Annotated in this window: 41 protein-coding genes and 1 rRNA gene (1 of these 42 running past the window's edge); 18 read left to right on the forward strand and 24 right to left on the reverse strand. The window is 41.9% G+C overall.

Annotated elements, in window-relative coordinates; translation table 11 throughout:
* Positions 1-101: ribosomal RNA gene (locus L2747_RS16505) — 16S ribosomal RNA — on the reverse strand; the annotation flags it as partial.
* 776 nt (positions 102-877) lie between these two features.
* Positions 878-1,432 carry a D-glycero-beta-D-manno-heptose 1,7-bisphosphate 7-phosphatase gene (gmhB, locus tag L2747_RS16510; RefSeq protein ID WP_249000106.1) on the reverse strand — a complete coding sequence of 185 codons (555 nt, stop codon included), beginning with the start codon at positions 1,430-1,432 and terminating at the stop codon, positions 878-880.
* A gap of 162 nt (positions 1,433-1,594) precedes the next feature.
* On the opposite strand from gmhB, the gene L2747_RS16515 reads away from it, so the two are divergent.
* Entirely contained in the window at positions 1,595-2,899 is a 1,305-nt protein-coding gene (locus tag L2747_RS16515) for an aminopeptidase P N-terminal domain-containing protein (protein ID WP_249000107.1), read from the forward strand.
* Positions 2,900-3,155: 256 nt separating this feature from the next.
* Here the strand turns inward: L2747_RS16515 and L2747_RS16520 are convergent, their stop codons facing one another.
* The 3 genes from L2747_RS16520 to L2747_RS16530 form a co-directional block, all read right to left on the reverse strand.
* A complete protein-coding gene (locus L2747_RS16520) occupies positions 3,156-3,698 on the reverse strand; it encodes a DUF3016 domain-containing protein (protein WP_249000108.1) in 543 nt (180 codons plus the stop codon).
* 71 nt (positions 3,699-3,769) lie between these two features.
* The gene (locus tag L2747_RS16525; protein ID WP_249000109.1) at positions 3,770-5,101 is read right to left on the reverse strand and encodes an NAD(P)/FAD-dependent oxidoreductase; all 1,332 of its coding nucleotides are present in this window, start codon (positions 5,099-5,101) and stop codon (positions 3,770-3,772) included.
* 70 nt (positions 5,102-5,171) lie between these two features.
* Positions 5,172-6,212: a proline racemase family protein gene (locus tag L2747_RS16530; RefSeq protein ID WP_249000110.1), complete on the reverse strand. Its 1,041-nt coding sequence runs from the start codon at positions 6,210-6,212 to the stop codon at positions 5,172-5,174.
* Between the two features lie 177 nt (positions 6,213-6,389).
* On the opposite strand from L2747_RS16530, the gene dapA reads away from it, so the two are divergent.
* The 5 genes from dapA (at position 6,390) to L2747_RS16555 (ending at position 12,159) form a co-directional block, all read left to right on the forward strand.
* Positions 6,390-7,304 (forward strand): 4-hydroxy-tetrahydrodipicolinate synthase, encoded by a 915-nt coding sequence (dapA, locus tag L2747_RS16535; protein ID WP_249000111.1) that lies wholly within the window; start codon positions 6,390-6,392, stop codon positions 7,302-7,304.
* An 88-nt stretch (positions 7,305-7,392) separates the two neighbouring features.
* Positions 7,393-8,394, forward strand: a complete 1,002-nt coding sequence (locus L2747_RS16540; RefSeq protein WP_249000112.1) for a 4-hydroxyproline epimerase — start codon at positions 7,393-7,395, stop codon at positions 8,392-8,394.
* Between the two features lie 41 nt (positions 8,395-8,435).
* Positions 8,436-10,001 (forward strand): aldehyde dehydrogenase (NADP(+)), encoded by a 1,566-nt coding sequence (locus L2747_RS16545; RefSeq protein WP_249000113.1) that lies wholly within the window; start codon positions 8,436-8,438, stop codon positions 9,999-10,001.
* Between the two features lie 316 nt (positions 10,002-10,317).
* Positions 10,318-10,989, forward strand: coding sequence for a GntR family transcriptional regulator (locus tag L2747_RS16550; protein ID WP_249000114.1), 672 nt, complete (start codon positions 10,318-10,320; stop codon positions 10,987-10,989).
* A gap of 105 nt (positions 10,990-11,094) precedes the next feature.
* Positions 11,095-12,159: a ketoacyl-ACP synthase III gene (locus tag L2747_RS16555; protein ID WP_249000115.1), complete on the forward strand. Its 1,065-nt coding sequence runs from the start codon at positions 11,095-11,097 to the stop codon at positions 12,157-12,159.
* A gap of 60 nt (positions 12,160-12,219) precedes the next feature.
* Here the strand turns inward: L2747_RS16555 and L2747_RS16560 are convergent, their stop codons facing one another.
* Positions 12,220-12,807 carry a lecithin retinol acyltransferase family protein gene (locus L2747_RS16560; protein WP_249000116.1) on the reverse strand — a complete coding sequence of 196 codons (588 nt, stop codon included), beginning with the start codon at positions 12,805-12,807 and terminating at the stop codon, positions 12,220-12,222.
* 275 nt (positions 12,808-13,082) lie between these two features.
* On the opposite strand from L2747_RS16560, the gene L2747_RS16565 reads away from it, so the two are divergent.
* Together L2747_RS16565 and L2747_RS16570 are read left to right on the forward strand one after the other, a co-directional pair.
* Positions 13,083-13,616 (forward strand): heme NO-binding domain-containing protein, encoded by a 534-nt coding sequence (locus L2747_RS16565; RefSeq protein ID WP_249000117.1) that lies wholly within the window; start codon positions 13,083-13,085, stop codon positions 13,614-13,616.
* Positions 13,617-13,638: 22 nt separating this feature from the next.
* Positions 13,639-15,408, forward strand: a complete 1,770-nt coding sequence (locus tag L2747_RS16570) for a hybrid sensor histidine kinase/response regulator (protein WP_249000118.1) — start codon at positions 13,639-13,641, stop codon at positions 15,406-15,408.
* Between the two features lie 29 nt (positions 15,409-15,437).
* Here the strand turns inward: L2747_RS16570 and L2747_RS16575 are convergent, their stop codons facing one another.
* From L2747_RS16575 to L2747_RS16625, 11 genes are all read right to left on the reverse strand, one after another.
* Entirely contained in the window at positions 15,438-16,115 is a 678-nt protein-coding gene (locus tag L2747_RS16575; protein WP_249000119.1) for an exonuclease domain-containing protein, read from the reverse strand.
* Between the two features lie 50 nt (positions 16,116-16,165).
* A complete protein-coding gene (locus L2747_RS16580; protein WP_249000120.1) occupies positions 16,166-18,013 on the reverse strand; it encodes a DUF294 nucleotidyltransferase-like domain-containing protein in 1,848 nt (615 codons plus the stop codon).
* 159 nt (positions 18,014-18,172) lie between these two features.
* Complete coding sequence (locus L2747_RS16585) at positions 18,173-19,891, reverse strand: sodium:solute symporter family protein (protein WP_249000121.1); 1,719 nt, start codon at positions 19,889-19,891, stop codon at positions 18,173-18,175.
* A gap of 29 nt (positions 19,892-19,920) precedes the next feature.
* Positions 19,921-20,187 carry a DUF4212 domain-containing protein gene (locus tag L2747_RS16590; protein ID WP_248469162.1) on the reverse strand — a complete coding sequence of 89 codons (267 nt, stop codon included), beginning with the start codon at positions 20,185-20,187 and terminating at the stop codon, positions 19,921-19,923.
* Positions 20,188-20,655: 468 nt separating this feature from the next.
* The gene (locus L2747_RS16595) at positions 20,656-21,282 is read right to left on the reverse strand and encodes a thiol:disulfide interchange protein DsbA/DsbL (RefSeq protein WP_371987245.1); all 627 of its coding nucleotides are present in this window, start codon (positions 21,280-21,282) and stop codon (positions 20,656-20,658) included.
* A gap of 106 nt (positions 21,283-21,388) precedes the next feature.
* Positions 21,389-22,234: an SDR family oxidoreductase gene (locus L2747_RS16600; protein ID WP_249000122.1), complete on the reverse strand. Its 846-nt coding sequence runs from the start codon at positions 22,232-22,234 to the stop codon at positions 21,389-21,391.
* Positions 22,235-22,329: 95 nt separating this feature from the next.
* Positions 22,330-23,526: an HD-GYP domain-containing protein gene (locus L2747_RS16605; protein ID WP_249000123.1), complete on the reverse strand. Its 1,197-nt coding sequence runs from the start codon at positions 23,524-23,526 to the stop codon at positions 22,330-22,332.
* Between the two features lie 555 nt (positions 23,527-24,081).
* On the reverse strand, positions 24,082-24,549 hold the full coding sequence (locus tag L2747_RS16610; protein ID WP_249000124.1) for a DUF2919 domain-containing protein: 468 nt from the start codon (positions 24,547-24,549) through the stop codon (positions 24,082-24,084).
* Between the two features lie 185 nt (positions 24,550-24,734).
* Complete coding sequence (gene ligA, locus L2747_RS16615) at positions 24,735-26,741, reverse strand: NAD-dependent DNA ligase LigA (protein WP_249000125.1); 2,007 nt, start codon at positions 26,739-26,741, stop codon at positions 24,735-24,737.
* 104 nt (positions 26,742-26,845) lie between these two features.
* The gene (gene zipA, locus L2747_RS16620; protein ID WP_249000126.1) at positions 26,846-27,769 is read right to left on the reverse strand and encodes a cell division protein ZipA; all 924 of its coding nucleotides are present in this window, start codon (positions 27,767-27,769) and stop codon (positions 26,846-26,848) included.
* 23 nt (positions 27,770-27,792) lie between these two features.
* Positions 27,793-31,215: a chromosome segregation protein SMC gene (locus L2747_RS16625; RefSeq protein ID WP_249000127.1), complete on the reverse strand. Its 3,423-nt coding sequence runs from the start codon at positions 31,213-31,215 to the stop codon at positions 27,793-27,795.
* Between the two features lie 265 nt (positions 31,216-31,480).
* Between L2747_RS16625 and cysZ the strand changes: the two genes are divergently transcribed.
* Positions 31,481-32,254 (forward strand): sulfate transporter CysZ, encoded by a 774-nt coding sequence (gene cysZ, locus L2747_RS16630; protein ID WP_249000128.1) that lies wholly within the window; start codon positions 31,481-31,483, stop codon positions 32,252-32,254.
* A gap of 346 nt (positions 32,255-32,600) precedes the next feature.
* A complete protein-coding gene (locus L2747_RS16635; protein ID WP_249000129.1) occupies positions 32,601-34,934 on the forward strand; it encodes a carbohydrate binding family 9 domain-containing protein in 2,334 nt (777 codons plus the stop codon).
* Positions 34,935-35,035: 101 nt separating this feature from the next.
* Here the strand turns inward: L2747_RS16635 and L2747_RS16640 are convergent, their stop codons facing one another.
* Together L2747_RS16640 and L2747_RS16645 are read right to left on the reverse strand one after the other, a co-directional pair.
* The gene (locus L2747_RS16640; RefSeq protein WP_249000130.1) at positions 35,036-36,286 is read right to left on the reverse strand and encodes a response regulator; all 1,251 of its coding nucleotides are present in this window, start codon (positions 36,284-36,286) and stop codon (positions 35,036-35,038) included.
* Between the two features lie 214 nt (positions 36,287-36,500).
* Positions 36,501-37,811 (reverse strand): RDD family protein, encoded by a 1,311-nt coding sequence (locus tag L2747_RS16645; protein WP_249000131.1) that lies wholly within the window; start codon positions 37,809-37,811, stop codon positions 36,501-36,503.
* 240 nt (positions 37,812-38,051) lie between these two features.
* On the opposite strand from L2747_RS16645, the gene cysK reads away from it, so the two are divergent.
* Positions 38,052-39,020 (forward strand): cysteine synthase A, encoded by a 969-nt coding sequence (cysK, locus tag L2747_RS16650; RefSeq protein WP_249000132.1) that lies wholly within the window; start codon positions 38,052-38,054, stop codon positions 39,018-39,020.
* Positions 39,021-39,084: 64 nt separating this feature from the next.
* On the opposite strand, the gene L2747_RS16655 is transcribed toward cysK, so the two are convergent.
* Positions 39,085-39,756, reverse strand: a complete 672-nt coding sequence (locus L2747_RS16655; RefSeq protein ID WP_249000133.1) for a TetR/AcrR family transcriptional regulator — start codon at positions 39,754-39,756, stop codon at positions 39,085-39,087.
* A 170-nt stretch (positions 39,757-39,926) separates the two neighbouring features.
* Here L2747_RS16655 and L2747_RS16660 point away from each other — a divergent pair, with 170 nt between their 5' ends.
* The 3 genes from L2747_RS16660 (at position 39,927) to L2747_RS16670 (ending at position 45,316) form a co-directional block, all read left to right on the forward strand.
* Entirely contained in the window at positions 39,927-41,000 is a 1,074-nt protein-coding gene (locus L2747_RS16660; RefSeq protein WP_249000134.1) for a class I SAM-dependent methyltransferase, read from the forward strand.
* A 117-nt stretch (positions 41,001-41,117) separates the two neighbouring features.
* Complete coding sequence (locus L2747_RS16665; protein ID WP_249000135.1) at positions 41,118-42,107, forward strand: TDT family transporter; 990 nt, start codon at positions 41,118-41,120, stop codon at positions 42,105-42,107.
* A 488-nt stretch (positions 42,108-42,595) separates the two neighbouring features.
* Entirely contained in the window at positions 42,596-45,316 is a 2,721-nt protein-coding gene (locus L2747_RS16670; protein ID WP_249000136.1) for a TonB-dependent receptor plug domain-containing protein, read from the forward strand.
* A gap of 214 nt (positions 45,317-45,530) precedes the next feature.
* On the opposite strand, the gene yfcC is transcribed toward L2747_RS16670, so the two are convergent.
* The 3 genes from yfcC to focA form a co-directional block, all read right to left on the reverse strand.
* Positions 45,531-47,075 carry a putative basic amino acid antiporter YfcC gene (yfcC, locus tag L2747_RS16675; RefSeq protein WP_249000137.1) on the reverse strand — a complete coding sequence of 515 codons (1,545 nt, stop codon included), beginning with the start codon at positions 47,073-47,075 and terminating at the stop codon, positions 45,531-45,533.
* Positions 47,076-47,233: 158 nt separating this feature from the next.
* The gene (gene panF, locus L2747_RS16680) at positions 47,234-48,676 is read right to left on the reverse strand and encodes a sodium/pantothenate symporter (RefSeq protein WP_249000138.1); all 1,443 of its coding nucleotides are present in this window, start codon (positions 48,674-48,676) and stop codon (positions 47,234-47,236) included.
* Positions 48,677-49,105: 429 nt separating this feature from the next.
* A complete protein-coding gene (gene focA, locus L2747_RS16690; RefSeq protein ID WP_249000140.1) occupies positions 49,106-50,041 on the reverse strand; it encodes a formate transporter FocA in 936 nt (311 codons plus the stop codon).
* Between the two features lie 1,357 nt (positions 50,042-51,398).
* On the opposite strand from focA, the gene pflB reads away from it, so the two are divergent.
* Both pflB and pflA read left to right on the forward strand, forming a co-directional pair.
* Positions 51,399-53,681 (forward strand): formate C-acetyltransferase, encoded by a 2,283-nt coding sequence (pflB, locus tag L2747_RS16695; protein WP_249000141.1) that lies wholly within the window; start codon positions 51,399-51,401, stop codon positions 53,679-53,681.
* 64 nt (positions 53,682-53,745) lie between these two features.
* The gene (gene pflA / locus L2747_RS16700; protein WP_249000142.1) at positions 53,746-54,486 is read left to right on the forward strand and encodes a pyruvate formate lyase 1-activating protein; all 741 of its coding nucleotides are present in this window, start codon (positions 53,746-53,748) and stop codon (positions 54,484-54,486) included.
* A gap of 23 nt (positions 54,487-54,509) precedes the next feature.
* On the opposite strand, the gene yfbV is transcribed toward pflA, so the two are convergent.
* Complete coding sequence (gene yfbV / locus L2747_RS16705) at positions 54,510-54,953, reverse strand: terminus macrodomain insulation protein YfbV (protein WP_249000143.1); 444 nt, start codon at positions 54,951-54,953, stop codon at positions 54,510-54,512.
* Between the two features lie 195 nt (positions 54,954-55,148).
* On the opposite strand from yfbV, the gene ackA reads away from it, so the two are divergent.
* Entirely contained in the window at positions 55,149-56,345 is a 1,197-nt protein-coding gene (gene ackA, locus L2747_RS16710) for an acetate kinase (RefSeq protein WP_249000144.1), read from the forward strand.
* 102 nt (positions 56,346-56,447) lie between these two features.
* Positions 56,448-57,671 carry the 5' portion of a phosphate acetyltransferase gene (pta, locus tag L2747_RS16715; RefSeq protein WP_249000145.1) on the forward strand. 924 nt of this gene lie beyond the right edge of the window, so 1,224 of the gene's 2,148 nt are visible here — the first part of the coding sequence; the start codon lies at positions 56,448-56,450; its stop codon lies off the right edge, out of view.

Raw genomic sequence — 57,671 nt, forward strand, 5'->3', positions numbered from 1 at the left:
TCGTCACCTCAGGAGCAAGCTCCCTTGTGTTACCGCTCGACTTGCATGTGTTAGGCCTGCCGCCAGCGTTCAATCTGAGCCATGATCAAACTCTTCAATTAAAGTTTTTTTGCTTCATCCACCTTACAAGTAAGGCTAAATCAGCGGCTCAACGAATTCTGTGATTTGTTTCCACTTTAAAAAGTGAAATCAAACTTTTTTCATATTGCTATGAACACTCATTCATTAAGTAATTTTTTGATTGCCTCGTGAGAGACAATTTCGAATAACTTAATCTCTGTGAGTGTCCACACAGATTTGCTTGTCATATTGTTAAAGAGCGTGCCACTTCTATCAAGGCCCAATCCGTTAGGAGAAGCCTTTCAAAATGGCGCCTTAGACGCTTAGGTCGTTTGGCTGAGGAGGCGTATTCTACACTTCCCAGTGTCGGCGTCAAGCGCTTATTTTAAGAAGTTTTTCAAGCGATGATTCTTTGTTCAAGTCACATCTAATTGAGCTTCTAAAGCGATTGTCACCCGAGGTCAATTTCCGTAGAAGTTAATCTCTAACTCTTTGTTAAAAGAGGTACTGATTACGCTGCAAGTCCCGTTCTATCTAAGCTTTCGTTTAGCTAGTTGGCCTGCTGTGCCGTGTCAGTGGATGCGCATTATAGGGCGTTCTCGGATGAGCGCAAGGGCCATTTTCAATAAAATTAGCTTTTTCGAATCAAACGAATAGTTATTGCACAACATGTGCTTTTTAACAGCGAAACGGTCTTTTTAACGTAGGAGTCGCTGGTTATACAAGTCCCCCCTGTCAATAAGAGCTACATATAGCAAAACAAAAATGCCTCATAACTGAGTTATGAGGCATTACGTTTTACAGCTTAACTTGCACACTAGCCCTGATTAGCTAAATAGCCAGGCACATCGGCAATTGAATCTAAAACAACTGTGGCAGCAGCGATAGCATCATCAGTCACCGTTTTGCCGGTTCTAACTAAAATACGAGTTGGCACACCAGCAGCTTCAGCCGCTAACATATCATCGCGTTTATCACCCACCATGACAGATTGAGATAAGTCTATTTTCAAAAATTGCGCTGCTGAATTGAGCATACCGGGCTTTGGCTTACGGCAATCGCAATCAATTTTGTATTCACCAATGCCTTTTTCAGCATGATGCGGACAATAATAGATCCCATCAAGCTCTACACCTTTGTCAACAAAGTTCCAATCCATCCACTCTGTCAGTGAATGAAATTGATCTTCGCTATACATTCCTCGAGCAATACCAGACTGGTTAGTCACGACAGCAAGCATATAGCCCATCTCTTTTAGAGATGAACACGCATCAAACACACCATCTATATATTCAAAATCATCAACCTGATGTACATAGCCGTGGTCTTGATTAATAACGCCATCTCTGTCTAAAAATACCGCTCGATTCACAATACATTCTCTCTAATATGCAATAGCTATTATTATTTCACTCCTTGCAACAAAATGCACCGTGAACTTGCTATAAAACGGTGAATATCGTGTAATGAATAAAATATACAACTTCCACAATCTGAGTTGTAGCTGATTCAATTAATCGCTAGGGATAATAAGATGTCTAATATCTATCATCAAAGACGCTCTGAACTGCTTGAGCAGTTACCAAATGACAGTTTAGCCATCGTTGCAGGCTATCAGCAGAAAGTACGTAGCAAAAACATCAAATACCATTTTAGACAAGATAATGACTTTCTCTACTTAACAGGGTTCGACGAGCCCGATGCTATCGCAATATTGGTTAAGGGCGATGTAAACCAATACCTTTTATTTTGTCGACCTAAAGATCCCGCGCAGGAAGTAAGTTTTGGCGCCCGAGCAGGTGTTGAAGGGGCTGTAGCCATTCATGGTGCCGATAAAGCCTTTACCGTTGCCGAGTTCGAACAGACCTTACTGCTACTTCTACAACAAGTAAATACACTATATATAGGTGATGAACTTGGAAGGTTTTCATCACAACTCATTAGCTGGGTAAACCAGCAAAGACATCATTGTTCGTTTGATACGCCTAAGCGCTTCACTTCAATAAAGCCTTTAGCTGAAGTGTTACACAGTAAGCGTGTAGTAAAGTCTAGGGACGAACTCGCTAAAATCCGTTCAGCGGTTTATGCATCTACAGCTGGACATAAGGCAGTTATGCAAGCTTGTAAACCCGGAATTAATGAACGAGAACTCTCATCACTATTTGATTTCACTATCGCCAAACATGGCTGTAACGATGTCGCCTACCCTAGTATTGTCGCCGGTGGTAATAATGCCTGTTGTTTGCACTATGAGGAAAACTGCTGTGAATTAGTTAATGGTCAGATGCTACTCATCGATGCTGGCGGTGAATTTGAGTATTATGCGGCAGACATTACTCGCAGTTACCCGGTAAATGGCCGTTTCTCTCCGGAGCAAAAAGTCATTTATAAATTAGTGCTTAAAGCACTCGATCAAGCTATCGAAAAAGTTTGCCCAGGCGCAGCTTGGAACTCACTCTATGAGACCTGTATGCAAGTTATGGCAGAAGGGCTTAAAGAGCTCGGTCTCTTATCCGGTTCGATAGACGAAATCATGGAAAATGAGTCTTATAAACGCTTTACCGTCCATAAAACCGGTCATTGGTTAGGAATGGATGTCCATGATGTCGGCCCTTATCACAACAATAAAGGTCAATTTCGGACATTAGAACCAAACATGGTATTTACTATTGAGCCAGGGATCTATATTCCACTTGATGCGACAGATGTTCCCGAGGCTTATCGTGGCATGGGGATCCGCATTGAGGACGATATTTTAGTCACACACAATGGATATGAAAACCTATCAGTTGATGTACCAAGAAGCATAGAAGAGATCGAAGCGTTTATGGCAAACTAGGATTAATTTAACAAAGTCAGGGATGATAAGTATGAACACGCTACAAAAGCTAATTATTGGCGAGAGCACGATATTAATCGCCTTTCTGCTCTTTATAGGCTCATATTGGCATAGTGCTTTGCACTTTATCGTAACTATTGCCTTATATAAGGCACTCAGATTACAAAATTCAGTGTAATCGCTTTTAAATGTTCACCAAAACTAACTCGATATATAAAGGGGCGTAAATTACGCCCCTTTTGCCATGCAGAGACAGTCAATTAGCTAATATAGGCTCTATGTTTTTTTTAAACCAATCTGTCAGTAAGTCAGCCTCGTAAGGAAAAGGGTCATTACCAACCTGCTGAATTCCCATTAAGTAACCCATATCTTTAAGCTTTTCACTACCAGAGCTAATCACATTACCATTGTCAGTCAATGTGTACTCAAAAGCGATCTTAGGCGGATATAAGTCACTAACGATTCGAACTTCATCTGCAGTTCCACCAAATGTAGGTTGTAAATCCCCCGCTAAATCAACATTAGTAACGATTAGCTCAAGTTTTTGTTGTGCCGATAAATGCTTATTAGCTAATTTAGCCAGCTCTTTGGTCAACTGGATAAATAAGTATTCTTCAAATTTAGACTGCACACCAATTGTCGCTTCAACATCACTAAAGTCAGCCGGGTTTTGCCACATAATCGAAACCCTGCCATCCTCCGTCAGCAAATTTTCAGAGGTAGATTGCTCATTATTTTGAGCACAGCCACTTATAAATAGTGGTGTAGCGATTGTCATAAATAAAAGAAAATTTTTCATAATGGCTCCGTTATATTTCACTCTTTATATTTATAACGCAGATCTCTAATTTTGCTAACCTTCATTTATGACTAATTAAACCTGTCAATGCGATAAGGTCCTAAATCTATGGTTGTTTGTTCCCCTAACACCTCTTGACGTAAAAGTTTTGCCGTAATAGCAGACCAAGTTAAGCCAAGATGTTGGTGCCCAAATGAGAAAAATACATTAGCTTGTTTTTGACTGCGACCAAGTATAGGTAGGCTATCTGGTAATGATGGTCGAAACCCCATCCATCGAATACCGTCACTGGCGGATGCAATTGCAAACAAATCGGGCAGCAATGCTTTAGCATGAGGAAATAAACAATCTGCTCTGGCATCAACCAAAGGAGCTTGTAAACCTCCAAACTCTACAGTTCCAGCTAATCGCGTTCCATCGCTCATTGGAGTAACAATAAACTTGCGATTATAGGAAGCAACAGGTCTAGATAAACAACTTTTTTGTGGCATCATCAAGTGGTAGCCTCGCTCTGTTTCCAGTGGTATCGAATAACCTAGTTGTTTAGCAATAGGTTTTGACCACGCCCCCGCTGCAATAACCAACCTATCAGTGTTTTTGCTAATACCAGACTTCATTTGCAACTGTATATTTGAACTTTTTTCGCTCGTATAAACTTCAATAACCTCCTCAATAATTAAGTTTCCGCCTAACGCTTTAAATTTTGCCTCAAATGCTTGGCATAAACGATATGGATCGCTTGTATGGCCAACTTGAGTAAAATATAAGCCATTAGTGATATGTTGACTTAATGAGGGCTCTAACGCCCTCACTTGTTCGCCACTAAATAGCTGAACCTCTATATCAGCGTCCGCATATGCTTGGTACTCTTTTTCAACCTCTTCTATTGGCGTCCCCTCAAATACTAACAGGCTACCATTCATCACTAATAAATCTTCGCAACCACAAAAGCTTGCTAAAGATTTCATAGCTGCAATAGCATCTTGATTGAGTACTTTAATAGCACGACTATTTTTAGATCTGCGTGAAGGCAGCATATTTTGCAAAAAACGCATAAACCAAGGTAATGCTTTTAAAAAATACTGCGGCTGTATCCGAAAAGGCCCTAAGGGATCCATTAACATTCCAGGTAGCTTTGGCAGCATTGTCGCGTCGGCTAACGGAAAAACTTGTTCGGTAGCAAAATGCCCTGCATTGCCTTTAGACGCGCCTGTACCCGCGCCTTCTTTATCAATCACTGTGACATTAAAACCTTCGCGTTGCAGCTCAATTGCCGCAGCTAATCCAACTATACCAGCACCTACAATAGTTAGATTACCTAAGTGCTGTTGGCGATTACTTTGATGACACTCTCTTTCACCATTCGTCAAAGTTTGAGTCGCCTTATCACTACGACTAATCATATCCTTGTCTCCAATTCAGATGCTTTCTCTATGGTGTTTTTTATAACATTACATAATAAAGTTCACGGGTTTAGCGCAACATAAAACCTTGCTGAAATACATCATCTGGATCGAGTAAAAACAGATGTTTGCCTGTAATATAAGAGCGACCGGAAACTTCAGGGATCACCGCAGCCTTACCATAGAAGTCAGTCTCAGTTCTCGCAGTAACAATCATGCGTCCATCGACAATGCTCTCAATCATCAAAGGAGTATTTAACGCTACCTCCCCCCTTGCATGTAATAAAGCGATCCGCGCAGAAACGCCTGTACCAGTGGGCGAACGGTCAACTTCACCATCGGCGAAAATACATACATGGCGAGAATGAGCTTCAGGATTGGTGACTTTTTTAGAGGTAAAAATAACGCCATATAAGAAGCTCAAATCGTCTTCTAAAGGATGCTTTAAAGTATGAGTTTTGATGATGCTTTGCTTTATTCGACGACCTAAATCAATTAACTGCGCCACATTGTCCTGTCCGCAATTAATTTTATAATAATCTGCATCAACATAAGCATAATAAGCGCCGCCAAAGCCTATGTCATAGTTAACCTCACGAAAACCTTCGACGTTAACGCTGCAATTTAACCCATCTGCCCAAGAATCGACATTTTCAAAACTAGCATGGATTTTACCTAAAGCATCACGATGCGCTTTAGCAGTTATAAGCCCTGCTGGAGAATCAATTTTTATCACTCGTGGCGTATCATGCAACTCGATAGTGGCAGTTTCACACATGACTTTTACCAGAGCCAATATGCCATGACCACACATGCTGCTATAACCTTCATTATGTAAAAACAGCACGCCGAAATCCGCTGACTCACTAACAGGCTCAGTTATGAGTGCCCCATACATATCAGCATGCCCTCTAGGCTCATGCATTAATAGCTTACGATAAACGTCCAAATTCTCTAGCACGTACTGACGCTTTTCTAAAATAGTGGCCCCTTTTATCTCTGGATAACCAGAGACAATAATTCTCAACGGCTCGCCTTCTGTGTGCGCATCTATAGTCATGAACTCTTTAAAATGAGCAGCCAATTCATGACTAATTGTGATCGAATGCATATTTTTATTGCTCCAATTTAATTATTTGGATATTGTATACAATAATTCCTGTGGTTTTAGTAGCATTATTTCAAATACATTCCGTAAACAAATAGGTTTCAATTTGAAAACATGCGTATACAATATACGAATCCACATATAACTCCAAACGCTACATAGCAGTAATAGAGGCTTAATATGAACGTAAATTGGCAAGGTGTTTTTCCAGCGATCTCTACACAGTTTAACCAAGATGGTTCTATCAACTACGAGTCAAATGCCCGTATGTTGGAAGATCTGATCAGAGACGGTATCGACGGGATTATTGCGTTAGGCACTATCGGCGAGAATGCCTCACTTAGCCCAGAAGAAAAACGTGAGTTTATCAAGCACACTGTCGACACTGTTAAAGGACGGATCTTGGTTCTTTCTGGCTGTACAGAAAACACAGCAGAAGCAGCTTCTCTTTACGCTCAAGATATTGAAGAGCTGGGCGTTGATGGTCTAATGCTTCTTCCAGCGATGGTTTACCGTGGTACAGATCGTGAGGTTGTCACTCATTATCAAACTGTCGCACGCTCAACGAAACTGCCTATTATGATCTACAACAATCCTGTTAGTTATGGCGTCGATATCAATCTCGAAATGACAGCGATTCTTGCAGAAGAAGACAATATTGTAGCTATCAAAGAATCGACAACTGATACCCGTCGACTAACAGAATTACAAAGCCGATTTGGCGAACGCTTTAACATTCTTTGTGGTGTTGACGATATTGCTCTAGAAAGCTTATTACTCGGTGCCACCGGTTGGATCTCAGGCCTAACAAACGTGTTCCCCCGTGAATCTGTAACACTTTACAAGCTTGCCCGTGCTGGTCGTATTGAAGAAGCTCGCGAGATCTATCGCTGGTTTATGCCTTTATTACGCCTAGACACGATTCCAACATTAGTTCAATGCATCAAATTTGCAGAGCAAATCGTTGGCCGTGGTAGCGAAAATGTACGCTTACCGCGTTTACCTCTTATCGACGAAGAGCGTGTATACGTTGAACAAGTTATTGCTCAGGCACTAGCAACACGTATTAATCTCGATAAATACAACATCGACTAAAAAGACCCAAAACCTCCAAGTCAGCCGTTTAATACTAATTAAGCGGCTGAGTGTGCTAACTAAAACAATAAACCATGGAGTGGATTACATGCTGAAAGGCACTTTTTTTTGTGTTGACGCCCATACCTGTGGCAATCCTGTAAGACTCGTGACAAGTGGCCACCCTAACCTACGTGGCAAAACGATGAGCGAAAAACGCCAGCACTTTCTGCAAGAATTTGATTGGGTACGTAAAGCATTAATGTTTGAGCCTCGCGGCCACGATATGATGTCAGGCGCATTCCTCTACCCTCCTTGCTCAAATAACGCAGACGCATCAATTTTATTTATCGAAACCAGTGGCTGTTTGCCGATGTGCGGTCACGGCACAATAGGCACGATTACCGCAGCAATTGAGTCAGGCTTACTCATTGCTAAAGCGCCAGGTAAGCTGATAATTGATGTCCCTGCGGGGCAGATCAATATCGACTATCAGCAAACAGGTGGAAAAGTGGACTGGGTTAAAATTTATAATGTTGCGGCCTATTTAGCCCATCAAGACCAAATTTTAGATATCCCAGGTTTAGGTGTACTCAAAGTCGATGTGTCCTATGGTGGCAATTATTATGTCATTGTTGATCCACAAGAGAACTTTCCCGGGCTACGACACTGGAGCGCTGGTGACATATTAAAGTGGAGCCCAATAGTTAGAAAGGTTGCCCAAGAGCAACTCACTTGCATTCATCCGGATGATCCAACCGTAAATGGCGTTAGCCATGTACTTTGGACCGGCGACACCATTAATGACGAGTCCAATGGCGCCAATGCTGTATTTTATGGTGACAAAGCCATTGACCGTTCGCCATGCGGAACTGGTACCAGTGCTCGAATGGCACAGTTATTTACCAAGGGATTGTTGCACGTCGGCGATGAATATACCCATGAAAGTATTATTGGCAGTCAGTTTATTGGCCGAGTTGAAGCAGTAACGACAGTAGGTCCCCACCAAGCAATTATGCCAAGCATAAAGGGCTGGGCAAGGATCATAGGTAAAAATGCCATTACTGTTGATGATTCAGATCCTTATGCATACGGATTCCAAGTTGTTTAACCGGATAATTTCTTAATGAGTGTTAACACTCAGGAGCAAACATGACAGATTTAAACAAAGTAACTATCACTGGCCAACACTTTATAAATGGTACATGGACTAGTGAAGCAACAGATTTTAATAGCATCAACCCCGTTACCAATGAGGCGCTTCCATACCGCTTTGCAAACGCGAGCCAGTCGATTGTTGAGTCTGCCGTTGTATCAGCTAAGCAAGCATTTATAAAATATCGTGGTATAACAGCCGAAAGCCGTGCTGCATTTCTAGAGGCTATTGCCGATGAGATCCAAGCTGACATAGAAGCCATTACACAAACAGCCCATTTAGAAACGGGGTTACCGATGGCTAGATTACAAGGTGAAACCGGTCGTACATGTGGTCAATTAAGACTATTTGCTGGCAACCTAAGAAACCCTATAGATAGTCGTTATGTGGATTTAGCCAATGCAGAAAGACAGCCACTGCCTAAGCCTGATACCAGACTGACCACTTTGCCGCTTGGTCCTGTAGCCGTCTTTGGTGCATCGAACTTTCCATTGGCATTTTCAACCGCTGGCGGCGATACAGCATCAGCTCTTGCTGCAGGCTGTACTATTGTGGTTAAAGGCCATCCTGCACATGCCGCAACCAGTGAATTAGTTAGCGGAGCCATTGAACGCGCAGCATTAAAGTGTGATATGCCTGCTGGAGTATTTAACTTAATACAAGGTTCCTCACCAGAAGTTTCGACCCAACTAGTGACTTCTACAGTGATTAAAGCTGTTGGTTTTACCGGCTCACTTAAAGTCGGTCGGATTTTATCCGACCTTTGTGCTGCGCGCCCTGAACCCATTCCATTTTATGGTGAGCTGGGCTCAACAAACCCGCAGTTTATATTAAGTCATATTCTCGAAGAACAAGCCGAAAGCTTAGCTTCAACCCAAGTTCAATCAATGTTGATGGGCCATGGTCAGTTTTGTACTAGCCCTGGCGTAATTGTCGCAATAAAAGGAAACGCTTTAAACCGTTACAAGGCTACTCTTGCAGAAGATATTGCCCCACAAAGCGCTGCGAGTATGCTAAGCGCTGGCATAGCTAGCACTTATCAATCACAAATTGAATTGCTATTGAACAATTCACAGGTTGAGCTCATTGCCCAGGGTGAGTCATCTCCAGCCAATCATTTTACACGTCCAACAGCACTTAAAGTAACCGCGACCGACTTTATAAATTCAACGGAAATTCAGCAGGAAGTTTTTGGCCCATGTGCAGTATTGGTTGAGTGTGATGATGAGGCCCAAATGCAATTAATTGCCGAGCAACTTGAAGGCCAGTTAACAGCATCAATACACGGTTTAGACTGTGAGTTAATCGCGAATCAAGACTTAATAGAAGCTATTGCTTTTAATGTGGGCCGTTTAATATTCAATCAGATGCCAACAGGTGTCGAAGTTTGTCATTCAATGAATCACGGCGGACCATACCCAGCTAGCACAGACAGTCGCACTACATCTGTTGGTTCTGCAGCAATGGCAAGGTTTGAGCGCCCGATCTGCTATCAAAATATGCCAAAGACATTATTACCACAACGTGTCATTGAAGGAGAAACAGGCGTAAAAAGCTTTTAAACGCTGATGCTCAAACTTATAACTAAGTTCAGCGTGTTCAGTTTATAGGGATGAATGTTTTAGACGACTATATAATTGCGCGGAATGAGCATAAGCCCGCGCAAGAGTTTTTGAACGAGCAAGCCAATAATGGACTTTTAATATAAAGCATCATTAAAAGGTAAAACCGCATGCTTAGTGCCTTATATTATTAAGAGTTGCAATGAAAAATGGCAAAAATATGAAAGGGAAAGCCTCGGTTACCCTTTCATTATTTTGACATAAGCGGTACCCTAGGACGGATCAACTTGTATAAATAACAAAAAAATCGGGCACTATGAGCAAAACAACACCTATCGTCCATAAGACTCGCACACAAATTGTGGTTGAAGTGCTTAGGGAAAAAATCCTTTCCGGTGAAATCGCAGCGGGTAAACCTCTACGTCAAAGCGCCTTAGCTGATGAGTTGAATGTTAGCCGAATTCCAGTAAGAGAAGCCTTACTCCAATTAGAGGCCGAAGGTTTAGTTAAGTTTGAAGCCCACAAAGGCGCAACAGCAACACTTTTGTCTGTTGAACATGTTACCGAGCTTTTTGATTTACGAGCTTTGATTGAAGGTGATTTACTCGCCAAGTCTATTCCGAACCTAACAGAAGAAGATCTCAACAAAGCTGAGAGTATCCTTCATGAAATGGATGCGGCTTTCCAAGATGAAGAACAAGTTGAAAACTGGAGTGGTTTAAACGCACAGTTTCACACTTGCCTTTATAGCCCAGCAAATCGCCCTCATACCCTTGAAGTTGTTCAAGGTTTAAATACTAGCTGCGATCGCTATATTCGTTTACAACTGTTTTTAGCAAGCGGTGTGCCTAAAGCACAACAAGACCACCGTGAACTACTTGAACACTGTAAAAACAAAGAAGTGGATAAAGCCGTTGCTCTTTTACGCGCACATATTTTACATGCAGCAGAAGCTATCCGCATATTAGTGAGCCAACAAGACGACTAGCTCACTGTTTGATTAGCATGTTCCTTGCTAAGCTAAGCTTAGCTTATACAGATCCCATAAGGCAGAGCTCAGGTTCTGCCTTTTAAATTTATAGAGAATACCTAGATGCAGTACGCCACTATTACTGGTTGGGGAAAGTGTGTTCCGCCTGCCACATTAACAAACCACGATCTTTCAACATTTATCGAAACCTCTGATGAGTGGATCAAACCACGCACTGGGATCAGCCAACGCCATATCAGCCATGTAGATACTTCAGAGCTAGCTTCTGTTGCAGCTAAAAGAGCACTAGCGGCGGCTGGTATTGACGGAAGCGAGCTAGATATGATTATTCTTGCTACTGCTACTCCTGATACCTTGATTCCAAACATCGCGTCAACAGTACAAGCTAACGTAGGTGCAACATGCGCCGCCTTTGACATTAATGCTGCCTGTAGTGGTTTCTTGTATGGTTTAGGTTTAGGTAGCTCACAGATAAAAAGTGGTCAGTGTAAGAAAGTATTAGTGATCGGTGCCGAACGCCTTTCATTCTTCTTAGACTGGTCTCGTCGTGATACTGCCGTACTTTTTGGTGATGGTGCTGGTGCTGTTGTGCTTGAAGCAACAGACGAAGCAATTGGTGTATTAGGCTATGAGCTTAATAATGATCCAGATGGTCGCGATATCTTAAAAGCCGGCTTTGGTACTGCAATGGACCGCTTCGAAGCATCGTCTTTAGATTTTTATATTGAGTTTAACGGTCAAGAGATCTTTAAACGTGCCATTGCGGGTATGGGTAAATTAAGCACTAAAGTTATCGAAAAGTGCGGTATCGATAAAGAAGAAATCGACTGGGTTATTCCGCATCAGGCTAACGAACGTATTATTGATACGCTAATTAGTCGCATGAAGATCCCGAAAGAAAAAGCAGTGGTTAACATTGCTAACTACGGTAACACATCAGCTGCGACCATCCCTATTGCTATTTGTGATGCGCTTGAACAAGGAAAAATCCAGCCAAATCAAACAATTTTATCTTGTGCGTTTGGTGCAGGCCTCACATCTGCAGCTGCGTTAATTAAATGGGGCGATCGAGTCACACCAATTAACAGTAGCAATGCAGAGTTACCACCTTGTGATAAAACAGGTATTGAGCTAGTTGCCAAAGCTGTAAAACACTTTTGTGGCTAGAAATTAAAAGCTAACCATACCAAAAAAACACCGATTAATATCGGTGTTTTTTTATACTTTTCACTTAACGCATAAATCAATTTCATCCCAATAAATCGCCTCAGAAAAATAACCACCTATTTTATTGTTCAGCTTACTAAAGCTAGAAACTACGCTGTCTTCTCCACTTAAACAGTGCCATACAAAACGATGGCAATTATTATCAAATAAATCGTAATCACGATAACTGAATATGGCGTGTTTCGCGTTGTTAAGAGTCTGCGTGGCGATTAATGCTTGATGTTGATGATTACACGCTTGGTAGATCCTGCTGCCACTGCGGCCAGCAAGAAAACGCTCGACAGATACAGCTCTAACTAAGCCGCTACCGTGCAGTTCCACCAGCGTGTTATCACCAATCCAAATTCCGGTATGTTCAATCACGCCAAATACAAAACAGCAAACAATAGAGCCAGGTACCGGCTGCACTCTTTTATCACCAGTTTTCCATAAACTAGGTGATAACTCTGCAGACTGACCATCAACATGACTCTTGGCCGCTTTGCCCTGCAAACGCTTTCGTGCGACCTCTTTTTGCTTCTCTTTTTCTTCTGCAACAATTGCGACACCAATCGCTGCGGCGCCTAACCATATTAGTGGCAATGCCATATCCGCTTCCTTACTTTGTCGTCGTAAAATCAAAGGTGAACAGTGGAATTAAGCAAGCATAGTTGCTTTGTTTAAATAACTTATAGAAGATGTCATAGCTGTTGAATAGCAAAAATGTAACCAAAATTAATATCTATCGTTAGCGCTAAAATGCGTCATCACTTTATGAAGCGTAAGATCATTAGCGATAAATACCGATAATATTTGGCTAACACATTGAATAATTTCTTTTAATACACTACTTTAAATAATGAGCAGTTGATAAGGAGCGCGATATGAAAGGGATTATTTTTGCTGAGTTTTTAGATCTTGTTGAAGATACATTCGGGCTAGAAACTTGCCAAAAAATGCTTGATGAAAATCAAAATGATGGCGTATACACCAGTGTTGGCACCTATGACCACAAAGATCTGGTAAAACTGATTGTCACCTTAAGTAAACTCACAGGTGTTTCACCTGAAGACTTACAACAGGTTTATGGCAAATCTATTTTTAAAACTCTCTATAAAAGTATGCCAGGGCTTGAGGGGAAAGCTGATTCAACCTTCGCTTTTATCAACAGCGTCGAAGAATATATTCATATTGAAGTCAAAAAGCTGTATCCAAATGCTAACCCACCAACCTTTAAATTTATTAGTGCCACAGAAACTCAGTTGGTAATGGATTATGTGTCTGCCCGCTGTATGTCTCATGTCTGTTTGGGTCTAATTCAAGGTTGCGCCGACCATTTCAATGAAACCATAAACATTGAAATGGCACCGATTACAGCAGATCATTCAGAAGTTCGTTTTACCATAACAACCGTTTAGTTTTAAAGATTGAGCACTATTTATGCCAAATGAAGACATCAATCAATTAACTGAAAAGGTTTGCTTACTCACGAGAAAAATTGAGCGTGAAAAGGCTGCCAAAAAAGCAGCTGAAAAACTGTTAGAAGAGAAAAGTCGCGAACTGTATACCGCTAAACAACTTGTCGAAAACTCTCTAGTTCATATCAAAGAAAAATCCGAGCAGGACATTGCACTACTACAGTTTAAAACCTATTTAGAATCTATCCTGCTTGACTTCAATCAAGTGTTTTTGCAAAAACCGATCACTAATATCTTATTACAACGCCTATTAGATGATCTCATTGGCGTTGATGAGATAAAGGCAAGTAAAATAAGATTTAAGTCATTGGAAGATACAGGTAAGTTCAAATCATTTTATGCAGGGGACAAATCACTAGTCAAAGGCGACAGCTCTATTTCATCTCCGCTATTTTGGAGTAATAACCATCGTCAGATAAAAATTATCATTAATTCTGAAGATGTGATCCTAGGTAGTCTAACGTTAGTCATTGATTCACCAACCTCTTGGCAACATACTATTGAAAAGCAACTTCTCTTGTTTTGCGACATGATTAGCGCAGCCCATCGACGCCAAGAGTTACTTACCCGTACTATTGAAGAAAAGCAACGTGCAGAGAACTCAGAGCAATCAACTCGAGATTTCGTCGCCATGATTAATCATGAGCTTAGAACACCGTTAAATGGTCTATTGGGATCTGCTGAGCTCATGAGCGACACAAAATTATCTCCCCACCAGCAACAGTTATTGAGCACAATGCATCAATCGGGTGAGTTACTACGCGTCATCATTAATGATTTACTTGATTTAAGTAAGATGAGTGCCGGTATGCTACAAATTGTAGAGATTGATTTCTCGCCTCGAAAGCTCTGCAATATGATCTATGATATTTTCAAATTACGTACCGAAGAGTTTGGCCTCGAGTTTATTTTTAACTATCAAGAAAGTATTCCTAAAAGGCTATTGGGGGATCCTGATCGTATTAAACAGTTACTGGTAAACCTAATTGGCAACTCAATTAAATTTACTGAGGCTGGCAAGATCAGCGTAAATATCGAGTGGAAAAATAACCAATTTTGTTTTTCAGTGGCCGACACTGGCTGTGGTATTCCCAAAGATAAACTCGATACCTTATTTGACCCTTTTACGCAGGTTAATAACTCCAGTAACCGCGCTTTCGAAGGAACAGGCTTAGGCTTAGCCATCTGCAAACATTTAGTTGACGAAATGCACGGTGAAATGAGTTTAGTCTCTGAGCTGGGTCATGGGACGCAGTTTGATATAAGCCTACCCCTCAAACAAATTAGCACTCCGAGTGTACAAATTGACGCTGCAGAAACATGCTTCCCAATCGAGAAACTTTCTTTACTTGTTGTTGAAGATAGCGCAGTAAATCAAGTGTTAATCGAGATGATCCTTGCTAAGTTTAAGATTAAGCCTACGATTGCTAGCAACGGACTTGAAGCGATTCAATTTTTAGCTGAACACCAAGTCGATATCGTTTTTATGGATTGCCGTATGCCTGTAATAGACGGTTTCGAGGCCACCCGAAAGCTTCGAGAAAGTGGCTATCACAAACCAATTATTGCTTTAACGGCCAGCACGACCTCAACCGAGACTGAACAGTGTTTTGAGTGTGGGATGGATGAGATAGTTAATAAGCCCTATCAAAAAGATGATATTAGAAATGCATTGATCAAATGGGGCAAAATATTGGAACAACGCCAATCTTCAGCCGAACTCAATAAATAACACTGTTGAATAACCGTATTCAGCCAAAACTAACCTAATAGATCTGCTAAGTTCAACTTCTCATTACCTGCAATGCTTGCCATTTGCGCAAGCAACAATTCACCACAAGCTAAAGCATCAACGGATGCATTATGCCCAGCATAAACTGGTAAGTTATAACGCTGCCTACACGCATCTAAGCGCAATGTGCCTTCTTTAATTACATCATGTTTACGTAACAAGCGTTTTCTTTCAATTGCCATTGTATCAATGGCTACAAATGCGAGACTTTGATGATAACTACGGATCATTTCAACTTTTAAAAAACAAAGATCTAACGGTGCATGATGGGCCACTAGAACATGTCCCTTTGTTTGTGTTAAAAACCAGTCCATTGCTTGTTTCGCGCTTACCGCTTTAGCTAACTGCTGATCAACAATTCCATGAATGGTCGCACTATTGCCAACACTTCCAACAATTTTAACTAGCAAATGTTTTGCTTTCGCAACCTCTAGTACCCCAGCCGTTATTGGAATTAGCCCTATACTCAAAATTTGATCAAACTGACTATCTAGGCCAGTCATCTCTAAATCAAAAGCCATTAACGGAATATCAGCCACAGGTTTAGCTATAAGCGGGATTAAGGCCTGATAATATTCAGCTATCTCTTCTTGCTTACATAAAGCCGCTTTTATTTGCAGCCGAGTCTTTAAATAAAAATGTCTCAATCTACAACTCTCATGGTTTAACTAAATGGGCTAACATTTAGCTGCCAACATTAATAACTACGCATCATCTTTAGTTTTAACCCAACTTGCCCGTCATGTACGACTTTAAATGCATCACGTAACTGGTGGCGGATCAAAGAAGACACATTATGGGGTAATAGATAATTAGTAATCGGTAACGAATGCGTATGTTGATACTCTTGATTAGACAACCTCATATGCGCAATAAACTCATGAGCATCGGCAAGATTTAGTGCATCTTTGCGATTAATAATATTTTGCTCCATTAAGGCTCTTATCCGCTTAGCGGTATTAACCTCTTTAATGCCAGCGGATAACGCATAAACCCGAGCGATATCATTAATTAGTGCACTTCCTTTATGCTTAAGATCTATCCCTTTCACTTCGGAGCCATCACGCTCAAGAACAAACTTTCTAAAAAATCCCAGTGGCGGCGCACTCGTAAGTGAGTTTCCAGTTAAGCCTGCAAGAAATATGTCATTGCCTTTGGTACTGCTCAGTACCGTATCTTGGAGCCCATCAAACAAGCTTTGTGGACCATAAATAGAACGCATATCAAAAAAGATACTGGCATGCATTAACGCTTTAGGTTCTGGCGTATTGACCCACTTGTCAAATACTAGCTTCCATTGCTCCAATGACATCCGCCATTTAGGATTCTGCGCCATAATATCACCTGGACAGTATATGTAACCGCATTCGTCTAATCCTTTACACACCGCTTTTGATAATGCTTCAAAATACCCTTTTGCGCTGTCATCCGGCTCATGAGCAAGCAGTAAGCCGTTATCTTGATCTGAGCAGGCAGCTTGATCTTGTCGGCCCTGAGAGCCAAAAGCTAACCAGCAAAATGCCATTGGTGCCTTACCCAATACTTGCTGATTTAATACAATTAGTCGCCGAGTGAGTGCATCGGTAACTGAAGTTAACACTCTGCCAATCTCTTCTGCTCTAGCATCCGCACTGATTAAGTTTTGCAATAGTAATGGGATCTGTTTACTCACTTGAATGAGACTAGGTAAGTCGTTTTGTCGTTCAATTTCACCTATCAACAAAAGAGGTTGCGAGCTTTGCCCTCGCAAAATATCTGTACTGGTGACAACCCCTGTGGCCACGCCGTTATCTACAACGGGCAAGTGATGAACATTGTGTTCACTCATCATTAACATAGCTTCAAAAACTAACGCATTAGGCTCAATAGATACTGGTGTTGTCGTCATAGCTTGATGTACCGGTAAGCTACCATCGAGGTTTTCAGCTAGCACTCGATTACGCAGATCTCTATCGGTTAATATTCCCACCAGCTTATTGTTATCAATCACCAACACTGAGGACACTCTAGCGCTACGCATCAATTTACTAGCATCAGCGACTGATGCTTTCATATCAATACTCAAAGGTGACTTCGACATCAAACTAGTAATCCGGCTTGTCGTTGTAAGATCTTTCGCCTTGAATCGACCTTGATTACGCAGGCGTTTGGCAAAAGCACGATTGAAAAACCGATCAAACTCACGGCTTTGCTGCCGGAAGAAATCAAATATTTCTGGCGGTAAATGATATACCAAGCCATCTTCTAAAATAGCGACTCGATTACTGGCCTCCTCACCCGATAGCAATGACGGAAAGCCAAAGTAATCCCCCTCACCTAATCTATCGAGCAGCTCACCATTTTTGTCACGTACTTCAAAAGCACCACTACGGACAATATACAACTGTGGATTATCGGGATCTAATGGCACGTGACTAGAGGCTTTACTGTAATAACCTATGGTTAATGCCTGACAGCAGCGGGTTAATGCGGCTTCATCTAAAGAGTCAAACGGCACTCTGTCTTGCAAAAAATGCGTGATGGGCTGAAGTTCACTCGCATCCATTATATTATCACTCCGACAAACCAATCCTTTTGCTACTATATAATGCTTTGTCGCTAAGGCTCCATTCGACCAAAGGCCAGCACTAACCATATACTTTTACAGCCACAAAAAAGAGCGCCGAAGCGCTCTTTTAAATCACACCCACTTTTCTATAACATTTTAGTGATCATGTGCTGCACCAGAACCTTTCGGGAAGCGGATAGACTCAACCATTTCAACAACATCTTGCGGCACTGCTTTGGTTACTCGACTAACGCCAAATGCAACTGCGAAGTTAATCATCATTCCGAATAAACCAATACCTTCGGGAGAGACCCCAAATAACCAGTTATCAGCTACGTTTGCCGTTGGGTTAACAAATTTGAAGTATACAATGTAAGAGGCTGTAAATAGCAGACCTATTACCATGCCAGAAATTGCGCCTTCTTTATTCATTGTTTTAGAGAAGATCCCCATAATAATTGCAGGGAATAGCGAAGATGCCGCCAAACCAAATGCAATCGCAACGACCGCGGCCACAAACCCAGGAGGATTAATACCAAAGTAACCCGCCATCACAATGCCTGCCGCAGCGGCAATACGTGCAAACATCAGCTCCTTCTTATCAGAAATATCAGGCATAAAGTTTTTCTTCAATAAGTCATGAGACACCGAGGTAGAAATGACTAATAACAAACCAGCTGAAGTAGACAGTGCCGCAGCGAGACCGCCTGCTGCAACTAGAGCAATTACCCATGCTGGTAAATTAGCAATCTCTGGTGTTGCTAGAACAATAATGTCTCGGTCAATCTTCATCTCGCTTTCAGGACCATTAGCGTAATAAATCTTGCCGTCTTGGTTCTTATCATCCCACTTAATTAGGCCTGTTTTCTCCCAGTTCTTAATCCACTCTGGAGCCGTTTCATAAGCGACACCTTTCGATTCTGGGCCATTGATTGTTTCAATCATATTGACTCGAGAGAAGGCTGCCAATGCAGGAATAGTTGTAAACATGATAGCGATAAACACCAATGTCCAACCTGCTGACACTCGTGCATCTTTTACTTTAGGAACAGTGAAGAAACGCACGATAACATGTGGTAAACCAGCGGTACCAAACATCAATGCACCGGTAATAAAGAACATATCAATCGTACTTTTAGAGCCTTCGGTATACTGAGCAAAGCCAAGTTCTTTTGACAAGCCATCGAGTTTATCTAACAAGAACTCGCCCGTTCCGTTACCCGCAGCATCAACGAGTTCAGCACCAAAACCGATTTGTGGCAAAATATGGCCCGTCATCATCACTGAGATAAAAATAGCTGGAACCATGAAAGCAAAAATAAGTACACAGTATTGCGCAACTTGCGTATAGGTAATGCCTTTCATGCCTCCTAGAACAGCATAGAAGAACACGACGCCCATACCAATGTAAACACCCGTTTCCACTTCAACTTCAAGGAAACGAGAGAACACCACACCAACACCACGCATTTGACCCGCAATATAGGTAAAGCAGATAAAAATGGCGCAGAAAACAGCAACTGTACGTGCAGCCTGAGAGTAGTAACGGTCACCGATAAAATCTGGTACTGTAAACTTACCAAACTTACGTAGGTAAGGTGCCATACAAAGAGCCAAAAGTACGTAACCGCCAGTCCATCCCATAAGGTAGACCGAACCATCGTAACCGACGAATGAGACGATACCTGCAAGTGAAATAAATGACGCCGCAGACATCCAGTCAGCGGCAGTTGCCATACCATTCATTACTGGGTGTACACCGCCACCAGCAACATAAAATTCTTTAGTCGAACCGGCTCTAGACCAGATCGCAATACCAATATAAAGGGCAAAAGTTAACCCAACAATGAGGTAAGTTAGTGTTTGTACATCCATCTCATGATTCCTTATTTATTCAGGTTAACTTAGTCTTCATGTACGCCATATTTTTTGTCTAATGCATTTGCTTTAGCAACATAGACAAAAATCAATGCGACAAACACATAAATTGAACCCTGCTGAGCCATCCAAAATCCGAGTTTGAATCCCATAAAATGGATTTCATTGAGTACATCAACTAATAAAATACTGCAGCCAAAAGATACCGCTGCCCATACCGCTAATAATTTAAGTACTAGGCGTAGATTCTCACGCCAATATCCCTCTGCTTGTTCATTGCTTTCAAAACTCATAGTGACTCCCATGTGCTGATTTTTATATTAAGTCATGGCTTAATCTAACAAGCACAGAGGTAACAACAATCGCGACCTTAGTCTAACGCCAACGGCAACTTAATGAGCCAAGAGAACTAAAGGCAATAATAACAATAAGTTAAAGGTTTACGCTGGCGTCAATATTCGAATGATTCAAACAAAACCTTAGACCAAGGTAGTAATCAAACCCTCACACAAATAACGAGTTCGGTGGTTTATTAGCCCTTGCCTATTAGCATATGAATAGAAATAAAGATGACAACGAGCTCGAAAAACAGCGAGTAGATAAAAATCTCAGAACACAAAATCCGCCAGAAACAAGCAGAGAATTAAACGACGTTCACCCACAAATAATCTACAGAGTAAATCAATAGACCTTAGCCAGTGGCAGTAAGCGAGACACAAAAAAGCCCACTTAGCGTGGGCTTTATTTACTTAAACACTAGGTTAGTTTTCTAAGGTGTTTAAGTATTTAACCAGTTTAACCAAATCTTCAGGTGTTTTACCTGGGTTTTTAATTAAGTATTGCCCATTTACCACAATAGACGGTACACCACGGATTTCAGCTAACTGCGCTTGAGTGTCGTAATTCATGATGGCTAGCTTTGCATCAGTCGAGTTCATTGCAGCTTCTACATCTTTGGCATTTAGCCCTTGGCCGACAAAAAATGCTTTTAGCTGGTCTGGTCGAGTAAAAGCGCCCTCTTTCTCATGAATACGCGTGAATATGTTGCCGTGAACCTGCTTAGTAACACTAAATTTTTGTGCTAAGTAATAAGCTTCTTGACTTAAAATCCAACTAGTACGACCTGCACCAACAGGGGTTCTAACAAACTGAACATCATCACCTAGCAAGTGTGCCGTTTGCTCAAAGAAAGGATCTTGGCGATAACAATGACCGCAGTTATAAGAAAAAAACTCACGGACAACAGGTTTTGTACTTTCCGGGATCCCGCCAATTTTGACGTAATCAACGCCCTCTTGATAATCCGCCGCTTGTGCACTTTGTAGTGGCAACCACAACATTGCAAAAACAATAAAAATGCGGCTGACTAAATGGATAAGTTTGTTCATATTCGTCCCTATTTATATGTTTAGCTTTTATTTAACGATAACAATTATGCTTGCCAATAAGATTAAGTATTAGCCGCTGAGCTTGAATCAATAAATGTGCGTAGAATTAACATGCAGCCAGCATAGCGACTGGATCATCAAATTGAAACTCAAAATTAAGTTCATTCATTAATCTATCGCTATTAATCAATTTTCCAACTGCCGAGCCAGAACAGTCTGTTATCTCTTGCTCTAGATTGAACTGCGGTGGAACGAGACCTAAATCTAACGCTGCTGCGTAATAAAAATCCCGCCTTTTAGGGTGTATTGGCGCACACACATTATAAATAGCGCTCGGTGTTTTCTTAAAGATGAGACTTGTTACCGCAGCAATGCAGTCATTTAAGTGTACAAGATTGACCGCACTATTGGCGCCGCTTAGCCCTGTTTTACCGGCCAAAAAGCGTCCTGGATGCCTCTTAGGACCTACTAGGCCAGCAAAACGTACAATACAGCTGTTTGGTTTACTGGCAAACATCTGCTCCGCTTGTAATAACTTTTCACTGATCAGCGAATGCGATTTAGCATCTTGCTCGGTTAACTCTGCATCTATTGCTGGATACACACCGGTTGTACTCACAAATATCAATTTCTTATAGGTATGACAGGCAATAAGCTCTAGTAGCTTACTTAATCGTTGTAAGTACGCTTGCGGCTCTTTTCTCAGTCCTGGTGGAATATTAACTACGAGACAGTCAACATCAAGTATCTTTGTTAACGATTCTCTATCATCTACTAGATGTTGCTCATTATCTAAATCGAGTTTAAAACCTATGATGTTGTTTTCGGAGAGTAAAGCGGCATCACCGACTAAGCGTTTACTTCCAAAAACAGCTATATTTTGCTCTGCAAGTGATTGAGCTAACGGTAAACCAAACCAACCACACCCGACAATGGCCACAGATTCAATCATAAGTATTTCTCTTTAAGTCCGTAAATTGAGGAAGAGAACGCAATGACCAGCCAAATAGTATTCAGCCGAGCCTTAGCATCCTATATAGAGGTAGTTTATAACGTACTGAAGTAAAAACTAACTGGAGATTTTGCATCAAGTGCCTTGATAGCGGCAGCAGATAATTGCTCAACTTTTATTACACTCACGATTTCTACGCTTTCGTCCTGTAGAAACCTAAGTTCCGGCTCTAACCCGTCATCATTGCAGCTCAAAACAATAGGTTTCTTTACCGCAGAGGTTGTCACCATCACTTTAGCCACATCACCACTGGATAAGCTAACTAATGTTCCCGGCGGATAGATCCCAAGAACTTTAACCAAAGTAGCAATCATCGCGGGATCATGCTTATCGACACGATTCTTAAATAGGTAGCCTAATGCCACCTGTGGAGATCGCGCCTCACCGCCCCTCAATAAACGCTCAAAATCATTTGCTAAACTCACGACTTGGGTCTCTATAGTAATCTGTTTTCCCTTTAAGCCATGAGGGTATCCACTACCATCAATCCATTCATGATGATGTAATAAGATGTCTAAAACTTTTGCAGGAAACAAGCCTGCCTTATCAAGCATGTCATAACCGAATTTCGGATGCATATTCAAAAAATTAACTTCATGATCTGACAAGTGTGTTTTCTTACGCCGAATGATATCCGGCACTTTTTGCTTACCAATATCATGAAACAAAGCGCCCATAGCAATATCACGAAGCTGAGTATGTTCTAGTCCTAAAGCCTGGCCAATCATCATCGCGATAACTGCAACGGATAACCCATGCTGATTAACCGAAATATCTTGCCCTGCATTAACAAAAGACAAATATGGGGTTTCTGTTTCCTTAAGATGATCCATTAGCTCTTCCACTAATGTCGCTGCACTACGATATGCACCTTGGGGATCAGAACCTAACTTAGAGAAAGAGCTACGACAATCATTCGCCCCTTTAGTAAACCTTTGTTGACCAAGCCGAATCGACCTTCTAACTAAATTTTTAGTCTCCTTCGCCAGCTCTTCAACTGTAGGAGCAATAATAGTTTTTTCGACAATCGTTTGCTCAGGTAGCAACTCTTCACCGGAAATAAGGTATACAAAAGTCACATTGAGTGTCTTTATTAACTCAATGTGAGCATTTTTTTCTATTTCAATACGATTAAATAGAAACGGATGGTTCGTCCATGAAAGTGGCAATTTGACAACCATTCCCACTTTCAACGCTGACAAGGGAATTTTCACCTCGGCAGTTTTTGACATATAAGTTGCTCCAACGTCGGTCTATCGACCGATTTTTTACTTTGACTCACAAATTTGATTCGTCTACATGCACTAGGCTAACCTGCAACTTTGAAGTTCTTAAGGCTAGATAAAGTTGTCCATACAGCATAAAGCGCTAAATAACTAAGGTTCTATTAAAGGGGCTGAACTTAATAGCAGCGCTCGAATGCCAACTTTATGACAAATTAAGAAGAATTGACACATGGAAATAGGGATTTGTTAACTATTACAGGAAGATAAGCTTTGAACTAACAATTAGGAATAAATTATAGCCAAATTATTGCTAAACACCCAAGACTGAATATTGCATACAATATCCCACAGAGCTATACTCAAGCTGTTTCTTGGTATCGGTCGCCCCGAATGATGATATTTAAGAAGCAATACTGTCAATTGTCCTTTTACGCGTTTAACCCATAATCCAAGTTGGAACATAGGTTAGCAGTAGAGGTTTTAATGTAATTCTTTGGTAACGATATCCAGAGTGACTCTCTGGATAAAGGATCCTGTTGACGCTGCTTGCAGCGTCTTTTTTTATTCTTTTTCTTTCCAATCGTTAAAGTACAAAGTCAAATGCTTCGACTTATAAAGATACAAACTGCTCCAAAAAAGAAATAATGCATCTAAGCCCATACTCCAGCTATATACATAGTAAGAGTGCAATACACGCTGGACTAGCAGACCACCATCAAGTATTAGCAGCAGTACTAACAACCATTTCATGTAAGGGAAAATAGGCCTAACCCATGCAGGTTTACGCTTCCTCTCTGCGATTACCGTGGCGTAAATAACTAATGCTCCAGCGCCAGCTGCCAAGGCCATTAAAAAGTCACTTTTATGAGGATAGAATAAAGTCACCAAACCAGCTCTATCAGTGGCTTGGGTCAATGAGGCAATAAATACACACCAGCCTCGAGCGATAAACACGAGTAGCAGATACAGCATTAGAGGTGGCTTTACATGCCCTTTATCATCGAGCCAAGTGATATTGCTAAAATTCACACAGTTTCCCTACAAAAATGAGATTCAAGCTAATCAATTTAATTGAATAGCTTGAATACGGCTTGCAATAGATGTGGAGGCAATTAAATGATTTTCAAGGATGATTTGAAAAGGATAGTAAATAAAGGCAGTAAAAAGCTCCTAAGTGAAACAACAAGGGAGCTTTTCCAATTTTACAAAAATAATTAAGCTAAGATGGCAATTAACGCTTCTTCATCAATGACTTTAACCCCGAGCTCTTGCGCTTTAGCAAGCTTTGATCCTGCAGCAGCTCCAGCAACTAAACAGTCTGTATTTTTAGATACGCTGCCTGCTACTTTAGCGCCTAAAGCTTGTAGTTGAGCTTTAGCATCATTACGGTTTAACTGAGTCAATGTCCCAGTTAATACCCAAGTTTGGCCTTTTAGCGACAAGTCTTCTTCGGCGACGTCTTCAATCACTGGCCAATGAACGCCAGCTTCTATGAGCTTATCAATCACTTCAAGATTGTGCGCCTGAGCGAAAAAGTGCGCTAAATGCGCAGCGACAATCGTGCCAACATCATCTACTTTAATGAACGTTTCAGCGTCTGCTGACTTAAGTGCATCTAGGGTCTTAAAGTAAGCTGCAAGGTTAGCAGCCGTTGCCTCGCCAACTTCACGAATACCTAGCGCATATAAAAAACGTGCAAAGGTCGTTTGTTTTGCCACATCAATAGCTGCAACAAGTTTAGTTGCTGATTTCATGCCCATTCGCTCTAACATGGTCATAGCAGAAGCTGTCAATTTAAAGAGATCGGCAGGGCTTTCAACAAGCTCTTTATCAATAAGCTGTTCAACCACTTTATCGCCCATACCATCGATATCTAAAGCTTTACGTGAAGCAAAGTGTTTAATGGCTTCTTTACGTTGAGCTTCGCAAAATAGTCCACCTGTACAGCGCGCAACAGCTTCGCCTTCAACACGCTCTACTTCGCTATCACACACTGGACACTGTGCAGGAAAAACAATGTCTTTAGCATCTTCAGGGCGTTTCTCTGCGACAACAGCGACGATTTGTGGGATCACGTCGCCTGCACGGCGAATAATAATCGTATCGCCAATTTTCACTCCAAGACGAGCCACTTCGTCGGCATTGTGTAGCGTCGCATTAGATACGGTTACACCACCTACAAAAACAGGCTTTAAACGCGCAACGGGCGTAACGGCACCGGTACGACCCACTTGGAAGTCAACACCTTCAAGCAGCGTCATCTCTTCTTGCGCTGGAAACTTAAATGCCGTTGCCCAACGCGGCGCTTTAGCCACAAAACCTAGCGCAAGTTGATGGGCGATTTGGTTAACTTTAATTACCACACCGTCGATTTCAAATGCCAAATCACTACGGCGCTGTTGAATATCATTGTAATAAGCCATCACTTCTGTCACAGAATTGCACACTTTGACTTCTTGACTGACTGGAACGCCCCAAGAACGCAGTTGCTCTAACTGACCATAATGACTATCAGCAAGCGCCCAGCTATCGGGCTCTACAACACCTAATGCATACGCATAAAAACCTAAAGCGCGACTTGCAGTAATTTTACTGTCTAACTGACGCAAACTTCCCGCCGCAGCGTTACGTGGATTAACAAATAGCTTTTCACCTTTAGCTCTAGCGCGCTCATTTAACGCATCGAACGCTTTATGAGGCATAATCACCTCACCGCGCACCTCAACTAATTCAGGTAAGTTGTCACCGCGCAGTTTCAAAGGAATCGATTTAATTGTACGAACATTTTCGCTGATATCTTCACCCGTTTGACCATCTCCACGAGTTGCTGCACGCTCAAATACACCGTCACGGTATACAATACTGACCGCTAAGCCATCAAGCTTTGGTTCACAACAATAGCTTAAGTCTTTGCCGGTCCTATCAACAATGCGTTGATTAAATGCCGTGAACTCCACCTCATCAAAGACATTATCTAAGCTCAGCATAGGTTTTAAATGCTGAATTTGTTCAAACTTAGCAAGGGCCTGACCACCAACCCTTTGGGTTGGCGAGTCTGCAAGGCAAAGTTGAGGATGTTCGGTTTCAAGCGCTTTCAGTTTGTGCAATAAGCGATCGTACTCGGCATCGGGAATTGATGGGCTGTCATCAACATAATAACGATAGTTATGTTGATTAAGTTCAGCGGTAAGCTGAGCAATTTCGTTTTCAATAGCTTGCATCATAATGTCCAAATAATAACAAAGGCCGCTGCTGCGGCCTTTCAAATGTTTTACTTTGCAAAACCTAACTTAGGTTTTGAATATTAACTGAGATTAAGCAACGTCTAGCTGTTAACCTGGGCCCTGATCCGCTGAATATAATTCTGCTTGGTACTTTCTAACCATTCATCACGGCCACCATCAAGTACCACGCCGCCTAGGTCATCAGCTATCTGATGCGCAGAATTGAGCATGGTAGCAAAGTTCATCAATGCATCACCGTGACAAGGTAAAGTCATAAATAGCACCACACCTTGAGTGGTAAATTGCTCCATATTATCTGGATCAAAGACACCTGGTTTTACCATATTCGCCATCGAGAAAAGAACTTTTCCAGTACCAGCATTATCTTCATGGCGGTGGAAGATGTTCATCTCACCAAACTTAAAGTTAAGCGTTAACAAACAAGGTAATAATTCAGCACCGTTTAGCTCTTCGCCTTCATGAGCAACAACATGTAGCACTAATACATCAACAGGGTCGGCTAACTCTTCAACTTCTTCCGCTTTAACAGGAGCAGGGGCGGCGTCGGCAGTCACTTCTTGAGCCGCTGCTGTTTGCACGCTATGGCTTGTATTTGACGGTTCAACTCTTGGCTCTTCAGTGCCAAATAAAGATTCCTGTACTGGCGCTTCAGTTGCCAGAATAGCACTTTCAGTTGATAAAGATGGCTCAACTCTGGCTTTATTGATTTTAGCGGCAGGCGATGGGCTAAGTTCAAAAACCTCTTCTACTGACTCTTGCTCTTTGCTTGGTTCTGTATCCAACTTACTTGTGTCATCAGTCGGCTCGGTCTTAACCACCCTTACCTCACCGATACCATCATTATCAAAGCCATCAGCATCACGACGTTCGCGGCTTATATCCGCCATAGGGCTCTGTTTGTAGCCCTTAGGTTGTTGCTTCCGAATGGACCAAAAACCATGCACAAGTACGGCAATAATTGCTATTACACCTAATAAAAGCAATACCAGCTGAAAATTTTCCATTGGTTACCCTGTATTTCTTATGTTTATCCGGCGTCAGCTAATGCCACCGCTTCATCTATGTCAACAGCCACAATGCGCGAAACACCGGGCTCATGCATAGTCACACCGATAAGTTGATCTGCCAATTCCATGGTGATCTTGTTGTGACTAATATATATAAATTGCACGCTTTGGGACATCTCTTTTACCAAACGACAAAAACGTTCGACATTCGCGTCATCCAGAGGTGCATCAACTTCATCTAGCATACAAAAAGGTGCAGGATTTAGTCTAAAAATCGCAAAAACTAATGATAAAGCGGTTAACGCTTTTTCTCCACCAGAAAGTAAGTGAATTGTACTATTCTTCTTACCTGGCGGCCTCGCCATAATGGTTACTCCCGTTTCTAACAAGTCATCATCGGTTAAGGCTAAATAAGCACTACCACCGCCAAAGACCTTAGGAAAAAGTAAGCCTAAATCAGCGTTCACTTTGTCAAAAGTCTCTTTAAAGCGACTCTTGGTTTCTTTATCAATTTTGCGAATTGCTTCTTCTAAACTGTTTAGCGCCGCATTTAAGTCATCATCTTGACTGTCTAAATAAAGCTTACGCTGATTTTGTTGATCAAATTCTTCAATAGCCGCCAAGTTAATAGCGCCCAACTCAGCAACCTTTGTGCGCAATCGTTCAAGCTCTTTTTGGCGCCATAAGGTGCTCTTGTTATCATCTAACGTTGATAATATTTGTTCAACATCAACACTTTGTTCATTTAGCAACCGTTGTTGACTGTCAATTTGACCTTTTAAACCTTCACGACGTAACTTTAACGTGCTTGTAGATTGAGTCAAGTCTTCTAACTTCGCAAGCTGTTGTTTTTTATTCGTTCCTGCACTATCGCACAGTTCCTGAAGTTCAGCTTGCTGCTGTCTTAACACTGTTAAGGCATCTTGCTGGATTTGCTGTGCATGCAGTGCTTGCTCTAATTGCACTTGCAAGGGTTGAACGTCGCCTTCTTGGGTTTCATTGTCTTTCGCGTCTAATTGCAACAGCAGTTGAGTTTCACTTTGTTTAAGTTCAGTCAAACGCTGAAGATGTTGTTTAACTTGCTGTTCAACTAGCATTAATTGCGTATGTAATTGATGCTCACTAACTGACAATTGACTGACTTTGGCATCGAGTTGCTGGCGTTGTGGTTTAAGCAGTGCGACTTGCTCAAATGCTAACGTCTTTTGCTGCTGGCCTTGCGTTTTAGCTGTTAACGATTGCTCTAGTTCAGTATTTAACTGTTGTTGTAAACTATTACGTTCTACAATGCTTAACTGCAATTGTTGCAGTTCTTGCTTGGCTTCCACTAACTCTTGCTGACTTTTAACTAATCGAGTTGTGGTTTCATTAATTGATTGCTGCTGCGATCGCAATTGAGAACTAAAGCTTGCCAGCTCAATTTGCTGAGATTGAATAAACTGTACCTTGTGCTGAATTTGCACCATCAGCGGACTGAGGCTTTGCTTTAATTCTGCTAAGGACTCACTTAATTGCGACAATGCATGCTTGTCCTGCGCTACGCTCTCTTGCAGTGCAATTTGCTCACTCTTGAGCTCTACAATCGAACCGGTAGCCTGAGTTTTTTCGATAATAAAATCGATACCCACTAAGTAACCATCAGCGGTTGCAATCAACTGTTCAGCATTAAGTGCACTTCGCTGTAAAAGTGCTTCTTCAATGGTTGTTAACCAAGTTACATGATTCAACCAAGGGGCGAGATTTACCGGTGCTTTAATAACGCCATTATCCGTATTGCCGGCTAAAAAACCATGGACTGAAGGTTCTCTATCTGATCCATCAGTGGATAACACAGGTGTGTTTAATAGCCCTGAAAGCAATATATCAACCGCATTTTCCCAGCCAGGCGAAACCTCAAGCACCTGCCATAATTCATCTTGAACACTGGATTTTTCGCTCGGTAAAAGCTGCGTTACAACCGATAAGCGCCCTTGCTCATCAGCAAGTTTTACTTTTAGATTATCTTGCTCCAGCAGTAATGTTTGTTCTTGCTGCTGCTTAGCTTCTAATTGAAACTTAAGCTCGTCGTGGATCTCTTGCTCTTGCTCAATAACACCGCTTAATGCGCTAACTTGTTGCGTTAAATCTTGAGATTTTAACTGTTCAAGCTCTGTCGAAGTCACTTGAACTTGCTCACCTAATCTCGCCACTAACTTATGCTTGTTTGCGATATCTGATTCATTATGACTCAGTTGATTTCGATTCATCTCAAACTTTAAATTGGCCTGAGTATGGGCATCATTTAACTCACTTAACTGCTCATTAAGCTGCTCAAGTTGTTCATTGGCAAGCGCAAGCTCACTATCAGCCTTGGCAAGTTGTTCTCTCAATAAACTAGCATCTGGTTGCGCTTCAGCTTGCTGCGCTAATAACTGAGTTTGTTTAACTTGTTCTGCTGCCAATAACTCACGATATGAGGTTAATTGTGCCGCTAACTCTTGCAAACGCTGACTTAAGCTTTCATCTTGTTGTTGACGATGCTTAAGCGACTGCTCAAGCTTAGCAATGTGAGTTTTGGTTAGATAAAACGCTTCAACTTGCTGCGCTTCTTGGTTATCCAACTCATTAAGCTTTAATGTCTGCTCAGTCAAGCCAAGCTCTAATGTTTGTTGTTCTGCTTGAAGTTTGGCTTGCTGCAATTCAAGCTTTGCTAACTCTGCATCAATTTTTGCCGTTTGCAACGTCAATTCATGAAACCGCGATACAGAAAGCTCTGCATCACATTTACGCTCAGCTTGTTTAAGCTCTCGATATTGTCTAGCAGTCTCGGCTTGCTCTGCTAATTTATCGAGTTGTTTTGTCAGCTCTGAACGAATGTCGCCTAAACGCGCTAAGTTTTCGCGAGTGTGTCGAATCCTATTTTCGGTTTCACGGCGGCGCTCTTTATAGCGTGAAATACCTGCTGCTTCTTCAATAAAAACTCTCAATTCTTGTGGCTTAGATTCAATCAGACGAGAAATTGTGCCCTGCTCAATAATCGCGTAACTTCGCGGTCCGAGTCCCGTCCCCATAAAGAGATCTGTAATGTCTTTACGGCGGCATTTTTGATTATTAAGAAAATAGCTCGAGTCGCCATCACGGCTGACCTGGCGTTTAACAGCAATCTCTTGATAGCTTGAATATTGCCCTGCTAAGCGACCATCTTGGTTATCAAATAACAATTCAACGCTGGCAACTGAAACCGGGCGCCTTGCCGTTGAACCATTAAAGATGACATCCGCCATCGAATCGCCACGTAAATGTTTGGCTGAGCTTTCGCCTAATACCCATCGCACAGCGTCAATGACATTCGATTTACCACAGCCGTTTGGCCCAATAATCGCTGTCAGTGCACTCAGTAATGGTATTTTTGTTGGATCGACAAATGACTTGAATCCGGCAAGTTTAATCTGTTTGAGTCTCATGGCGCCGTTTAGTCATTTCCTCGCTAGGAGTTAGCGATTTAGGTTGAGGGCTTATAGATAGAGCTAGCGATTGGCGATTAACATATTAAGCAACACAAGCCCTAGCATTACAACGCAACTATCGCGTTTTTACAGGGCTAACTTTACCAAAGCTGACTGCATTTTGTAACGTTTTTTATTGATGATTAAGCGCTTTTAACTTGTGATTAAATAGCGACTGACTCACAATCGTACTAATGCGCATTCTTAACAACGTAATATTTCTATGAATAAAACCAATCAAGTACAAAAAAAAAGCGGTGTTAATTATTTTCTCGACGGCTTTGGTTTAATCAAGCAACCCGGTCTCAGAAGATTTGTTTTTATTCCGTTATCGATCAACTTGCTGCTATTTGGCGGTCTTATCTATTTCGCCATAGGTCAATTAGAAAGTGTCTTTGCCTGGCTTTCAGGGCAATTACCTGAGTATTTAAGCTGGCTGAACTTTATATTGTGGCCTCTCGCAGTGCTGACGCTTTTGGTGGTAATGTCATTTATTTTTAGTTCGGTGATGAACTGGCTAGCGGCGCCGTTTAACGGCTTACTAGCTGAAAAAGTTGAGCAACAACTCACTGGTAAACCGCTCAACACTGGTGGCGGTATAGACTTAATCAAAGACTTACCACGAATTTTAGGCCGAGAATGGATAAAGCTTAAATACTACCTACCCCGCGCTATTGTTTTTCTACTACTATTTTTAGTGCCTTTTGTTGGCCAAACCATTGCGCCGGTTTTATGGTTCTTATTCAGTGCTTGGATGATGGCAATTCAATATTGTGACTACCCATTTGATAACCACAAAGTGCCGTTTGCTGATATGAAGTTTGCATTAAACCAAACAAAGGGCAGCAGCTTTAGCTTTGGGGCAGCAGTAACACTCTTTTCAATGATCCCAATTGTTAACTTTGTGGTCATGCCAGTTGCTATTTGTGGCGCCACAGCAATGTGGGTCGATAAATATCGCGACGCTTATAAAAACGACGCTATCGCACCAGAGTAGACCTTGTCCCCTATCTTACAAATAAGAACCATGCTTCGGCATGGTTTTTATTTAAAGATTATCCATTTATAGCAGTCAGTATAAGGAGTTGATCTACTCAAAATTTTTTTTGGCAAACTAATTCAAGGCGAATAACTGAAAGAATGGTTGCTCCCTTGTGAAGTTGCCTTGTCTCATAGCCGCTAAACTCTCGCTGAACGACCAAACCTTTAGACTGATTGGTATTAATTGCTATTAGGACGAGAACTCTAGACAAGTTTTGTAACAATATCTGAAGCGTACCATCTCTTATCAGCAACTCATTTCTGGCACAATCCACGCAACACTATAACAACAAGAATAACAAATGATTAAAGTTAGCTTTTTATCTTTAGCCTTTCTTTGTAGCGCCTACTCTTCTCACGCTTTAGCTGGCGAAACCTCACAATTTAGTATTCAAATACCAACCATCGAGGGAAATATCGAAATCGATGGCGATTTTAGTGAGCCTCAATGGCAACAAGCTGCAACGGCATCTTTAGCCTTTGAGACCAGTCCAGGCGAAAATATCGCGGCTCCAGTACAAACCCAAGTCAAGATCTTCGCTACTCAATCGAGTTTATTTTTGAGCTACAGCGCAAACGATCCTAACCCCGAATACATACGAGCAAATTTAAGCGATAGAGATAGCGTTTGGGGCGACGACTTAGTCGGCATTAAACTCGACACATTTAACGATGCAAGACTTGCATATCAGTTCTTTGTCAACGCTTATGGCGTACAGATGGACTCGATTGAAAATGAACTAACTGGTAGTGAAAGTGATGCTTGGGATGGTATTTGGTACAGCGCCGCCAAACGCACTGACTCCGGATATCAAGTTGAAATAGAATTGCCACTTCGCTTGCTAAATTTTGACCCAAAAGATCTGCAAACATGGGGCATTGAGTTTATTCGTTTTTATCCTCGAAACGAGGAGCATAGATTATCTAGTCATCAAATTGATCGTGATAATAACTGTACATTATGTCAGTTAGGTGTCGCCACTGGTCTTGCTAATATCGAACAAGGCAACGACTTACAAATCACCCCGTCATTAGTGCTAAACCGCAATGCTAAACGGCCTCACGAAGAAAACAGCGAATGGGACAAAGACAATAATATAGAGCCGAGTTTAGATGTTCGCTGGGGTATTACCCCTAGTACTTTACTTAGTGCCACCTTAAACCCAGATTTCTCTCAAGTAGAAGCTGATGCGGGGCAACTGGATATCAACAGTACCTTTGCGCTTTTTTATCCCGAAAAACGCGCTTTCTTTCTAGATAACAAGGACTATTTTGATACTCAGTTAAACCTACTACATACTCGAAATATTGGATCTCCTGACTATGGCTTAAAGTTGACTAGCAAGCTTGGAGACCACACATTTGCCACCTTAATGACTGACGATACGAATACTAACTTCTTAGTTCCAGGCAACTTAAGTTCTGATGTGGCAAATATTGACCAAAAAAGTCATAACTTTGCAGGTCGCTACCGCTATGATTTTGGTAGACCACTTTCAATTGGCGCATTAGTTACGGCTAAAAAAAGTGACGATTACCATAACTATGTCAGCAGCTTAGACGCTAAATACCAACCAACTGACCATGATACTTTTATTGCCCAATATGTAGTCTCAGACACCTTATACCCAAGCGAGCTTTACAAGGAATTTTGTAATAGCGACGATTGTTTACCAAAATCAGATTGTGATTTAAATGATTGCGGCATTAATGAACGCGTACTAAGAACCCAAAAAAATGGCAGTTTTAGCGATGATATGTATTTACTTAAATATCAACGTGAAACTCGTAGCTGGAACGCTTTTGCACAATACACTTCTGTGGGCAATGATTTCAGAGCCGATCTCGGCTTTATTGAAAAAGTCGACTTTAAAAAGTTTGTCGCCGGGGGGGGGTATACTTGGTACCCACAATCTGGTTTTTTCAATAAAGTAAGGCTCAGTGGTGACTGGGATATTAGCCATAACCAAGCGGGCGAGAAATTAGAGCAAGAAGCTGAAGCTAATATCCAGCTAGATGGTCAATGGCAAAGCTACGCCACTTTTGGTGTGGTAAATCGCGATCGTGTTGGTCGTCGCCATAATGGTGCGTCACTCGACATTGATGGCAACACGCAAATGTTTACCGAAACCATGGGCTGGTTCTATGGCAATATCAAACCAACACGTTCGCTCTTTTTAGAAGTCGACATTAACTATGGTGATGACATTGACTTTGCCAATGATCAACTGGGAACACGAGTAAAATTTAACCCAGGAATTAATTGGAAAGTGACTGACTCTATTGAGATGGACCTGTCGCATGTGTATCGTACTTTAGATGTCGATGAGGGGCGTTTATTTACCGCAAACTTAAGTGATCTACGGTTAAGCTGGTATATCGATATTCATAATTTTATCAGAGTTTCTAGCGTCTATACTGATATTGAAAGAGATCCAAGCCTCTACCAATACAGTACACCAAATGCGCAGTATCAACAGTTAGGAAATGAAGTGTTATACGGCTATAAATTAAATCCTCAGAGCGTATTTTATCTAGGATACTCTGACGGACTTAAGGCCGATGACGCTATCGACTCGTTAATGAAAACCGAAGAAACTTATTTTATGAAGGTCAGCTATGCTTGGTTGCTTTAATCTCCTTGTAAGTTAATCAACTAAACCCACCAGAGCATTGCCAATGTATTACCCATTAAAAAAGCAGCCAATAGGCTGCTTTTTTAATGGGTTACCTGCGACTACGAGACTTGCGCAATACACACCACGTTACGCCCATTGGCTTTAGCCTCGTACAAGCCAATGTCTGCACGATTAAGTAATTCATCGACATTCTCATCGAAATTAAACTCGCTTACACCAGTACTCACAGTAATGTTCAACGGTCCTTTGGACGTGGCAATAGGCGTGACTTCCAGTTGCATTCTAAACCTATCCAACAGTGCGTAGGATTTTTCAACATTGAGTCCTTTAAACCCAACAACAAACTCCTCTCCACCGATCCGAGCGACGGTGAAATGTTGCCCAAAAGATTGCTGTAAACGATTGGAAAACTCAATCAGTACTTCATCGCCAACATCATGGCCATAGGTGTCATTCACTTTCTTGAAAAAATCAATATCAAGCAGAGCTAGAGATAATGCGCCCTTTTTCTGCGAAAATACATTAAGTTTTTCTTCATATAGATTAAAGAAATAGCGGCGATTAAATACATTAGTTAGGTAGTCAAGGTTGGCCTGCTCCCATAACCTCGTTACCATATCAAGTGCATCTAATGTGGTTAATACTCGACAGTGAAACTCTTCATGTACAAAGGGCTTTTGTAAAAAGTCATTGGCGCCATTCTTAATAAAGCGTGCAGACAAACTTTCATCGCTATCGCTAGATAGACCAATAATGGCAAGTTCTTCACGGCTAAGTTGCTCACGCACTTTAATAATAAGTCCAAAGCCATCTAACCTTGGCATATTGTAATCAGTAATAAGCAGTTTAATGTCTGGATTATCACTTAAGGTTTCTAATGCCGAGATCCCATCATCAGCCTCAATGACTTGAAACAAGTGCTGTTCCAATAAGCTACGAATAAACTTGCGGCTCACCATTGAGTCATCTGCGACGAGTACTTTTACACTTTGATTGCGGCGTAAACGCTTAACTAGCTTAGCGGTATATTCATAGCTAAATCGATTCTCTTTAAACACGTAATCGACAATGCCTAGCTGCAGTAAACGTGCACGCTGCTCAGCATCCCAACTCCCTGTAAGCACAATACAAGGGATCTGCTTGGCCAGCACAAATTTAACGATTTCGCCCTCTTGAGCGTCAGGTAGATTTAAATCGGTAATCGCAACAAAATATTCATGCTGATCCAGTAACTCTTTTGCGCTGAGCATATCTGGTGCAACATCCACTTCGCAATTTAACTCTTGGATGAGTAAGTGACGCATCACCCGCGACACGACTTGGCTATCTTCGACCACTAAAATTCGCAAGCTGCTCTCCTCTTTCCGAACGCTCTCTCAAACTTTTTAACCCTGCTTTATTCTTGTTATAGATTCAGTTGCTGTAGGGGTATTTAAACCCATTGGTAGCTGATTTTCGGTTAAAAACTCTTATTGAAACGGAAAATATTATCCATCGTATATTTATATATACGTTTATATTCACCAGCTTACCCCGTGTTGATAAAAAACGGTATCACTAATGTCAAATATCTGCAGCGTTATTAAGTTGCAAATTAACATTTTCTTCGGACGACTGTTGATGCTCCACCGCCGCTTGATGCTTTGTTTTACGAATATCGATCACCACAGTGGCTGATATTTTATCTTGTATAGCTTGTCTATTGGCATCCCAATAGATCTGTAAGAAACCTAATAGCCCCGTTGTAAACCCTGCCGCATATCCACCATAGCGTCCAAATGCAGCCCATAATGAAATTTTCACACCATCAAGTTGAATGACTCGGATCCCCAGTAATTTCTTACCGAGTGTTTGCCCGTCAAACCACGCGGTAAATACCGTAAAGTAAAACGCTGCCCAACCAAAACCCAACCCAAGATCATTTAGTAGCCCTTGTATCCAAGCTAACGGACTCGCACTGCTAGCTTGATCGTCTACATCACTATCATTTTGAGAATCCGCATTATTTACGTCAGTAAATTTTGGTTCTAGTTCGGCGTTTTGTTGTTCCAGTTGTGCTAACTGTTTTTCAGCTTTTGTTAACTCAATAATCTGCGCCGCAAGTGACCGCTCTGTAGTGCCGGTATTTGTTCCTTTTGTTGATGTCGATGCATTATCACTATCATTCAACTTAGGTTCCGTTAGTGGTAACTCTGGCGCTTTTGCTTCTATGTCATTAGTATACTTTTGCAATAATTGCTGCTTTTCGAGTGTTGTTAAAGCTAGATCGTTCACGACATTAGTAACGATGCTTTGTTGCTCTATTTGACTAAAACTTGATTCGGTTAACGCTTGATCCAGATCATCGATACGACTTTGAGCACATGACATATCTCTGCATTGAGTTGCTGAAATAATTGCTGGCATATAGGCTACAATGTCTATCACACTGTTAAAGTTATTCTCAACTTCATCCCCCACACGAGTATCAATACTCTGGTTGTTACCACTATTGGTAATAAGCGGGAATTGGTCGCTATCTTGATCTTGTAATTGATAACCAGCATCTTGAACTTGTTCATCGATATTATTGTAATAACCGATTACAGCAGACACTAAACCAAGCAACATGACGATATACAGAGCCCATTTAAATACTCGGCCAACTTGTTTGCTTTGTTTTTGGATAAACAATGTCGCTAAAACCAAAAACACAAACATCCAGCCGGCGTTTTCAGCTAATACAGCAACTAGCAAGCCATCAATAATCATTGCTAAGCCGCGCTTTAATGGGCTAGCGAGTGGCATGTAGAGAATATTGGGGGCAACATCAAAAGCAAATGGAGTTACCCACGTCTTTGGGTCGTCATGTTTACAAATTGCTTGCTGACTCATGATTTACTTCCCATTAACAGTAAATTCGGGTTAATTAGCTAGGTAAAATTAGACTTTTAAAAGAATGAATTACCTATAAGTTACATTATGTTAACTTAAGAATGGTTCGGTCACACTGATGTTTACGAATAACAGCAAACGCTTTAATAACCAAAAAGAATAACGAAGAACAAACAATCACTTCTAATGTGGCCAAAGGCTATTATGATTTAGCTGTGCATTTAAAGGAGCAAGCAACCCATGAGCAAAATTTTTGAAGATAATTCACAAACAATTGGTAACACCCCTCTTGTCCGTCTTAACCGTGTAAGTAATGGTAGAGTGCTTGCTAAAGTGGAAGCACGTAACCCAAGTTTCAGCATTAAGTGCCGTATCGGTGCAAATATGATCTGGGATGCCGAGAAAAAAGGCACCCTAACTCAAGCACAAGAGCTTATTGAACCAACATCAGGAAACACAGGTATTGCGTTGGCTTATGTTGCAGCCGCTCGTGGGTATAAACTAACTCTAACTATGCCAAACACCATGAGCTTAGAGCGCAGAAAACTGCTGAAAGCATTAGGTGCAAACCTTGTATTAACTGAAGGCGCTAAAGGCATGAAGGGCGCGATTGATAAAGCTGAGGAGATCAGACAATCAAACCCAGAAAAATACGTACTACTGCAGCAATTTAATAACCCTGCTAATCCAGAGATCCATGAGAAGACAACGGGTCCAGAAATTTGGAATGATACCGATGGTGAAGTAGATGTAGTTGTTGCAGGTGTTGGTACTGGTGGCACTATCACAGGTGTTAGCCGTTACATTAAGAATACTCAAGGTAAAGCAATTACATCTGTTGCCGTTGAGCCTGTAGATTCACCTGTTATCCAACAAACTTTATCTGGTCAAACAGTGCAACCTGGGCCTCATAAGATTCAAGGCATTGGTGCGGGCTTTATCCCTGGTAACTTAGATCTGAATCTTGTTGACCGCGTAGAAGCAGTAACCAACGAAGAGTCGATTGAAATGGCACAGCGCTTGATGAAAGAAGAAGGGATTTTAGTCGGTATTTCTTCTGGCGCCGCTGTCGTCGCTGCTAACCGCATTGCAGCATTACCTGAATTTGAAGGTAAGAACATTGTAGTGATCCTACCTTCTGCTGCAGAACGTTACTTATCTTCAGCCTTATTCCAAGGCCAATTTAGTGATGCGGAAAACGTTCAGTAAATTCAGCCTTCGTTAAACAGAACCCCAAGTATTGCTTGGGGTTTTTTATGCCTTTTATCAAACATTAATTTTGTAGTGCCTTAACGATGTGCCCCACCGTTGTGCTAATTATATCAAACACCTCTGTTTCGTTAATCTCTCCACGAATCAGATACAGATACTCTAAGAACTTGATGATGGCTAACACTTGGTGAGCATCTGCGTTGGCAGAGTGAGAGCCTAATGCCCGAAAAAAGTTATCGATACTACTAATAAAACTATTATCAAGCGCTCTAATTGCCGCAGCTAACTGTGGGTTACGAAGCGCCTCTTCATGAAAAGCAGCCTCTAAGATCCTATCGTCCTTATGAGCCAACTGCGCTTTGATATGTTCACAAATGAATTGACTCAATTGCGAGGTAATAAAGTCTTTAACTTGCAGTGAATTAGCGCTTTGCTTTTCGAGTAAGACTTGTTCAACTAATCCATAGCTTTTTTGCTCTAACGCTTTATTCATCCATAAGGTTTTTTCAGCAAAGTAAGTTAACGAATCACTAATAAGATCTTTAATATCGTCAAAATAATAGGTTGTTGACGATAACGGCACCGATGCTTCACTCGCCACAGCTCGGTGCCGAACACCTCGGATCCCTTCTTTGACGATAAGACGTAAAGTGGCTTCTAAAATCTCTATTCTGCGGGCTTGTCCATCGCTTCGATTTGATTGCCGACCAACATAGGTCAATGCTTCCAGCATATTGGCTTCCTTAATTGCTAAAAATGGCCTGCTAACGTTATAAAAGGGCTTCTTCAGCTGTAACAGGCCAACTTAGCACCTGAAGTCAGATCAAGTTCAAACAATAAACAAACTGTAACATGTAAAATGCGCGCCTCACTAATTATGTCATCGCTTATCTCGGTTAACTTATGTCCTTTTATCGCTCTCCTCTTTCTATCAGCGCTTTTGATGCAAAATTTGAAGCTCAGAAAATTGCTTTCGCCCCTATTAGCTTTCAAGTTGCCCGTTGCCTTTTGAAATTTAACCTATTGCAATTAATCTCTGAACACGGTGATAAAGGCTGTAGCCTAGATGCCTTAGCCATGCAGTCTGAACTATCTGAATATGCAATCGGTGTGCTAGTCGATATGGGACTTAGTATGGGTTTGCTTTACCTTAAAGATGATACCTACGTATTGGATAAGATTGGCCACTTTTTATTGCATGACGATATGGCGAAAGTAAACTTAAATTTTACCCATGACGTTTGTTACCAAGGTTTGTTTGAACTAGAGGCTTCTTTATTAGAGGGCAAACCTAAAGGTCTAGCTTCACTTGGTGATTGGCCTACTATTTATCCCGGTTTAAGCCAACTACCAGACGAGATAAAAAAGAGTTGGTTTGAGTTTGATCATTACTATTCAGACCATGCTTTTGAGTCATTGTTGCCATTAATTTTTCAAGCACAGCCTAAGCATATTGTCGATGTGGGTGGTAATACTGGTAAGTGGGCTCTCGCTTGTACTAGTTATAACTCAGACGTACAAGTCACCATAATGGATTTACCGGGACAATTAAAAGTTGCAATGGAAAATGCAGAAAATGCTGGCGTTGAACAGCGAGTACATGCTTTTGTGACAGATCTTTTAGACGAGCAAAAACCTTTTTGTGAAAACGGCGATCTATATTGGATGAGCCAATTCTTAGATTGCTTTTCTGAAGTAGAGATCCTTAGCATATTAAAACGTGCAGCTATGGTTATGAAACCAAATAGTGAGCTGTGTATTTTAGAAACTTTCTGGGATCGCCAACCCTTTGAGGCAGGTGCTTATTGTGTGAATGCAACTTCGCTATATTTTACCGCCATTGCCAACGGTAATAGCCGTATGTATCACAGTAAAACGCTACTTAAATTAATCAGCCAAGCGGGTTTATTTGTAGATGAAGATATCGATAACATTGGTCTTGGGCATACTCTGCTGCGTTGTAAACGCAAGCCTTAACTTCAAGCGAACACGATTATTAAGAAAAATTGAACACAAGATTAACTTAACTTCAATTTTAATTAATGCGCGTGTTCGCTAATATAATCTCATAAAGATTGTTAGAAGGATTTCATTATGACCAGCACAAATAACCAAACTCTTAGACATCGTGTTTCACGTCTACCTAGTCCAATGGCAGGTTTAGCATTAGCTATCGCAAGCCTTGGTTGGGCTTGGGAAAGCATGGTTCCAGGGTTAAATGGTCAAGGTCAACTAGTCGGTGCCTCTATTGCTGCAGTTATGTTGCTGATGTTAGTCGCGAAATTTGTACTTCACCCTAGAGTACTTATTGAAGAGCTGACCCACCCTGTAGTGGGCAGTGTGATCCCTACTTTTGCTATGGGCTTAATGGTTGTCTCTGCAGCTCTGGGGAAATTCAATCATGCTGTTGGCGTCGCTTTATGGTTGACAGCTATCGCCATCCATATCGGCTTTCTAAGCATGTTCATTTATTATCGTGCAATTGACTTTAAACTTGAGCATATGGTACCAAGTTGGTTTGTTCCCCCTATCGGCATTATTGTCGCGGCTGTATCTTTCCCTCATGGCTCTGAAATGCAATATCAATGGCTCGCTGATGCAATATTGATGTTTGGTATGGTGAGCTACTTGGTGATGTTACCTATCATGTTATATCGCCTGATATTTTGTGAGCCAATTGCCGATGCAGCAAAGCCAACAATAGCGATTATGGCTGCGCCTGCGAGCTTATCTCTTGCTGGATACTTAACAATGACCTCGCAGCCATCTCTAATTATTGTAGGAGTATTGTTAACGTTAGCGTTACTGATGACAAGTGTGATTTACTTGGCTTTTTTCCACTTACTAAAACTGCCTTTTTCACCAGGGTATGCGGCATTTACCTTCCCTATGGTGATCGGTGCTACCGCCTTATTTAAAACGGTTAACTGGATAGTCGCTACATTCGGTGCCAACAATGTATCAGCAGATTTGTTAATTACAGCCAAAGTAGAATTAATTGTAGCAACCCTAGTTGTCACTTATGTTGCAACAAAGTACCTGTTTCACTACAAAGGTAGCATCCTTAAGCGCAGCGTAATTTAGTAATCAGGTATATGAGTTTGTTCATTTTTTAATAGGCTGAGCCCAAGGTTATTACTTAGATCTCCTCATATTTTTTTACTTTGCACTTTAAATGCTAAACGCCAAACGTGACCTTCTTCACGTTTGGCGTTTTTTATTCACCCTCATACCAATAAGATTAAACAGCTGTACACTTCCAATAAAAGAAACCATACGGCAAACATTTAGCCCCAAAAAACAAACCTGTAAGTAACGCTAGAAAAACAAACATAACACCCACAGTACAACTAAACACCTAAAGTTAATATTAAGGGTAAAATAAGTTAATCGAGACAACAATAAACCAACAAACCACACCGTAACACACCTGTAAATAGCATGTTGCTCCAGTTATTTACTTGTGTTTATATCCCGCCTCAGGAATAGCTTTTAGATACATTTGCAACATCTTAAAAAGCAAATTCTAAATAAAAAATATAATGATGATGAGTTCCAAGGGAGTAAAAGATATGCAGCTTAACTCAAGATTGGCCAAAGCAATCCGCTTTGCGTTAGCTACAGGTGCCGCAACAGCAGCACTTAGCTCGCCAGTAGTTCTTGCAGCCGATGATGAAAATGTAGAACGTATCCAAGTTACAGGTTCACGTATTCAACGTAGCGATATGGAAACAGCCACACCAGTCACAGTGTTAAGCGCTGATGAAATGTCTAAACAGGGTTTCACTAGCGTTCAAGAGGCATTAGAAAGCCTAACTTCGACAACTGGCGCGATGACAACTCAGTCTGTACACGGATTCACACCTGCAGCATCTTCTATCAGCCTACGTGGTGCAGGTGCAAACCGTACCTTAACCCTTATCAACGGTAAGCGTTTAAACCAATATCCAAAACCCGCTGGCGGAACAGACAACTTTGTTGATACTGCTAACCTGCCTATGGAAGCGGTACAACGAATTGAAATCCTACAATCGGGTGGTTCAGCTATTTATGGTGCTGACGCAGTAGGTGGGGTAATTAACATCATTCTAAAGAAAGATTTTGAAGGTGTAGCCCTTAAATACCGTCATGGCGATACCACTAACGGTGGCGGTGCAAGTGACCGTATTTCTCTATCATTGGGTGCGTCTTCAGACAGAGGTAACGTATCTAGCTTTATCGAATTTACTGACAACCAGTCTCTTTTAGCATCTGACAGAGATAACTTTGGTCTTCATACCGACAATGTTCCACATAGTGAGTTTTCTGGCTACAGCTCATACGGTGCGCGCATTGCAGGTGTTAAGCCTGTAGGCGGCGAAACTCCAACGGGTCAGCGCGTATTAACTGAACAAGAATGTGAAGCTGGCGGATTCCTTTGGACCGGCAGCACTTGTGGTTTCGATCGCTCTGCATGGCGTGATCTTCAACCTGAAAGTACACGTTTTATCAGCTCAACCAACTTCAACTATGAACTAGCTGAAGATGTTAGCTTTGTCGGACGTTTAGATTTTGCAGAAGCTAAGTCTGTTACTAACATCGAGCCTTCAGCATTTGATGATTACGACATCACAGTTGATGGTGACAAACTAACTGTCAGTTATGGTCAAATTGGCAAAGATGGGTACATGAGCAAAGAGTTCGACAAAGACACAGGTCTTGGTGGCGACTTTGCCAATGCAGAAGACGGCTCATATTACTATGCACGTCGTCTACATGAGTTAGGACATCGCTCAACAGAAACCAAAACTCGTAACTACTTCTTTACCGCAGGCTTGGAAGGCTTAATTGCTGACGAATACAGCTGGGATGCATCAGTAAACTACGGTCGCACCAGTGTCGATGTTTTCGGCAGCGGTAACGCGACTGTTGGCGGTATGTTTGACTACATCACTGCAGGCGAAAACGGTAACTCTCTGTTAGAAAATATCTCAGCAGAAGATGCAGATAAAGTGGCTTACAGCTCATTTGAACGTGCTCAGTCTACCCAAAAGAACGTACAAGCAAACATCACAGGTTCCTTATTTGAGATGGATGCTGGCGATGCGATGTTCGCGTTTGGTGCTGAATACACGATTCAAGACTACGAAACAGACTCTGATTCAGAGTCTAAAAATGGCAATATCTTAGGCAAAGGTGGTTCGTCAGGTGCTGGTGAACGCAAAAACTGGGCGACTTATGCTGAAGTTAGCTTCCCTGTATTAGATGATTTAACAATCGATGCAGCACTTCGTTACGACCATTACGATAACTTTGGCGGTAATCTTTCGCCACAAATTGCTGTTGAATACCGCCCTGTTAGAGAGCTGTTAGTTCGTGGTTCTTGGAGCTCAGTATTCCGTGCACCAGATATGCACCGTGTATACGGCGATCCAACAGATGCATTTACGACTGTAATCGACTTTAAGCAATGTGCAGCTATGGGCGGTACACCAGGTACCGTTTATCCTGATGAACTGCTGAATGCGGTATGTAATGAATTACACATTGATACCACAACCGGTGCTAACCAAGAGCTTGATGCTGAGACAGGTTATACAGCTAACATAGGTGCTGTTTGGGGCGGTGATTCATTTGACGCTTCATTTGACTTATGGGAATGGAAACTTGATGACATGGTCAGCGACATCAGCGCTTCTCAAGCCGCTCGTGATTATGAGCTGTATGAAGACATGATCACCCGTGACGACCAAGGTACTATTACTCACATTAATGCTGTTGCACAAAACCTTGCTTACCAAAAGGTTCGCGGTTTAGATTTAACAGCAGGTTATTCTTGGGATCTAAATAGTTTTGGTGAGCTTAAGCTTAACTTTAGCGGTACCTATATCATCAATTCTGAGTACCAGTTAACTTCAACTGATCCTGTTGAAGATGATATCGAAAACGGTGGTTTACCACAGTATCGTGCAAACTTAATCTTGGGTTACTACATTGAAGATTTTGAGGCGACTTTAGGCGCTTACCACACTGCGCGTATGCATGGTGTACAGTACAAATCTTTCAAAGAAGCTGCTGAAAATGCAGGTGAAGCGTTTGTAGAAGAAGATCATGAAGTGGCTTCACAAACTAAGTGGAACCTAACTGCAGGCTACACTATCTCAGAGTCTATTAAGCTAAAAGCAGGTATCATTAACTTGTTTGATGCGGGTCCAAACTTTGACCCAACTGATACTCAGTGGCCTCACTACCCACGTGGGATCTACAATGCTCGTGGTCAAGAGTACTTTATTGAAGGTGAAGTGAAGTTCTAAGCTAAGCTCACTTAACCTGATAGTATTTTAAACGGCACCTTAGGTGCCGTTTTTTTATGTCTAAAGTAAGGCCACCTAAATGACTAAAATCAAAAAATTTTTGATGAGAAAATAATTAAAAATATAATGCCAATCTATAATTGTGTTTAATAAAAAGCTCCCAGAAAGGGAGCTTAAACAGCGTTATGTAAAAGTATCGTGCTCTATTTAATCGTTAGCTAAAACCCAAGTAATGCGCACCAATAACGATAACACTTGAAACAACAAATAACGCTAACATGAAACGCCAGATAAACTTAAGCCACTGTCCCCAGTCAACGCGGCAGACACCTAAGGTCGCCATCAAAGAAGCTGAAGTCGGTACTAAAATATTGGTAAAGCCGTCACCAAGTTGAAACGCAAGTACAGATACTTGCCGCGTAACCCCCACAAGATCGGCTAACGGTGCCATTAGCGGCATAGTTAACGCTGCTTGGCCTGATCCTGATGTTACAAAGAAATTAAACACCGACTGGAACACATACATAAACCAAGCAGACATCACACTTGGCAACTGGCCAATAAACTCACCAGCCTTACTCAAAATGGTATTGAGCACACTTGGAGTCGAAGCATCACCACCGCCAAGTAATAATAAAATACCGGAGGCACAACCAACCAGTACAGCCGGCTCCAACATGGTTGCAGCGCCCCGCTTAAAGCTTACCGCGACCGTATTAATGTCCATTTTATTAAGTTTAAACACCACACCAATAATACCGACAACAATACCCATAGTGAAAAACTGGCTGGCGATTTCAGGGATAAACCAGGCTTGGGTAACCACGCCCCAAATAATCCAAGCAACGGTAGCAAAAATCGTCAACAGCACTAAAATATCGCCGAGATTAAAACGACTATCTAACTTGGCTTCTTTTTGATTTTCTCTAAAATAGCTATCACTTTGATAACTGTATGAGTGCAGAGGGTTAGCTTTTACTTTTGCGGCGTAACTTAAGGTAAAAATTAGCCCCATTAAGGTAAAGACCGTCCACATAATAAAGCGGACACCCGCTCCAGAAAGTACCGGAACGCCAGCAATACCTTGAGCGATTGCAACACTAAATGGATTCATCCACGATGCGGCAAAACCTATTTGGGTGGCAACATAAGTCACCATAACAGTTGTTATACCGTCATAGCCTAAACGGATCATCAGTGGACAAATGATAATCGCAAATGCGATGGCCTCCTCGCCCATGCCAAATACTGCACCGCCTAACGAAAACAGGATGAAGATAACCGGTATAAACAGCCCCTCTTTGCCCCGTGTCACATCAATCAGCTTTAATATGCCGTTGTCTATGGTGCCTGTAGCCATGACAATGCCAAACGCACCACCAATAACCAACATAAACATGATCACGCCAATAGCGCTGCCCCATTTTGAGCCCGATACCAAACCTTCAAAGGCAAAATTAAAAAAGCCTGCGCCGCCATGTCCTTCAAATAAGGCAACGGGCTTTAAAATGGGCTCTCCTGCATCATCAACTTCAAAGGCAAAAGAGTTTGGATCAATAACGCTACGACTTTTTTCAACTCCGTCAACAACATAAGTCACTTCCTGAGTGTCAAAAGAGCCTATCGGTACAAAGTAAGTCAGAACGGCTGCCGCAATGGCGACAAAAAAGATGATGACGAGAGTGTCAGGCATTTTCCACCTTACACCAGAGGCAGTTGCTTGCTCGTTGCTAGTATTTATTGGGCTAACAGGATCCATTTTGCTTCCACTTTATTATTATATGGCGGCAAATATAAACCAATGTCTAGCCCTTGACCAGCATGGGGTTAACCTATTTATGTACAACTAACATTAAGCCATAACATTAGCGTTTCATAAGTTATACCTTTACTTAGGGATTAATACAGCCCCTCGTATTACTGATTAGTCACAGTTCGTTTAGCAAGCGCATGTTCGATGATATGATTGAGCAGCAACATAGATAGTGAAAACACCAGTGCAGGAACAATTGGATGTATACCCGCTTGCAAGGGGATTTGTAGCTGTAAGGCCAAATAACTCAGCATTCCGCTGCACATAGCAATCAAAGCCGACTGACCACTGACACTAGGGAAAAATAGTCCGGCTATTATAGGCCATAAAAAAACGGCCTGCAGAGCACCAAATGCCGCAAGGTTTATCCACACAATCATGTCTGGTGGCTCTATTGCCCAAAAACAAGCTAATGCCGTGATGACAATCATCATTACTTGCGTTAATCGAACTTGATGAGTAGGAGTCATATTGGGTCTAGTTTTTACAATGCCGTCACGCACGATACTCACTGCAGATTGCAATAACATTGAGTCCACTGATGACATTACTGCCGCAATAGGGGCTGCCAGTAAAATCCCAGCCCAAAACGGCGTCATCAGTTGCGCAATTAGCGTTGGCATGATTTGATCTGGGATCACTAATTCAGGAAAAAGAATGCGACCTAGAAAACCACATAGATGTGGGATGAGTGTCATTAAAAAACAGATTAATGTTCCCCAAATCATGCCACGCTTCAATGATTTACTATCTTTCACCGCAAGCAACCTGACAATAGTATGTGGTAAACCCATAGTTCCAAAGCAAATTAACACCCAAAACGACAACATCATAGGCCAGCCAAGGGCATCACCGACTCCATGAGGACTGAGTAATTCAGGTGTATTTGAGGTCTCAGATGCAAGCTTGCTCGCTAAATCTGGCTGAGTAAGAATAACCATCAACAAGATAATTAACCCCATCAGCATTACCATGCCTTGCAGCGCATCAGTTAAAACTACAGCGCGAAAGCCACCGGTTAATGTATAAGCCAGCACGGTTACGACAAACACACCGAGACCTAATTCATAACTTATGCCAGTAACACCTGAAAGCAAACGCGCACCGCCAATAAATTGCACCGCAATCATAGCCACAAAGCCAATCACTAAACTTAGCATAGCTATACTACTTAACCAGCTGTTGTTATAGCGATTGTCTAACCATTCAATAATGGTGCTGTATCGTTGTTTTTGCGCTAAAAACTTAGGCCCTAATACACCTAACGTTAAAATAACCACTGGCACTTGGATCACAGCAAGCCATACCCAGCCTAAGCCGTATTTATAAGCAGCCCCAGGACCACCAATAAATGACCCGGCACTGGTGTAGGTTGCAACAAGTGTTAACGCTAATAATGGACCACCAAGAAAAGCACCACCTATGAAAAAACGTTTCGCTTTATCATCATTAAGTAATGCTGACTGGCTAGATTGACGGGCACTCCAGATTCGAGTGATCACTAAGCTAAGCGCTAAATAAATTAATACCGGAATTAAGCTAGTCATTATGTTTTTCAGTCATACGGCTCAGCAACCAACTAAGGCTGACTATCAATAGTATTGGCGCAGCAATACAGGAAAGCCAAAACCATAAGGGTAAACCATACCAAGTTCCAAAGTGTTGCAACCATAAAGGGCCGGCACACCAAAGGAAAAAGTAACTAAAAGCGAGTAACAATGAGGTTTTTGTAAGTAAACTCATATATGAGGAGCGCCACTGCTGGTGTAAGCCGTAAATTTTAATCAATAATAATCAGCGATACCAGCTATCTGCGGGCCATTTAGTAAAAACATGATTCGCGTTCAATTCTCATCACTAATAAAAACCTACGGATCATTATATAAAGTCACTAAATACTGTTTTCGTAACCAATAAAAAAGCAGCTCATCTGAACTGCTTTATTTAAGAAAAACCTAACACCTAGTAACCAAGCACTAACGCTTACTTGCAGAGTCCGCACGAGTCGTTGCATCAACAAACTGCGTGCTTTCATTAACTGATTGAGTTGTTAGCGCGCTGTTTTCTACCATCCAATAGCCCAAGCCTACAAATACACCGCCACCGACAATGTTACCTAACGTGACAGGGATAAGGTTATTGAAGACAAAGTTCATTATCGTTAAATCAGCAAACTTATCACGGCTAATGTTTAATGCTTCAAACCAGGCAGGATCAGCAAACTGGTGAATAGTGATCCCTAGCGGTACCATAAACATATTGGCGATGCTGTGCTCAAATCCACTGCTAACAAACATAGCAACTGGCAACATAAGCAGTACAACTTTAGTTAAAATGTCTTTGGTGGCAAATGTCATCCATACACCAAGGCAAACCATCATGTTACATAAAATCCCCAAGACAAATGCTTGAGTCCAGCTGTGATGCAATTTATGTTGTGCAATATTCAGTGCACTTAATCCCCAACGTCCACCATCGAGTTGGTACATCCCGGCTAGCGTGATGAGTAACACCATCAACATAGCGCCAACAAAGTTACCGGCATACACGCGTGCCCAGCACTTAATTACCGCTAGGGTACTAACCTTTTTCTGTGCCCAAGCAACGCTACTAAGCACTGTGCTGGTGAATAACTCCCCACCACAAACCACAACTAGGATCAGACCTAAACTGAACGCTAAACCGCCAATAAAACGTGTTAGCCCCCAAGAACCTTGGCTACCGGTAGTGACGGTAATATAAAAAACAAAAGCCAAAGCAATAAAAGCACCCGCAAAAATAGCGAGTCCAAAAGATTGCTTCTTAGACTTGAAAACTTTATCTGCGCCATAACTCGCAGCTTGTTCAACGAGGCTCAATTTAGCTGCAGACAAAGTGTCAGGTGCCTTGTTTGGCTGGTGATTCACAGTCATTTAATCCACCCAATATGGTTACGTCTGTCAAAACCGAATACAAATAACATAAACTATCTCCACAACCCCAATATTCATCAATCACTTACAGTCTAAACAAGACTTAAAAATACAGAACCAAAACCGGTATGTTCAATGAGGGCTAGCGCCTCAAAGGTAAATTGGTCATACCAATTTGATTTTATGTAAGCCAAGATAACATAGCTGTAAAATAAAGGCATTAAAAACGCCTTACTAATATAGCAAAATATGATCATAGTTTAATCTAGATCTAATTATGACGAGTTTATCCCATTCATTTATGTCGATTCGTTGATGGGAAGAGCCATTTATTGCAATACAATCGCCCTGCTGCACTGGTTTTTCTCGGTTACAGATATACAAAAAAAACATATCTTTTGTGATAACGGATGCTATTCGGAATAGGTTGCAGCTGCTTTATAATCACTAAAAAAATCTCCAAATTTATCCGTGTCGCCTATAGCCATTATTCATTAGCCAGCCAAAAGCCCACTCGACTATCGCGGTAGCACTTTCCCTTATCGCAACATGCCATTTCCAGTTAAAGCTGTAATATCACTCTCACAAAATATGACCTGAGCAGTTTTGCCGTATTGCCCCTAAAACCGGTAAATACATACAGGTTACAAGTTAGCAACCTCACACCGACTAGAGCATTAAAGATAGTGGTTTATTGTCTTAGCTAAACAATTAAATGACCACTTTGTTGATTACTACAGCTTGACTAACACATTTGGCAGTTATTTTTTAGCCAAGTTGATTCATATGTATTCAACTTCAAGCTCACAATTAAATGCTTACTAACTAGACCGACATTGGTAACAGAGGTAATTTTTCATCTATAATTTCGATGCTATTTATAGTGCTTTTATTGTTAAAGCATTATTTCTAGCAAGAAGTTAGCTTGATATTGAAACTCTGAGCATAGGCTTACATATTTACTTTAAGTAACTTGCGAAAATCAGACCAGTTTTAAACTCAAGCAATAAACCTGAGACACTAAAAGCAGCTATCGTTCAAAAAGTGCTACCTCGGTAACAGTTTTTGCATTTCTCAGCCAGATGAAGACTGATTTAAGTGCAGTGCATCCTAGGTTATGCTAATATAATCATGGTTAATTGGTCTTACCAATTTTAATCTTCAGCCAGAGATGAGTGCTGGAGAATACAAGACAATTGAACTGAACAGATTACTGCGAAGTGAAATTACTTCGAAACGCGTCAATATGAATTCATGTTTAACGCGTTTAAGAATTTACTATTGGTGTATCGCACGCCTCATTTAGAGCCAATATCGATACCCAACAACCTTATCTCAAACAGAAGGTAATTGTACGATGACCGAAAAAACTGAACAGTTTGCAACCGCGTGGGCAGGTTTCACCGCTGGCGATTGGAAAACTGAAGTCAATGTGCGTGACTTTATTCAAGCTAACTACACTCCTTATGAAGGCGATGAGTCTTTCCTTGCTGGTGCTACTGAAGCAACAACCGAACTTTGGGACAAAGTTATGGTTGGCGTTAAAGAAGAAAACCGCACTCACGCTCCTGTAGATTTTGATACTTCACGTGTATCAACAATCACTTCTCACGAAGCGGGTTACATTACTAAAGATCTAGAAACTATCGTTGGTTTACAAACAGAAGCTCCGCTTAAGCGCGCTATGTTGCCAAACGGTGGTATTCGTATGGTTGAAAGTTCTTGCGCTGCATACGGCCGTGAACTAGACGCTGACGTTAAATACGTATACTCAGAGCTACGTAAGACACACAACCAAGGTGTGTTCGATATCTACACGCCAGAAATCATGCGTTGTCGTAAGTCTGGCGTTTTGACTGGTTTACCAGATGCATACGGCCGTGGTCGTATCATTGGTGACTACCGTCGTGTAGCGCTATACGGTATTGATTTCCTAATGGCGGACAAGTTTGCTCAATTCAGTTCACTTCAGTCTGACTTCGAAACTGGCGAAAACTTGTCTTACACTATGCAACTTCGTGAAGAAATTGCAGAGCAGCATAAAGCTCTAGGTCAAATGAAGAAGATGGCAGCAAGCTACGGCTTCGACATCTCTCTACCTGCGACTAATGCTCAAGAAGCTATTCAGTGGACTTACTTCGGCTACCTAGCTGCAGTTAAGAGCCAGAATGGCGCCGCTATGTCTTTAGGTCGTACTTCTAGCTTCCTAGATATCTTCATTGAACGCGACATCAAAAATGGCGTGATCACTGAGCAACAAGCTCAAGAAATGGTTGACCATTTCGTAATGAAGTTACGTATGGTTCGTTTCCTACGTACTCCAGAATACGATGAGTTATTCTCTGGTGACCCAATCTGGGCGACTGAGTCTATCGCTGGTATGGGTCTTGACGGTCGTACTCTAGTCACTAAGTCTAGCTTCCGTTTCCTACACACATTGTACAACATGGGTCCTAGCCCAGAGCCGAACATCACGGTTCTATGGTCTGAGCAATTACCGCTAAACTTCAAGAAGTATGCGTCTAAAGTATCTATCGATACTAGCTCTATCCAGTACGAAAACGATGACCTAATGCGTCCAGATTTCGAATCTGACGATTACGCTATCGCTTGTTGTGTAAGCCCAATGGTTGTTGGTAAGCACATGCAGTTCTTCGGCGCGCGTGCAAACCTTGCTAAGACTATGCTGTATGCAATCAACGGCGGTGTTGACGAAAAACTTAACGCTCAAATCGGTCCTAAGTCAGCTCCAATCACTGACGAAGTACTAAACTTTGATGACGTTATGGGTCGTTTAGACACTATGATGGACTGGTTAGCAACACAATATGTGTCTGCACTAAACGCTATCCACTTCATGCACGACAAGTACTCTTATGAATCTGCTCTAATGGCACTTCATGACAGAGATGTACGTCGTACTATGGCGTGTGGTATCGCAGGTCTTTCTATCACTGCTGACTCTTTAGCTGCTATCAAGTACGCTACTGTTAAGCCAATCCGTGATGAAAACGGTATTGCTGTAGACTTCGACATCGAAGGCGACTATCCAAAGTTCGGTAACAACGACCCACGTGTTGATGATATCGCTACTGAATTAGTTGAGCGCTTCATGGCTAAGATCCGTCGCATGAAGATGTACCGCAACGCGATCCCAACACAGTCTATCTTAACCATTACTTCTAACGTTGTTTACGGTAAGAAGACGGGTAACACACCTGACGGTCGTCGTTCTGGCGCGCCATTTGCTCCAGGTGCTAACCCAATGCACGGTCGTGATGAAAAAGGCGCTATCGCTTCTTTAACATCTGTTGCTAAACTACCATTTGCTCACGCTCAAGACGGTATTTCTTACACCTTCTCTATCGTACCTAACGCACTAGGTAAAGATGATGATGCACGTAAGACTAACCTTGCAGCGCTTATGGATGGTTACTTCGCTCACAACGATAACCGTGAAGGTGGTCAACACTTAAACGTTAACGTTATGAACCGCGAAATGCTTGAAGACGCAGTAGTTAACCCAGATAAGTACCCACAGTTAACTATCCGTGTTTCTGGTTACGCAGTACGTTTTAACTCGCTAACACCAGAGCAACAGCAAGACGTTATTACCCGTACCTTTACTAAAGGTCTGTAAGTTTAATTAAGTGTCGATTGGGCTGATGCTAGGCTAAGCCAGCATCAGCTAAACAGGAGTATAGATGGCAGTTATCGGTCGGATTCATTCAATAGAATCTTTTGGAACAGTAGATGGTCCGGGCATTCGGTTTATCACCTTTATGCAAGGCTGCTTAATGCGCTGTCTATACTGCCATAACCGCGACACTTGGGACTTACACGGTGGTAAAGAAATGAAAGTCGATGACTTAATGAGTCAAATCATTAGTTATCGACCTTTTCTTGAAGCCAGTGGCGGTGGTGTGACCGCAAGTGGCGGCGAAGCAATTTTACAAGCAGACTTCGTAGCTGAGCTTTTCAAAGCCTGTAAAAAAGAAGGTATTCATACCTGTCTTGATACCAACGGTTTTGTTCGTAAACACACACCGATTATCGATGAATTACTCGATAACACAGATTTGGTGATGCTAGATATCAAACAGATTGATGATGCAAAGCATATCGATCTAACCAATGTCAGCAACCAGCGTACGCTTCAGTTTGCAGAATACCTGCACAAGCGTGGGCAAAAAACTTGGATTAGATACGTGGTAGTTGGTGGTTACACCGACGATATCCCATCAGCGCAGGCTCTTGCTGAATTTATTCAACCTATGACTAACGTGGAAAAGGTCGAGTTACTCCCTTATCACGAACTAGGTAAGCATAAGTGGGAAGCGATGGGAGAGAAATATGAACTTAATGATATTTCTCCACCTAGTAAAGAGACCATGGAACTGATAAAGCAAACTTTTACCAATTTAGGTATTAACGCAGTTTATTAATATTGCGGGGAAAACGGGAAGTGCTACAGCTCTTCCCAATAGCTAGCGTCTAAGCGCTCGAAAGCGGCCTTTAAAATGAGTGCCATATCGAAATAACATGCTTTAGCGCCAAGCGGTCGGCAATTAACACCTAATTGGATTAATTTAGTCGACAATTGGTTGCCCCAATCAAGTAATGAAAGCGGCAGTGGATGGCGAGCACGCCAACCTAACCAAAGTAAGCCTTGAATAGGCAAGCTGATAAAGAATAACGCGATAGTTATCGCCTGGGGTAAATAGCTCCAACCGTGCAAGTATAGCTGACTCGCTGCCGCTAATATGGCCAATAATGGCATTAACGGTAGAGCAAGTTTAGTGGCTCGCATAACGCGATACTCAGGAAAGTAAAAACTGAGTTGTCGAACCATAGGCCAAGTCTTCATATAACGACGACCTTCGCCCAAGGTTTTGAGAACTTGAATGCTCAAAGATGGCACCTATAAATAAAAAGAACAGCCTAACTTTAGCATAAACACTCAGCATGCCCCAAGGGCTAGCGCAGAGTAAGACACAAATTTTGCTCTTTTGAAGAGCATACTTTACGACTTCGGCTATAGTTGCCATAGAAGTTTTGTTACTGGGTGGATCAAACGGATCCACTATTTATTGCAAAAGGTTTAAACATGTCAAACAAACTGGTACTGGTGCTTAACTGTGGTAGTTCATCTCTTAAGTTTGCCGTTATTGATGCGCTAACTGGTGATGACCAAATTTCAGGTCTAGCTGAATGTTTTGGTCTTGAAGATTCAAGAATCAAATGGAAAGTTAATGGCCAGAAAAGTGAAGCTAGCCTAGGTGCTTTCACTGCTCACAGAGAAGCTGTTGAATACATTGTTAACGACATTCTAGGTGCTCACCCAGAAATCGCTGCCGAGATCCAAGCAATTGGTCACCGTGTAGTACACGGCGGTGAGAAATTCACTCGCTCAGTAATCATTGACGAATCAGTTATTCAAGGTATTGAAGACTGTGCAACTTTAGCACCTCTTCACAACCCAGCTCACCTAATCGGTATTCGTGCAGCGCAAGCATCATTCCCTGCACTACCACAAGTAGCTGTGTTTGATACTGCGTTCCACCAGACTATGCCAGAAAAAGCATACATCTACGCACTGCCATACAAGCTATACCGCGAAAATGCTATCCGTCGCTATGGCATGCACGGTACTAGCCACCTATTCATCAGCCGCGAAGCCGCTGCTGCACTAGGTAAAGACGAAGCTGACACAAACATCATTTGTGCTCACTTAGGTAACGGCGCATCTGTTACTGCTATTAAAGGCGGTAAGAGTGTTGATACTTCTATGGGTCTAACTCCACTAGAAGGTTTGGTAATGGGTACACGTTGTGGTGACGTTGATCCTTCAGTTATCTTCCACCTAGTTAACCGTTTAGGTTACACACTAGACGAAGTTGAGTCAGTACTTAACAAGCAAAGTGGTCTGCTAGGTATTTCTGAACTAACTAACGATTGCCGTGGCATCGAAGAAGGTTTCGAGCAAGGTCATAAAGGCGCAACGCTAGCACTAGAAATCTTCTGCTACCGTTTAGCTAAGTACATCGCTTCTTACACAGTGCCACTAGAGCGTCTTGACGCAGTTGTGTTCACTGGTGGTATCGGTGAAAACTCTGATCTAATCCGTGAGAAAGTTCTTAATTCTCTAGCGATCTTCAACTTCAACGTTGATAAAGAGCGTAACGCTGCAGCTCGTTTCGGTAACGGTGGCCAAATCACTACTGATGAAGGTACTGTTGCTATGGTTATCCCTACTAATGAAGAGTGGGTTATTGCGCAAGACGCAATCGAGCTAATCAAGTAATAAAGCAAGATAATACGGCTAATACTCAGTATTAGCCGTAGTTAGCGCAGTAAAGATTTTAGTCATACTTTGTATGGCATCACCGAGTTCCAAGAGGTCAATATGTCTCGTAACATTATGCTCATTCCAGTGGGTACCGGCGTTGGTTTAACTTCCATCAGCCTAGGTATGGTTCGTGCACTTGAACGCCATGGCGTTAAAGTACGCTTTTTCAAGCCAATCGCCCAACAACGTCCAAACGACAATGGTCCAGAGCGCTCTACGACAATTCTGAGCAAGTCTCCAACTGTTAATCCACTCGAGCCATTCGAGATGGATCACGCAGAAAAGCTAATTCGTGCAGACCAAACTGACGTGTTGATGGAGCAAATTATTGCTCGTGCAACAGAATGTGCTGATGATACTGAAACCTTGATCGTTGAAGGTTTGGTGCAAACTCGTAACCATCCTTTCTCTAGCGATGTTAACCACGCAATCGCTAAAGCACTTGATGCAGACATCATTTTTGTTGCTACACCAGGCAACGAAAGCGCTACAGCATTAATGAACCGCCTAGAGATTTCTCATAACTCTTGGGGTGGATCTGAAAACAAGCGTCTAATTGGTGCCATTATCAATAAAATTGGCGCTCCAGTTGATGACGAAGGTCGTGCGCGCCCTGACCTATCAGAAGTATTTGACCATGACGAAATGCCGCGTCCAGACGCAGCAAGCATGTTCCAACTTCCAGGTAAGAGCCCACTACGTATTTTAGGTAGCGTGCCTTACAACCTAGATCTTGTTGCCCCACGTGCATCTGATCTGGCTAAGCACTTAAGCGCTAAAATCATCAACGCTGGTGAGATGAACACTCGTCGTATGCGTAAGGTGACTTTCTGTGCTCGTAGCATTCCTAATATGGTTACCCATATTAAAACTGACTCACTACTAGTGACTTCAGGCGACCGCTCAGACGTTATCGTATCTGCATGTCTTGCATCTATGAATGGCGTTAAAGTTGGCGCACTACTACTAACTGGCGGTTATGAGCCAGAGCCACAAATCATGGAGCTTTGTGAACAAGCTTTTGAAACCGGCTTACCAGTATTCTTAATCGATACTAACACTTGGCAAACAGCGCTAAACATCCAGCGTTTCGATCACGAAGTGCCTGTAGATGACGCTGTACGTATTGAACAAGTTCAAGAATACGTTGCCAGCCACATCGACCAAAACTGGGTTGAGAGCATCACTAAGAACTCTCCACGTGAACACCGTCTATCGCCACCTGCATTCCGTTACAAGCTAACTGAACTTGCTCGTGCTGCGCGTAAGACTGTTGTACTG

The sequence above is a fragment of the Shewanella marinintestina genome (assembly GCF_023283845.1).
Classification (GTDB): Bacteria; Pseudomonadota; Gammaproteobacteria; order Enterobacterales; family Shewanellaceae; genus Shewanella; species Shewanella marinintestina.

Coding starts and splice junctions, on each gene's coding strand:
- L2747_RS16515 (WP_249000107.1), top strand. CDS start 1,595: ATGTCTAATATCTATCATCAAAGACGCTCTGAACTGCTTGAGCAGTTA.
- L2747_RS16520 (WP_249000108.1), bottom strand. CDS start 3,698: ATGAAAAATTTTCTTTTATTTATGACAATCGCTACACCACTATTTATA.
- L2747_RS16525 (WP_249000109.1), bottom strand. CDS start 5,101: ATGATTAGTCGTAGTGATAAGGCGACTCAAACTTTGACGAATGGTGAA.
- L2747_RS16530 (WP_249000110.1), bottom strand. CDS start 6,212: ATGCATTCGATCACAATTAGTCATGAATTGGCTGCTCATTTTAAAGAG.
- dapA (WP_249000111.1), top strand. CDS start 6,390: ATGAACGTAAATTGGCAAGGTGTTTTTCCAGCGATCTCTACACAGTTT.
- L2747_RS16540 (WP_249000112.1), top strand. CDS start 7,393: ATGCTGAAAGGCACTTTTTTTTGTGTTGACGCCCATACCTGTGGCAAT.
- L2747_RS16545 (WP_249000113.1), top strand. CDS start 8,436: ATGACAGATTTAAACAAAGTAACTATCACTGGCCAACACTTTATAAAT.
- L2747_RS16550 (WP_249000114.1), top strand. CDS start 10,318: ATGAGCAAAACAACACCTATCGTCCATAAGACTCGCACACAAATTGTG.
- L2747_RS16555 (WP_249000115.1), top strand. CDS start 11,095: ATGCAGTACGCCACTATTACTGGTTGGGGAAAGTGTGTTCCGCCTGCC.
- L2747_RS16560 (WP_249000116.1), bottom strand. CDS start 12,807: ATGGCATTGCCACTAATATGGTTAGGCGCCGCAGCGATTGGTGTCGCA.
- L2747_RS16565 (WP_249000117.1), top strand. CDS start 13,083: ATGAAAGGGATTATTTTTGCTGAGTTTTTAGATCTTGTTGAAGATACA.
- L2747_RS16570 (WP_249000118.1), top strand. CDS start 13,639: ATGCCAAATGAAGACATCAATCAATTAACTGAAAAGGTTTGCTTACTC.
- L2747_RS16580 (WP_249000120.1), bottom strand. CDS start 18,013: ATGGATGCGAGTGAACTTCAGCCCATCACGCATTTTTTGCAAGACAGA.
- L2747_RS16585 (WP_249000121.1), bottom strand. CDS start 19,891: ATGGATGTACAAACACTAACTTACCTCATTGTTGGGTTAACTTTTGCC.
- L2747_RS16590 (WP_248469162.1), bottom strand. CDS start 20,187: ATGAGTTTTGAAAGCAATGAACAAGCAGAGGGATATTGGCGTGAGAAT.
- L2747_RS16595 (WP_371987245.1), bottom strand. CDS start 21,282: ATGAACAAACTTATCCATTTAGTCAGCCGCATTTTTATTGTTTTTGCA.
- L2747_RS16600 (WP_249000122.1), bottom strand. CDS start 22,234: ATGATTGAATCTGTGGCCATTGTCGGGTGTGGTTGGTTTGGTTTACCG.
- L2747_RS16605 (WP_249000123.1), bottom strand. CDS start 23,526: ATGTCAAAAACTGCCGAGGTGAAAATTCCCTTGTCAGCGTTGAAAGTG.
- ligA (WP_249000125.1), bottom strand. CDS start 26,741: ATGCAAGCTATTGAAAACGAAATTGCTCAGCTTACCGCTGAACTTAAT.
- zipA (WP_249000126.1), bottom strand. CDS start 27,769: ATGGAAAATTTTCAGCTGGTATTGCTTTTATTAGGTGTAATAGCAATT.
- L2747_RS16625 (WP_249000127.1), bottom strand. CDS start 31,215: ATGAGACTCAAACAGATTAAACTTGCCGGATTCAAGTCATTTGTCGAT.
- cysZ (WP_249000128.1), top strand. CDS start 31,481: ATGAATAAAACCAATCAAGTACAAAAAAAAAGCGGTGTTAATTATTTT.
- L2747_RS16635 (WP_249000129.1), top strand. CDS start 32,601: ATGATTAAAGTTAGCTTTTTATCTTTAGCCTTTCTTTGTAGCGCCTAC.
- L2747_RS16645 (WP_249000131.1), bottom strand. CDS start 37,811: ATGAGTCAGCAAGCAATTTGTAAACATGACGACCCAAAGACGTGGGTA.
- cysK (WP_249000132.1), top strand. CDS start 38,052: ATGAGCAAAATTTTTGAAGATAATTCACAAACAATTGGTAACACCCCT.
- L2747_RS16655 (WP_249000133.1), bottom strand. CDS start 39,756: ATGCTGGAAGCATTGACCTATGTTGGTCGGCAATCAAATCGAAGCGAT.
- L2747_RS16660 (WP_249000134.1), top strand. CDS start 39,927: ATGTCCTTTTATCGCTCTCCTCTTTCTATCAGCGCTTTTGATGCAAAA.
- L2747_RS16665 (WP_249000135.1), top strand. CDS start 41,118: ATGACCAGCACAAATAACCAAACTCTTAGACATCGTGTTTCACGTCTA.
- L2747_RS16670 (WP_249000136.1), top strand. CDS start 42,596: ATGCAGCTTAACTCAAGATTGGCCAAAGCAATCCGCTTTGCGTTAGCT.
- yfcC (WP_249000137.1), bottom strand. CDS start 47,075: ATGGATCCTGTTAGCCCAATAAATACTAGCAACGAGCAAGCAACTGCC.
- panF (WP_249000138.1), bottom strand. CDS start 48,676: ATGACTAGCTTAATTCCGGTATTAATTTATTTAGCGCTTAGCTTAGTG.
- focA (WP_249000140.1), bottom strand. CDS start 50,041: ATGACTGTGAATCACCAGCCAAACAAGGCACCTGACACTTTGTCTGCA.
- pflB (WP_249000141.1), top strand. CDS start 51,399: ATGACCGAAAAAACTGAACAGTTTGCAACCGCGTGGGCAGGTTTCACC.
- pflA (WP_249000142.1), top strand. CDS start 53,746: ATGGCAGTTATCGGTCGGATTCATTCAATAGAATCTTTTGGAACAGTA.
- ackA (WP_249000144.1), top strand. CDS start 55,149: ATGTCAAACAAACTGGTACTGGTGCTTAACTGTGGTAGTTCATCTCTT.